Origin of the sequence: Clostridium kluyveri DSM 555 (assembly GCF_000016505.1) — a bacterium.
Taxonomy (GTDB): domain Bacteria; phylum Bacillota; class Clostridia; order Clostridiales; family Clostridiaceae; genus Clostridium_B; species Clostridium_B kluyveri.
In genome coordinates, this window is sequence record NC_009706.1 from 2,879,585 (window position 1) to 2,937,255 (window position 57,671).

Below are 57,671 nucleotides of genomic sequence, written 5' to 3' on the forward strand. Positions count from 1 at the left end.
TCATTTCTTCCGCTGATTTAGGCAGTGAAGTTCCATTTTCAACATAAGCCTGAACGGCTAAAAATTCTGATCTTGACATTAAAAATGGATTATTATCTGCTGGTAATAATTCTCCTGGAGCCAAATCTACTTTAAGAACATTTCCATCCTTTAAAACTATTTCCTTCATAAAGTTATCCTCCTTATTTATATATATAAATATACTTTTTGTATTTCTCAAGTATTATTAATCAGATTATAATACTTGGGAGGAATAATATGTTAAACAACGCATAACAAGCAAAATTATTGTTTATACAGTCGACTGTGATGTGTAAATAATAAAAGCCGAAAAAATTTTAAATATTAAAGAACATCTTCAATTGTTTTACCTTATTTCTACTGAGGGGAATAACATCATCTATTTCTTTAAAATACATATCATAAGTATAATTAATTCTTGGTTTAAATCTATCTATTTTAGCCAAATTAACTATGTAACATTTATGTGACCTGAAAAATGAGCGTTTTTTAAGCTTTTCTTCATAAAAATTAAGGGTTTTATTACCTGTATATATGTTATCTTTTAAATGAATAAAAACTTTTCTATTTAACATTTCAATATAAAAAATTTCATCATAGTTTATCAAAACTATTTCTTCATTGTTAAAACCACAAATCATGTCTAAATCATATTCATAACTATTACTCACCTCATTTATATTACAGCTATTGTTTTCAAGTAAATTCATTATTCTTTTTATACTATTTTCTATCCTTGATTCAGTGAAAGGTTTTAATATATAATCAATAGCATTAATCTCAAATGCTTTTATTGCAAAATCATTGTATGCAGTTACAAAGCATATTCTAGTTCTTGGATACAAATTAATTACCTGCTCTGCTAAATACATTCCATTAATACTGGGCATTTCAATATCCAAAAAAATTGCATCACATTGATTTTTTAACAGGTAGACAAGTGCTTCAACAGAATCAGTAAAAGTTTTTTCAATAGTAATATTTTCATATATACTAAGTATATTTACTAGATAGTTAAGTGCGTTAATTTCATTATCAACAATAACTATTTTCATATTTTTCCTCCAAAGAAATTCCCAAAAATACTCTTGACTTATCAAATGGGTAGATAAGTTCCACCATAAAAACTTCATATTAATAAATTTTCACTTAACTATCCAGCATGCCAACTTTAATCAAATTTTTACAATTCATCAACAAATCTCCTGGTGTTATAAAGAACTCTTCACTATCAATAATGGTTTTAATAGGTGCAGATATTAAGTTATCGCCACAATTTAATAATAATGATGTTTGTTCATTATTAAATAAATAGTTTATAACAGTGCAAAATTCATGAGTTGTTGTTACAAATTCTTCCTGTAATTCATTTAACACATTTGTATCCTGTTCTTTCTGTAATTCATAATAAATATTTTCAAGTAACTTTTCTTTATCTATTGAATTATATGCATTTTCCTCATTTATCTTATCCATGTTATCAATTAGTTTTGATTTTAAACCTTTTCTATCTTTATTTATGTAATCCTGAACCTGATTTAATAAATTATTTATGGAATTTTCGTTACTGACAATAAGTTTATATTCCCTACCTGCTTTTTCATAACAATTGTAAATAAACTGAGAACATACCATAGGATGTGAACCTTTATAGACTCCTTTATTAATAAGTACTATTAGATCACTAATGATGTGTTTCATCAAAGGAATCAATAATTTTTGAAGCGTAGGACTTATTAAAGACTTTTTAAATAATATAAATAAGCCGACAAATACCAAATCCATTTTTGTATAGGGTTCTTTATTGGCAACATAATTTTTCCCAATATTAAGAACCGTAGACATGTCCTCTTTAAAAGGGGTAAGCCTCATTATTGTAATCTTACGGTTAACTATTCTATCTTTTATTGAATTAATCTGTGCATAAGGTGGAATTTCCTCAATAATCTCATTATAATCATAATATGACATAGCGGCATGACTTACAGGTGATTTGGTAATTGAAGCTATTAATTTTGATTCCCAGTCTTCAGTGGGTGAAAACAACAGTATATCCCCCTGCTTTAAATCCTTTATTTTTATTGTTTTAATATTACTCATTTATTCTCCTCCAATCTTATATTTATTCTCAGGAATCTCAAAGGATATGCTTGTCCCATATGATAATTTACTTACAATTTTTAATTTTGACTGATAACACTTCATTAATCTAAAACTTACATTTTTAAGTCCTACTCCTGATATGGAATCTCTATTATGGAGTAATTGTGAAATCACTTCTTTCCCTATACCTTTTCCATTATCTGAAACAATTATTTCCAAATTATTATCCTTTTTTGAAACCTTAATATTTATTGTTATTCCATAAGAGTTTAAACCATGCTTAATTGAATTTTCTACAATAGGCTGTATTAACAACTGAGGAATTGGAGTGGACATATATTCTTCTTTTATATCTACAGTCAGATTAATGGAATCATTAAATCTTGTATTTTCAATTTTTACATAGGATTTTATCAAATCAATTTCCTCTCTTAAGGAATAAAATACATTCCTTCGATAATCAAATTTATGTTTTACCCTTAAAAAATCACAAAAATGCAAAATTAAATCTTTTGATTTAGATACGGATTCATCCATAAGACAATATATGTTATTTAAAGTATTGAAAAAAAAATGTGGTGCTATTTGTGCCTGCAAAAATGCAATTTCCATATCTTTTGCTTTATTTGAACTTTTAAAGGCATCAATTACATCCACAGACAATACATATATTTCACATAATAAAAAGAATAAAAGTCCCAATATATAATTACTTGAGGAAAAATAGATATTTACATAATTATTAGTATATAAAATATCAACAATTGTAGTAAAGATCATACCAGCAATTCCTATTAACAAAAGCCATGCAAATTTGCGTTTTTTAAAAATTGATTTTACTAATGTTATCATTGCTGCCAAACAATTAACTATTAGTATGGTCATATAAATCACATCACTATAACCAAAGATTTTAATTGGTGTTAAAATTATCAAGCCTAAATAAATAAAATTTATTAAATTTATCAATATAAAACTGGATCTATTTGATTCATTAGGGTAAATTGATTTTATAAACAGCTGTAGGGATATATTTATACCCATATAAGATAAATATTCCAATTTAGATATGACATTAAAGGATATATTTTTAAACACGTAATATATAATATTAACATCAAGAATTGACTCAAGAATTATGGAAGAAATACAAAATAGGGCTAAGTACATGTAAGTATATTTTCTACTTTCTAATTTGTATAAAAGCAGCAGATAAAATCCAAGCCCTGCAAACACACCAATTATCAGTGCACTTTTAATCATATTTATTGAAGCTATATTATCTACGACATTAAACCTGCCAAATACAATATTGTTTATAATTCCCCCTTTATTATGATGGTAATTAGAAACTTGTATAATTATTTCAATATCTTTTGACTGAGTATAAAAGGGAACAACTCTAAGCTTCCAGCTGGGGATTTCATTTACATAGGAATTATTTACAGCTCCATTCACAATAATTTTTTCATTATTTATAATCAATTTATATGCACTGGAAATAAAGTTAATTTTAAGACAATATAGGCCTTTTTCAGGCACTTTTAACCTAAGTCTGTAAGTTCCACAACCATAAGTGTTCATTTTTCTACCATTATATGTATAATTATTCCATTGATTTGGAACATCTATGTAGTTTATTGGTTCAAAATTACTTGTTCTAAATTCATAGGGATAAAATTCCCACTTTCCTTGTAAAATTATAATATCATTATCAAAATCAGCAGAAGACAAGTCCATATAGCCCAGATTTGCCTTAATATCCTTTTCATAACTTATACCATTAAATAATCTCAAATAAATCAGGAAAATAGCAGTTAAAATTATAGCTAAAATTATTTTAGCAATATCCTTATTATGCATTGGTGCTCCCTTCTTAAATTTTTGATTCCATTTTTAAATAAATATAACGACAAAGCTATAAATAACTTCCTACTTCCTTTCTTTTCTATATATTATACCGAATTTTTACATAAATTTCACTATGATTTATGTAAAATAACCTAGAAATTACAAAAAACACTATAGAATCAAATTTATCTAAAGGGATACAACTTATTTACAATCACTTCTTTATTTCAATACTATATATAGAATTATGATAATTCTTAGATATATTTTCCAATACAGGAATATGTCTTAAAGTTATTTTTTTATAATAATGTTTTTCTGACCCTTCTGCTGTAATAATCAAATCATTACCATCTATTTCTAGATTTACATTTTCTTCTTCTATTCCAGGTAGTTCCACTACAATTATGATTTTATCTCCTTCATCAAATATGTGGGTTATAGGATCAATTATCTCTTTACTGTTTTCAGAGACATTTGCCGAAGAGCCTGTATGTGATTTATGATTATCGTTTTCAATCATATCCAAAATCATATTCATAAATTCATCCCTATTTCTAATTAAGGATTTAATATTATTTGACCCATTACATTCTTTCCTTTTCATAATTTTAATTCCCCTCAGTAATTATAATTTTTTAATATCATGAAATGAATTTATATGTACTATAACTATTATATGCATCAATGGTATTTATAATCACTTGATATTAATATCATAAGCTGAATCGATAAAATCGATTCAGCTGTAAATATGATCAATATTATGCAGGCAGAACAGGTCTTTAGCATAAGTTTTTAATTTATTTAATGTTTTATTTTAACAGACTTTGTCAATATTTAATAATCCATCACCAATTTTTTAAAGATCCTGCCATTATAAATTTTAAGCTTCTGTGAATCTAATATCTATTAATCCCTTTTTAAATGTCTATTGTGTCTTTAATATATACTATTATTACCCCTTCATATCTGTTACAGATCTTTAGCTCTTTTACATTAAATTGTGCTTAATCCAAGAATGGCTTCATAAAAAGTTAATTTATGGTATAATGTGTTTGTAAAGTTATCTGAAAGAGGCTGTCAAAGTGGCATTCTTCAACTGAAAATTATTTACCAAATATTTATCACACATTTTTTTAAATATTATAAAAAACGCCGAAAAATGATTGGAGGAAAATACTTGAATAATCCACATAATGATTACATTAATAGATTAAAAATCTACACAGATTCAATTAAAGAACAAAATAGTTCAATAAAAACTATAGAATACTTGAGACTTCTTACTCTAATAGTAGGTATTAGTATTACCATTTATACTTTCAATACCAATAATTATTTTGTAAGTATAATAATTTCTATTTTCTCATTGGCTATCTTTATTTATTTAGTTAACCAGCACAACAAAGAGGTAAGAAAAAGAAAATATTTCACTGCTTTAAGGGATATAAATGAATCTGCCCTAAAGAGACTAAAGGGGCAATGGAGAAATTTCAAAGATGACGGAAGTGAATTTAAACATAAAGAACATCCTTATTCAGAAGACTTGGATATATTAGGTGAGAATTCCCTATTTCAGTGGATTAATACTTGCAAAACATTTATGGGGAGAGAATCTCTAAAAAACCGACTTTTAAATCCCCTTGAAACACCTTCTGATATAAGTATGGTTCAAGAATCATTACAGGAACTAGCTGTGGATTTAAAATGGCGTCAACTATTTGAATCTGAAGCAATAGTTATTCCTTCAGAACCTATTAACCCAGAGGAATTATATAAATGGGGAAAAGCCAGAAATGAGTTATATATAAAATCCTGGTTTGCTTTCACAATTAAATTACTGCCTTTTTTAACAATAATGTTAATGATTTTATCTTATAGTACCTCTTTGATAAGTTTTAAATTGCCCTACATTATGCTTATAATTCAAATATTACTTTTATTTATAGATGTAAAAAAAAGAAATGCCACATTTAAAAGTCTTTACAAATACAAAAATAGTATAACTATATATTTAAAAATGTTAACTTTAATTGAGGAAAAAGATTTTAAAAACAGATATTTAAAACAATTGAGAGCTAATCTGCTGACTTCTAAAAATATATCTGCAGTAAAATCCATAAAAAAACTATCTGCTATATATAATAAAGTATGTGATAGAAAAAATATGTTGTCTATAGTCCTTAATATATTATTTCTATGGGACTATCAGTGCATAGTAGAATTTGAAAAATGGAGAGTTAAATCGGGCAATAATCTGGAAAAATGGTTTAACACTATAGGTGAATTTGAAGCATTAAATAGTATTTCAAATATTATCTACGATAATCCAGATTGGGCTATGCCCTTAATTTCAGATAATACTTATATAATCAAAGCTGCTGAATTAGGTCATCCTCTTTTAGGTAATACGAGAGTATGTAATAACATTACAATAGATAATAAAAAAAACATTTTATTAATAACAGGTTCAAATATGTCTGGTAAAAGTACTTTTCTAAGAACTGTAGGTTTGAATTTAGTACTAAGTTACATTGGAGCTCCTGTATGCGCAAAAAAATTTCAGTGCTCACTTATGGAGGTATTTACCTGCATGAGAATAAGAGATGACTTAGAAAATAATATCTCCTCCTTTTATGCAGAAATATTAAGGATAAAGATGATCGTTGAGAATGTAAAGAAAACTTCAAAGGTATTTTTTCTTTTAGATGAGTTGTTTAAAGGAACTAATTCTATTGACAGACACCTTGGTGCAAAAGCACTGATAAAACAATTAGGGGGCCAGGGAGCCTCAGGATTGATTTCCACCCATGACTTGGAACTTTGTAGTTTAGAGCAGGAATATCCTAGAATCAAAAATTACCACTTTCGGGAATACTATTTAGACAATGAATTAAAATTTGATTACAAAATTCGAAATGGAATATCTACTACCAGAAATGCTAAATACCTTATCAAACTGGCAGGTATAGATTTTGAACAACAATAAAAAGACTTATCAATTTTTAAGATAAGTCTTTTTATACAAATTATATATACCTAAATACCTTTATATAGACTTTTCTATTCCTTGGTCCATCAAATTCACAAAAATAAATGCCCTGCCATGTTCCCAATTTCAACTCTCTATTTTCAATAATAACATTACAAGAAGAACCCATTAATGATGCCTTTATGTGAGCATGGGAGTTGCCTTCTATATGTAAGTATCCATTCTGCCTTGGAAAGGCCTTATTAAGTCCTGCTAAAATATCTTCTACAACATCAGGATCGGCATTTTCATTTATTGTAACCCCTGCAGTAGTATGAGGAATAAAAATTACAGCCATGCCATCTTTCACATTATTTTTTCTTACGGTTTCCCTAACAAGAGCTGTTATGTCTATAAATTCTTGTTCTTGTTTAGTCTTTAATAAATATTCCATATTAATCCCCTCATATTTTATCAATCTTTGACCCCTACGGCCTTTTTAGCTAATAAATCAGCCATATCATTATACTTATCTTCTCCAGAGTGAGCTTTAACTTTTTTAAATTTTATATCTATTTTTTTCATGTATTTTTGCATAAATTCTTTATAATCCTTTGTCAATACCTTGTTAGCCTTCCATTCACCTTTAGCCCAACATTCAATTCCCATATAATCGTAAACTATAGTTATCTCTTTAAAGTCATTTGCAATAGCCAATTCAACAGCTTTTAATGCTCCTCTTATTTCCCCAAAAACATTTTTGCTTTCATTCATTTCCATGCTTCTAAACGCACCCAAATCTTTAAAAATAACCTGATCATTTTGCACCAGAACCAAACCATAACCTGCCACTTTTTCTTTGTTATTAAAGGAACCATCTACATAGGCATAAAGAGCATTACGTTCTTTTTTAGTATCTTCAAGCTGCATATTTTCATCTATATTATCTTTTTTATCCGTAAGTTCTGCAAATATTTCAGCTTCTTTACGACTCGTAAATTTCTTATACTTAGCGCCAGAAAAACCCTTTATCTGTTCTTCACACTCAGCCCATGCATCATAAACCCCTGGTTTGCGTCCCTGTTTAACAGCATAAAAATTTGCCACAATACATCCTCCTAAAATAACAATTTTATAGTAAATTAATTATACCCCAGAAATACATTTATTTCTATAAAAACAGTATAAGGATTATTTTTTATAGCTATACTATCCTGGCTATTAAAAACATAGTTTTCATTCCAAGATTAGTAAATTTCTCTTCATATTCTGTGACTACATTGTCAGTAAAACCACTGTCATGTAAATCATAAGTTATATAATCTATACTAAATCCACTTTCCACAAAATACTCCTGTGATTCCTCAAAAAGCCCCCTATCATCTGTTTTAAACCATACCTCACTTTTGGGCTTTAAAAACTTTTTATAAATATTCAAAAATCCAGTATGGGTAAGCCTCCTTTTTTTCTGTCTTCTTTTTGGCCAGGGATTACAGAAATTTATGTATATCCTCCCTACCTCATCTCTGTCAAAAACATTTTCAATCTTTGATATATTCATAGGTATTATCCTTATATTCTCAGCTTCAGCTTCTACAACCTTTTTCAGTGCATAAATTAAAACTTCATCCTTTAAATCAATTCCAATATAATTTATATGTTTATTGTTCAGTGCCTGTGTACATAAAAATTTTCCTCTTCCACAACCCAACTCCAAATATATTTCTCCATCATTCTTAAATTCATCCTTCCATTTTCCTTTAAATAGAGAAGGGTTTATTATAGTCAGGTTACTAGCTTCCATCTCAGGTCTAGCCCACCACTTTTTTCTCAGTCTCATAATTTGAAAATTCCTTTCTTTTATTTAAAATTTTTTATCAAAATTAAAGCTATTTCTACAATATACGATAATCATAAGTACTTATATTATACTAATTTATATTCAGGTTGTGAAAATTATGGAATACTTTGTAGAAGAACTTAAAAATAAAAAAATAATTGCTGCTGATGATATAAAAATTCTTAAAAACTATATTAATAAAAAGTACTCCAAAGCTGATGCTAAAGAAAAAGCAAAAATGCTTTCTAACACTATACATCGTATTTTAGATTCAAATCTAAAAGAGCTTCCAGAAGATTATAGGCAAACTATAAAAATAGATATTCTAAAAAGTACATTTTCTCAAAATAAGACCTCTATTTTCATGTATGATGCATTTAACTGCTGCATGAAAAATGAATATTTGAAACAAAATTCAAAAAAAGAAATCCTCAAATGGATAAATGCACACATAAAAAATAAGATTGAAGAAAATGATTTAAATATATACATAGGTATACCACAGAATACAATTTCACAGGATATAAAAATAGACCTGTCAAAAGTTAATGATGGTTATCCCGCTGCATCTTTGGACTTAAAAGCCCCTATAGTTATTCCTGATAAATCGATAAAAATAACAAAAGATTACAAATCAAATAAAAAACCTTTAATTTTTGCCATACTGAGTGCTATATTAATTCTTGAAATAATAGGACAATCCTTTCATGGAAAAAATATTCTAAAAGCTTCTTTTTCCCTTATTTCAGCTTCCGAAAGAAAAGGTATATATATAAAAAATATTATTGAAGAAGTGACTCTAGAGGATTATAACAAGAACCACCCCAATAAATATCTTCCCGAGTATTTAAAATACCAAAAAGTAGATACACATAAACTAAAAGCCTTTTTAAATAGTCGTAATTCACTTTTATGCAAAGAGCCTTACTTTTCCACCATAATGACTACAGCAAGAGAATTCAATCTAAATCCTATTTTACTCTTTGCTATAACTGGACAAGAACAAAATTTTGTGCCTATAAATACCAATAATGCATATAAGATAGCAAATAATCCTTTTAATGTATATCACAGCTGGCAGGAATATAATACCAACATAAGTGATTCATCAAAAATAGCAGCTAATACAATTATAAATTTATCTGAAAACAGACCAGAGGAAAATAATCCCTTTATATGGATAGGAAAAAAATATGCGGAAGATACAAACTGGGGAAATGGAGTTCAATCCATTTTTGAAGAAATCAACAGCTATTTTTCATCTAATAACTAAAAATAAAACTTCCAATTCAACTTATTGGAAGTTTTATTCAGTTGTCAATTAAAATATACTATTGGCTATACTGATAAACATATTATATAACATATAAGATGGAACACCTACTATATATCTGGCTAAAGGTGTAGCTACAAACAGTACCAGTATAATCAACTGATATCTATATACAGTACCTGATATTCTATAAAATACTGAAGGAAATAAATCTTTTAGTATATGAAATCCATCCAAACCAGGCAGGGGTATCAAATTAAACACAGCCAACATGCAATTTATATTTATAACATACAAAATAATTTTGATTATTATATTGGAAATTGGAGTAGACTCCATAGATAATAATCCAAATCTATATATAACCACTGTTAAAATAGCCGCTAAAAAGGCTATTATTAAATTGGCCAGAGGTCCTGCTACGGAAACTTTTAAATCATCCCTATTTTTATTTTTAAAAGCACCTGGATTTATTTCAACAGGTTTAGCCCAGCCAAATCCTACCAGCAGTATCATTATAAATCCTATAATATCTACATGTGCAAATGGATTTAAAGTAAGTCTTCCCTGAAATTTAGGGGTTTTATCTCCCAATCTATCTGCTACAAATGCATGTGCAAATTCATGAAAGGTAAGACCTATAAGTATAGCCGGTATAATGAGTATTTTTTCCAGTATTTTTTCATTCAAATGATTTCATCCCTTCTTTTCAACTAATTCAATAGCGTTTTTTCTAATTTTCCATTACTTACAGAGGCAATCCCTCCATCATATATCCCTATAAAATTTCCTTTATATGTATATTGTTTCCCACTTCCTACCTCTTGAACAATTCCTTCTAGAGCATTGTTTATATATATTTTCCCGGAAGGCATTACAAACACATTTTTTTTGTCTACAAATTGATTTAAATTTATATTTTGATAATCATACCCACCAGAATCTATGGTTCCACAATATATATTTGATATCTTGCCATCTTTTTCATCTCCTATATATACTCTATCATTTTCATCTATTCCTACCCATACGGGTTTATTTTCAATTCCATGAATAGTAAGGGGCTCATCTTCATCAGTTATATATATATCATTATGTACACTATCTTCATATATTAATTTGTCTTGAAGATATAAAATCCCTATTTGACCTACTATATAAGAATTTAAAGGTATTTTTTCTACTTTTTTCATTATATCCACTCTGTATATAGTGGTTCTCATACCTTTACTTTCCATTTTAACATATATTACATTGGTAAGATGTGATTCCTGTATATTATCAATTTTAGCTTCCGTGTCTGACCAGTCTAATTCTTTTATATTTTCCTTTATATCCTTATCTACTTCATAATAAGACAATTCAAATTTTGAACCTTCCTGTGAATCTTCTTTTTCAGCAATAAGTATTCTACTTCTATCCTGAAGCCACTTATAAAAAGATACCTGAACTCCATCCTCAAATTCCAGGCTTTTCTCATCACCGGTTTTTGAATCCACTACTTTCAAAGTGTTTTCCTGACAATATGCCAGATATCTCCCATCAAAGGATACAGTAATATTTTCGGCATCTTCTGGAATTTTTATTTCAACTTCTGATTTTTTAGGCTCACTTTTTACAATTTTTTTAGTTTTTAATTTTATTTCAGAAGATAAGAAATAATTATTTATATAAAGCAGTCCTGCAAATTGTATTATCAAGGATATAGCGATCCAAATAACAGTTCTTTTAAAAATTTTCATCTTGTACTCCCCTTTTAATAGTCATATATAATACCTTTATTTCTCTACATACACAATAGAAGGTATTGATCTTTCACCTAAAGGATCGCAGGGATTATTTATTACTTCTCCTTCATAGTACATGGTAGAAGAAGAACCTCCATCTAAATTTATAGCATTTACAGCACCATATTCAAGCATTATATTCTGAACATCCTTTAAAGAGGCTCCTATACTTTTAGTCTGTCTTCCATCTATAACAAGAAACAGCATAGCACCATCTTCTCTTTGACCTATGGCAGTTCTAGGGGCAATTCCCCAACCGCCATCCCCAGATTTTATAGTTCCTTTTCCATTTACCACTAGTGCAGGTTCAAAGGATATAGCTTCTGTAACTCCCTTTTCTTTCATTTCATTTAAGCTGTAACTTCCCACAAGAAGCTGTCCTTTATTTGTAATTGCCATTGCCTGAGTTTTTTGGTCATCATCATTTATATCATTAGATATGACATTTCCCTTACTCATAAGTATACCTGTAGGTTTTCCACCAGTACCGGTCCATTCACTATCTTCAGAAGATCTATCTGTAAATCCTCCACCATTTATGGCCGCTACAGCATTATTATCCTTTGCAATCTTACTTGTAAGTTCTCCTGCTACTCCTAGCTTCTTGCTATAGCCTACCTTAACCCTAGTAGGATCATGTACTATAAGCATATATCCCTTAAATTTTTTACCATCACTTACTTCTTCCATCTCTATACTGCTGTCATGTTCATTTTTAAACTCCAGAGTTCCTGAATCATCCTGTTGTATTTGTTCTGCTGTATTTCCACTCAATATCTTTTTTATTTCATTATCCGACAAAAATATTTTTGCAATATACTGATGGCTTAAAGTTGTCATGGCAGCACCTACTATAGTCCTTTTTACATTCTCAAAAGGACCATAAAATACCAAAAAAGGAGCTGTCATACCTGTAAATATAAATTCAAACACTAAAAAACAAATTACAAGTTTCCAAAATGACTTCTTCTTTTTACCTCCAGTTTCCCTTTTTTTCATATATTAAAACTCTTCCTTTCTAAAATTCTACAACTAAATTAAAAATACACTCTTCAATATTGTACAATAAATGATAAAAGTTTTAAATAGAAATAATTTCATACATCAATGAATATTTTGTAAAAGGCACTCAAAAAAGATACTAAATTTGCATGTCCTTTAATTTTTTAGACAAACAATAATTTAGTATCTTTATAAATATATAAATACAAATTACAATTTTTTAGAAGCCTCATAGGCCAGAGGGGATCTTTCACATTCATCATGCTTTAAAGTAATCTGGTAACAAAGACTGCTTCCTTTCATTTTTTCTGATGCATAACATAATCCATTGGATCTAGAATCTAAAAAAGCTTGATCTATTTGTTCAGGATCTCCTACTAGTAATAGTTTAGTGCCAACCCCCACTCTAGTTATGATAGCTTTCACTTGTTTAGGCGTCAAATTTTGCGCTTCATCAATTATAAGCCAATTTCTAACAATAGAACGTCCTCTCAAATAACCTACGGCTTCTGTGGTTATAATTCTTCTATCAAATAATTCATGAATCTTGTCCTCTAATTCCTTTTCATTTTTATATCTTTCCTTTTCATCTGAATCTACCAATATTTCTAAATTATCTAAAATAGGCCTCATGAAAGGGGATATCTTCTCCTGCTCTGTACCTGGAAGAAAGCCTATATCTTCATCCATGGTAACATTAGGCCTGCAAATTAACATTTTTCTATAACTTCCCTTGTTTTCCTCTATTATATTGTGAAGTCCTACCGCTAATGAAAACAAAGTTTTTGCTGTTCCTGCAGGTCCCTTTATTATTACAAGAGGTGCTTTACTGGCATCTGTAAGCAGTGCCTCCAGCATAAATTTTTGCCCTACATTTCTGGGAGTTATACCCAAAGGTGTACTATCTTTAAAATAAAGCTGTACAATCTTTTTACCATCAAATCTTCCAAGAGCGGTTTGTTTAGGATTTTCAAGACAATGTATTATAACAAATTCATTCATATAAAAGGTTGGAAAAAAATATTTTTCAGTATTCTCATCATAACAGGTAACTTTATCTATTTCTATACATTTGTCCTTATAAAAATTTGTTATATTGTCTTTAGAAGTATACACCTCTATTCTGCCTGTATATTGACTGTCATCTTCCGGTACAACTTTTTCATAAAAATCTTCCACATTTATATCTATTATATCTGCTTTAATTCTTTCAAAAATATCTTTGGTTATCAAGCAAGTATTTTCTCCTCGCTCTTTAAGACCTTTACATACTTGTATTATTCTATTATCCGGTTTGCTTCTGTCCCAAGCTGGTGGTATCTGAGTATCATAATGATTCATCTCAACCCTAAGCTTTCCACCACCTGGCAGCTCCACCCCTTTATTAAGTTTTCCTTTTTTTCTAAAGTAATCTATCAATCTAGCTGCATGTCTTGCGCTAGCTCCCAGATCGCTTTTATCCTTTTTAAAATCATCTAATTCTTCTAATACAACTTCAGGTATAACCACATCATTATCTCCAAAAGATAGGATAGCTCCAGGTGAATATAGAATAACATTTGTATCTAAAACATATGTCTTCTTCAAATCCATTCCTCCCCTCTTCTAATATTATAATATATTCATTTAAATATATAAATGTATTTATTTTTACAAAAAAGTTATATCAGACTAGTGAAAAAGCTAAAATGCTCATGATATAAAGAAAGAGCATAGAATAACTTCTATGCTCTTGAAAAAACTTCTGTAAGTTCCGCTATAACTCCATTTTTAACTTCTGCCTTTAACTCCACAAGCCATTCAGGAGATAAAACTAAAACAGTTCCATCCTCCTCATCAAAATTAAATTCATCTACATTATATTTCTGAAGTTCCTCTGGAATACTTAAAATATTAATGCCCTCAGTCTCCTTGCCCACTAAAAATTGCTTTACCTTTTCTTTTAATTTATCATCCATAACTTACTATACCCCCTTTGTTTACTTTATTGTAAATTTTTTCCTTTTAATTGTCAATAGTTTTTACCTCTTTATATATATTTTTTCTTAAAATAGTTGCTATAATATAAGTGTTCCTATAAAAATAAATATAATTGACTTTTAAATGAAAGGATATTTTAATATGATTGAATTAATTAACGTAACTAAAAGTTATAGTAAAAAAATAAAAGCTGTGGATAGTATAAATCTTACTATAAATGATGGAGAAATATTTGGCTTTTTAGGACATAATGGAGCTGGAAAAACAACTACACTAAAAATGATAACAGGTATATTACATCCTGATGAAGGGGATATAAGGCTTAATGGTATAAATATAAAAGACCAGCCTATAAAAGCTAAAATGGAGATTGGATATGTGCCTGACAATCCTGATATGTTTTTAAGACTTAAAGGCATTGAATATTTAAATTTCATGTCAGATATGTATGAAGTTCCTTCAAGTATAAGAAATAAAAGAATTGAAGATTTATCCAGAAGACTTAACTTATATGACGAACTAGACGACAAAATTCAAAGTTATTCCCATGGAATGAGACAAAAAATCGTTTTAATAGGAGCTTTGATTCATGAACCTCCTATTTGGGTATTAGATGAACCAATGACGGGACTTGATCCAAAGGCATCCTTTATACTTAAAGAAATGATGAGAGAACATACAAGTGCAGGAAAAACAGTATTTTTCTCTACACATGTTTTAGAAGTAGCAGAAAAAATTTGTGATAAAGTGGCTATTATAAATAAAGGCAGAATTTTATTCAGCGGTACCCTGAATGAAATGAGAGAACATTTCAAGGTTAACCAATCTCTTGAAAGTATGTTTTTGGAGCTTACAGAAAATGAATAAATATATTTCTCTTACAAAAGTATTTTTAAAAAATAGTTCCTCAAACTTTTTAAAAGATAAAAAGGGTTCTCTCTCAAAAACTATAAAACAACTGCTGCTTTACGCTGTAATAATACTTTCTCTACTCCCCCTTATTAGTATGTTTGGAATAGCAACTACATCCTCTTATGATATTTTAAAACCATTAAATCAAGAAGGTATAATTTTATCTGCTGCCATGTCAATTTCAAGTGCTGTTATATTTACCTTTGGTATATTTTTTATAATGTCTGTATTTTATTTTTCTTCTGATGTTGATACCATTTTGGTATTGCCAGTTAAACCCTGGATAATCCTGATGTCGAAATTTACTATAGTTTTAATATATGAATATATTACTGAAATCGTAGTACTTATGCCCGTTATGGTGGCCTTTGGAGTAAAAAGCAGTGCAGGATTGATTTATTATATATATAGTATAATAATATTTTTAACTCTACCTATTGTACCTCTAATAATTGCAGGATTAATTACCATATTGATTATGAGGTTCTCAGGCTTTACTAAAAACAAAGACCGCTTCAAAACCATAGCTCAAATATGCATTTTAATCTTTGTATTGGGTATAAATTTGATATTACAGAAATTAGGAAAAGGATTTTCCAGTGGTGCAGATATGGCTAAACTTCTTGCTCAAGGAAATAATTCACTATTAAAATCCTCCTCTAAAATATTTATTAATATAAGATATGCTGTGGAATCACTTATAAGTGGCAGCAGTTTGACTGGAATATTAAATATGCTTTTATATTTATTAATTACAGCAATACTTCTAACAATATTTATAATTTTTTCAGAAGCTTTTTATATAAAAGGTGTTATAGGAATGAATCAAATTCAAGCGAAGCATAAAGTACTAACTTCGTCTGAAATAACTAAAAAATCTGCTAAAAAATCTAAAGTATTAACCTATACAGTTAAAGAATTGAAAATTTTATTTAGAACACCTGTGTATTTTATGAACTGTGTAATTATGAATTTTATATGGCCTTTATTTTTGATTATACCTTTGGTAAGTCAAAAAGATTTCATCAAAAATTTCATATATATGCGCAGATATTTTAATACAATAATATCAGATAATGTAACACTTGGTATTTCTATATCCATAGTTTTTGGTGTATCTTTAATGCTTTCAATAATAAATCCTATTGGATGCACTGCAATTTCAAGAGAAGGGAAAAATATTTTTGTGAATAAATACATTCCTATGGACTATAAAAATCAATTGCTGTCCAAAGCACTGGCAGCTTTTATAATAAATTTTTCAGGCATTATGCTTATGATCTTTTTAATTACCATCATTGTAAGACCTACCTTACATATTTTCATTATAATGATTTTACTATCAGCCATAGGGACTATATTTTCAATTTTTTTAGGTATAATTATAGATCTTAATTATCCAAGACTCAACTGGGATAATGAACAAAGGGCAGTAAAACAAAATTTTAATGTTCTAGTAATCATGATTTTAGGTTCACTTATCACTGGAATAGTGATATTTTCCACCATACAACTCCATATACCTTTTCATATAATACTACCTTTAATTATTATAATATTTTCAATTATAGATATTGTATTATATAAAATAATAACTACAAGAGGAGTTAATCTTTATAAAAATATTCAATAATCTGATACCACTTAAAATATACTCGAATAAATAACAAGTTAACATGCTTACAAAGCATCATTAACTTGCTATTTATTTTTCCATATTTTATTGAGGTAAAGACACATGATACCCAAAAGAATGCCATACTCCAAAGTTATCTTTTACAGTTATGCCTCTTTGACCTCCTGATGCTGCATCAGTATAATAATTATACTTTTTTCCTACTGTATAATGGCCTTTATAATTACCTGAAAAAGTTACAGGTACAGCATCAAACTCTAATTCCATATCCGTTACTTTTAAAGCATTAGTTGTTTGGGTGGAATTGCCATAATTTGACTCAATAGTTTTTTGAACAACACTTTCAGATTTCAGCATATTAATATCATTTTGCATAGCTGTTATGGTCTCTCCATAATTCGAGTATTCTGGGTCACAAACTAAAGGTATACATAAACGCTGGCCAACTCTTAAATAATTTGGATCAATGCCTGGATTTGCTTCCAAAATACTTTCAACACTAACATTATATGCTTGTGCTATTTTATATAATGTATCACCCGGTTGAAGTATTTTTGATGTATGATTTGGTGGACAAGTTGGTATGCATATAATTTGCCCTACTCTCAGATAATAGGGATCTATTCCCGGGTTTGATGTCATTATTCCCTGGAGGCTAACCCCTAATCTGTATGCAATCCTGTTTAAAGTATCACCTGATTGTATGACATATGGATAATGAGTTGCAGGACACTGTCTATAGCAAGTGTACGGCATAAGAAGCTTTTCCTTTCCAATATATTTATTCCTATATATCCTATGTCTAAAAAATATACTTTGTTACAGTAAGCATTTAATTATAAAAATATAAGCACCGGGATACCAGTGCTTATAAGGCAATAATGCGTTTTTAAGGGGTATAACATTATTCTATTTTTACTGTAAGTTTTATCTTACATAATTACATTTTATAAACTATTTATGACAATATAGTGTCACATTAATTAACATTTTATAAAGGTAAAATTTAATTATTGCACTAAGTTTAAAATTGCTTGATAAAAAATTGGAATAAATATGGCGGGAAGCAAATTAGCAACTTTTATTTTTACTATGCCTAACAAATTAAATCCAAGACCTATTATTAAAAGACTTCCCACTGCAGTCATATCCGTAATCACAGATTGAATTAAAATTGTTTTTAATCCAAAGGCAGCAATAGTTATAATTCCCTGATAAATCAAAACAGAAATAGAAGAAATCATTACGCCAATACCTAGAGAAGAAGAAAAAATTATTGATGTTATACCATCTAACATGGATTTTGCAAAAAGTATTTTATTATTCCCTTCAAGTCCACTTTCAAGTGAACCTACTATGGCCATTGAACCTACACAGAATAAAAGACTTGCAGTAACAAAACCCTCTGAAATTTTTACATTCTTGTTTTTAAATTTATCTTCAATTTTATTTCCAAGCCTTTCAATACCATTATCAATATCTATAATTTCTCCTATAAATCCTCCTATAACCATAGAGGTTATAATTAATACAACATTAGAACTTTTAACAACACCTAATATTCCTATGTAAATTATACAAAGTGATACCCCTTGGATAATCGTATTACTTACTTTTTCAGATATACCTCCTTTAAATAAGAGTCCAACTAAACTACCCCCAACAATAGCTATAAAATTTACAATGGTTCCAATTAACACCCAACATCCCCCTTTCTAAATTTATCAAAATAAATCAATCCTGAAAATTATATCATACACTCCATATTTTAGATACATTTTTACAAAATAAAAGAGACAAGCCTAGAGCTTACCTCTTTCAAGTAACACCATATCATATTTTAAACTTTTGTACTATCTGGTTGAGATTTTGTGTAACTTCCGACTGGCTTTGGGCTGTTAATGCTACCTGTTCCATTTCTCTTGTGGTTCCATTTATTCTATCCCTTATCATTTCTATACTTTCACTGGATTTCTGGGCGGTTGATGCCATATTTTGTACTGCATCACTTACCTGATTTATTGTAGCTGCAAGTTCTTCGGACATAGATGCTATATCTTCAGACATCTTATTTACAAAGTCAGAATCATTGTAATATTTATTTCCTATATTTTCTAGTTCTGTAAACTGAGGATTTACATTTTCATTTATAAATTTCAATACTTGATTGCCATTTTCAGATAAATTTTTAAAGGCCTCCTGAACCTTTACAATAGTATCTTGAATACCTGTTACTGCCTGTGAAGACTGTTCTGCAAGTTTTCGTACTTCTTCTGCAACCACCGCAAAACCTCTTCCCTGTTCTCCTGCCCTGGCTGCTTCTATAGCTGCATTTAAAGCAAGTAAATTTGTCTGTTCTGATATACCCAAAATAGTGTCTGCCATAACCCTTATGTTATCTACTACTTTTCCATCTTTAATTGATTGTACCATATTTTCCCTATTTTCTTTATATAGATTTCTCACTTCTTCAAGGGACGCTCTACCATTTTTTTGCACTTCCATAGCTCTCTGTTTGGATTGATTGGCATTATTACTCCCCTCTGTAGCTTTTTCAGATAATTCATTTATACTAGAATCTACTTCCTCTACAGAAGCAGTTATCTCTTCTGAAGAAGCACTTGTCTCCTGAACTCCACCATATATATTATTTACTTCATTATCTATATCTCTAATTTTTGTAGACACCTCTTCTATAGTTGCATAAAGTTGTTCACTAGATGCGCTCATATCCTGAGTATTTTCTATAATAGTTCTAAGGAGATGATTCACATTTCCCTGTGCTGTATTTAATGCAACTCCTATATCAGCAAACTCGCCACCCTTTTTTATAATTATGGGTGTAGAAAAATCATATACAGCCAATCTCTGGGCAAGAAATTTTATTTTCATCAAAGAGCCTATAACATCAATCGACATGGCTATGCCAAGGCCCACAGCGATCAATAATCCTATGATAATTAATACTATCATAATTTTATTTGTCCTTACATATGTTGAATTAGTATCTAAATTAAATTCTTTCGCCTGATTAAGATTCTTAGTTATAAGTTTATCTAGATTGGAAATCATCAAGTCTGTTGTGAGAAGAAACTGCTTATATTGTTCACCTGCCTTTTCCAAATTTCCTTCATCCACAAATCCTATAATATTTTCCTTTAAGGATTTATAAGTTTTAAACTGTGATTTATATGTATTCCATATCTGTTTTTGCGTTTCATCCATTGAAAGCTTTTCATAAGATACTACATATTTTTCAGTTTCATTATCATTAGTCTCAATATCATTTTTTAAGTAATTTTTTCTGGATTCATCTTTTACATAGATAAGTTCTATAATATTACTTTTACATTGGATTAAATTTTTATTCATATCTGTTAACATATATGTACCAAGCAGTTCGTTATTATACATACTCTTAGAATTCATATTCATTGTTCTTAAAGAAAGCGTTCCTATAATACCAACTACCCCTATTAACACAGCTACAATAATAAATGATACGATTAGTTTTACTTTTATTTTAAGATTTCTTAAAAAGTTCATTATATTTCCTCCCCAATTTACATGTTTAAATTTTATAAGAACAGTTCATATACTTACCCCTGCAATTACATTTCTCGTCTTGACATTAATATAATCCTCCTTTTAAAATTTGTTATAATCTATTTCAAATTTTATATATAATAGTTATCTCGTCCAAAACTACAATTTATTTCTACAAAATTTTGTAGTTATCAGTAAATTTTCTAATTCTTTTTGTGAAAGAGGTTTGCTGAAATAATAACCTTGAATTATATTACAGCCTAAATTATTAAGAATATCCACTTGTGCCTTAGTCTCCACACCTTCCACGATTATTCTGCAATTTAAAGATTTCGATAAATCAACTATACTTCTAATTAAAATCTTATTTTTTTCATACTGTATATTATCTACAAATAATTTATCTATTTTTAATGTACTTACAGGCAGTGAAACTAAATAACTTAAGGAGGAATACCTTGTCCCAAAATCGTCAAGGGCAATATTTATATTGCTTTCAACAAGCTGATTAAATACTTTTATACTATTATCAGACATTTCTAATAAAGTCCCCTCTGTTATTTCTAATTCGAGTAAAGAAGGAGGAACATCATATTTTGTACAAAAGGCTAATACCTTATTCTTAAAGTCACTCTTCTTTAATTGAACAGGAGATATATTTACAGCAACACTATCTAACTGAATTCCTTTTTCTTTCCAGTTATGTATTGTATATATTACTTTATCCAAAACCCAATTTCCTATTTCAACTATATATCCATTCTTTTCTATAATAGGTATGAATTCTTCTGGAGAAACCCTTCCTAGTTTTTTATTATTCCATCTTAAAAGAGCTTCAACTCCTATAATTTTATTACTTAAGATATCAACTTGTGGTTGATAATAAACTTCTAATTCATTATTAAAGATGGAATTTTTTAATTCATTTTCTATTAAAATTCTTCTGCAATAAATATCAAATACTTGTTTATCAAAAAAAGCATATGGATTTTTTCCCTTTTCTTTAAAACTGTTCATTGCAAAATAACAATATTTTAATAATTCATGACCTTCTGATCCATGCTCAGGAAAAATTGATATTCCTATATTAACTTCTATGTAAATTTTATAATCCATTATTTTAAAAGGTTCTTGAAAACATCTATGTATTTTATTACATATTTTTTTCACATCCTTTATGGTATTAAACTCAGAAACTAATATTGCAAATTCATCTTCTCCCACTTTCCCTAATTCACCATATTTATCAAGAATTCTAATGATTGATTGAGAAAATAACATTAAAATTATATTCCCTATATTGTGACCTAAAATAGTATTTAAGCTTTTAAAATTATCAAATATTAATATAGATAATTGCTGCCCTGCTATTATGTAGCTTGGCCATATTTAAGGAATACTCTATTTTTTTCAGAAAAAATGCTCTATCAGATACTTTAATGATTTCATCCCAATTTTCGCTTAATTTATTTTCACTAATTTCTGACATTATGCCGGAAAATAATCTACAACATTCGGATTCACTTTTTGACATTTTACCTTTAATTAGAACCCAAGCTAAATTTTTATTTTTCAATCTGAAAGCGCTCTGATAAAATGGTTCATTCCCATTAATATATTCATATAGCTCTCTTATTACTAATGCTTTATCTTTCCCATAAGCTATATTATCAATAAATTCATACATAGTTGTTATACCCAGTAAGTCATTTTCAACAATTTTTTTGATATTTTCAGATATGAATATTTTACCGGTATCTATATTCCATTCCCATATACCATAATCTGCACCATTTAATGCACGTCTACAAATTTCACTACATTCCATTTTTGGGGAATAATATTTCTTAAGTTTATCCATATTGACATCCTTTTATCTTTCTTAATATTAAAATATTAAATTATGCTTATATAAGGTAACTTAAATTTCCTATATTCTACATTTCCATCATTTATTAAAATATCAATTGACACAAAATAAATATTATGTACTATTTAGAATATATATGCATAATTTTACTAGTTATAATATTACATTTTTATAAAAAACATAAAATATATTATCAAAATAATTTATTTTTTAGTTCAAAATGACAAATTATTATACAATGTTTGCATTTTTTTACAAAATGTATTATAATTAAACTATACATAATATTTATTTTGTCTTATTGTTATGGTATAAATATACTGTTTTTATAAAAGATACTATTGGCTATATTATTTAGGGTCATTAAAACATACTGAATAAATCCTATATCTAGGCTTGTAAACTTTAATTAACATGCTAAAAATTATCATAATAAAAACGAAAGCTCTGGAATCAACCAGAGCCTTTTATCTAAAAGTTTCTCACTAGTATAAATCATACTTTAATTTCATCTTGTATACTATATTATATACTGCACTTTTATAAATAGTTACAACTTTAATACAAATTCTTAAAATAAATTTATTTTTACCCGAAAACTAGAAGTGGCAAATCCACTCATCTTTTTCAAAATGGAAGAAACTTCACCTGAGCCCTGAAATCACTGGATTTAGAAGTTAATCATATAAAACTCTACTATTTAAAATCATATAAATATAACTTGTACAGCAACCATATATACGATTGTTCCACTCAATATACTGATTAAATTATTACGCTTCCATATATGTAAGATTGCCACTGTAATAATTCCAATAGCTTCTGGAATCCCAAAAGGGAATGCATGTAAACTAACATTTCTCAAACAATAAATTATAAGCATAGCCATAATGGCAGGGGGTAAATAATTTCCTATATATAATATATATTTAGGTGTTACTTTATCTTTTCCCCAAAAAATAAATGGCATCAATCTTGTCCCAAACGTAATAACTGCCATAATCAATATTGCCACTATAGTATATTCATTGTTAATATTCATTATTTAAATCACCTTCATTCTGTTCAAAATTTTTTCCATCTATTTGTTTGTGAAATATAGTAAGGGTTAAAAGTATAATTAACATGGAAGGAAGAATTAAATTATTATTGCCAAATATTAAAATTGAAAAAATAGCAGCACAAATTCCAATTAATGCTGGAGCATGAGTTTTATAAGTACGCCATTGTTCTATAAAGATTACCACAAATAAGGCTGTCATTGCGAAATCAATTCCCTTGGTATTAAATTTTATCAATGAACCTGCAAGTGATCCAACAATTGTACCTATTATCCAGTATATTTGATTAAAGAAGGCAATACAAAATAAAAACCAATTACTATTAATGCCCTCAGGGGGTTTTGCGGAACACAATAAAGAATATGTTTCATCCGTAAGCGAAAAAATCATATACATTTTTTTCTTTCCCATATCTTTAAACTTATCTATAAATGATAATCCATAAAAAACATGTCTAATATTTACAAATAAAGTCATCAATGCTATTTGTATGAAACCTATTCCACTTGTTAACAAATTAATAGCTATAAATTGCATAGAACCTGCATATACTGCTATACTCATAAAAATTGCCCACCAGAAATTATATCCAGATTTTTCAAACAATAATCCAAATGCTATACCTACTGAAAGATATCCTAACATAACTGGTATTGTGGCCAAAAATGCAGCTTTAATTACTTTTTTCATATAAGCATCCCCTTTTATCGTCATTTATTATGTTATAATATAATAAAATATGCTATTATATAATTATATTATAAATAATATTTTTTTACAATATAGCATAATTCTATCTAAGGAGATATTCATGGAAGATATAAAATCAATAATTGGTATAAATTTAAAAAATATAAGAAAAAAAAGGCAGCTTACCCTAGAAATGCTTTCTAAACTTACCAATGTGAGCATAAGTATGTTAGGAGAAATAGAACGGGGAATTACAAATCCTACTATTACAGTATTGTGGAAAATAGCCGATGGTCTTAAAATTCCTTTCACAGATTTAATAAACGAAGAAAAACCCCCAATTTCTGTAGTCTATAATAGTGATGCTAAAACTATTATTAATGAATCAGGATTCAAATTGTTTTCATTATTTAATTTTGACCCTATAAAAAAAATAGAACTATACTATAAAATTTTAGAGGTTGGTTCATCCTATGAATCTAAAGGTCACACTGTTGGAATAGAAGAATATATAATGATTTGCAATGGAATAATGAATTTACAAATTGGCGATAAAAACTATATTTTATCCAAAGGAGATTCAATTAATTTTAAAGGAAATATATATCATCGCTATAAAAATGAAGGTGAATTACCATTGAGGGCATATATGCTTTTATATTATGGAGTTAATTAAATGTCTGATAATTATTCGTTTTGTTTTAAATATTATATAGTTAATTAGATGATAGTCAATCCCTCCATATATTAGCTCATAACTATATTATTTATTATAATTACATATACTAAGCTTATGTTATAACAATTAAAATTAACGGAGGCGATAAAATGTCTGATACTAGTAAAATGGTAAAACAAATTTTAAATAATCAGGAAAACTTTCAAAAAATACAGGAAAAAATCCAAGAAGATATTAATTTAATTAAAATACAACAGAAAGAACAGGAGGAAATATTATTTTCCCTCAAATCCACTTCACCACAATTTTATAGTCCTCCTGCAGCTAATTTGGCACATAAAAACTATTTTTACTCTATAGCCCCAAAACAATAGTAATTATCAGGTAATTCAGAGGCTCAGCTGAAGTTTGCTATAGGGAAATGTTATCTCCATCTGAACCTTATTAACAGTATTCTTAGTGTCTTTAACACTCAGAATACGTTATCCTTTAGGGGAAGAACTTATAAAGGCGCGTAGACCCGCTTATCTCACACTTTAAAGAAAATGGGAGTGTTAGCTAATTCTAGCGTTCGGATAAAATAGGAGAGTAATTGTCTCTCCTATTGTTTAGCTGCTGGAACATGCTATTAAAGTCTTAAAAGACTTTGTGCAAACTCTTTAGCTTTTTCAAAATCATTGTCATTAGGTCTGCCTTTTGCAATTCCCCCAAGTAATTTAAATGGGCCGAAAGTATCATAGCCTTTACATGTAAAGCTACCAATAACTACGAAGTTCTTTTCTTTTAGTTTTTGTTCCACCAATTTATTATATTTAATTCTACCTTGTCCACTTGTAGAGAATACAAATGCTTTTTTATGAGACATAATTTTTAAGTTATCAATAAAATTAAGAATATTTTTATGTAATTTACCATAATATATACCTGAGCCAAATCCTATCAAGTCATATTCATTTAAATCATTTAAATTTACATCATTTATTTTTCTTATCTCTCCATTTAATACTTCCCCTATTACTTTACCTATTTTTTCAGTATTACCATTATGTATGGATTCATATATTATTAAAGTTTTCAAATTTTTTATAACCTCCTTACTATATTAATATCTAATTTCTATATAGAACAAAAAAATCCTTCTTAATTATTATTTTAACAACGAACTGCCCCACTTTATTTTATTAAGTTTTTAAGTTATAATATAAAACACATAATTTACAAATTAAAAAATTATTTCAAAGGAGTATAATTTATGTCTAAATTCAATGAAATCAAACCTGAAGAACTAAATAAAAATGCATTTCAACTTATAGGCAAAGATTGGATGCTTATTACTGCCGAAAAAGATGATAAAGTAAATACTATGACTGCTGCTTGGGGAGGTTTCGGTGTTATGTTTGGTAAAAACGTAACCTATATTGTTATAAGACCCCAACGTTATACTAAGGAGTTTGTAGATAACTCAAGTACCTTTTCCCTATCCTTTTTAGATAATAGATTTAGAAAACAATTAAATTATCTGGGCACTACCTCCGGTAGAGATGAAGATAAAATTTCAAATTCTAATTTAAGCATTAACCATGAGGATAATACCCCTTATATTGAAGAAGCAAACCTTGTAATTATATGTGGAAAATTATATACTCAAGATTTCAGTTCTGAACATTTCATCCATACTGAATTAGACGAAAAACTCTATCCTAATAAGGATTATCATACTTTATATATCTCTGAAATAGAAAAAATTCTTATTGAAAAATAATTTTTGTTCTACTTGCCACTGCAAATTGTTTAAATTTCCATGTATAATAAAAATAATTTTGCATATCCTACTTATGTAAAACTTTCCTCGTATTAAAAGTCTTTGTATTAATATTTTTATCTTTCAATTTGAATAATTAATCAAATATGGGGGCAGCAAATCCCCCTATTTATTTTCAAGCTTTAACATAAGTTTTTATATTTTAAATGAAAAATTACATAAAAAAATAAGGCACTATAAAATTATAAGTGCCTTTTCTCCTTATTAAACAGTTAATGCTAAAAATACATATTGTTTATGAGAGATTGGAATTTTAATGAGCTTATTTATATGAATTATATTTTATATATTACTACCATTTGATTAATAAATCAATATATTTTTTAATAATTTTATAAAAATATATTGATTTATTTGATAATAATTAAAATATGTAATATTAACGAAAACCATCATAGTCCCACACACCTAATTTTCCCTTTGTAGATATTGGTTTCTTAAGTACTTCTATGTCCGTTAAGATCCATGCGTATCTGCCTGGAGTATAATCTCCAAAATTATATTCATTATTTTTAACTATAGAGTTATTTTCTAGTTTGGCAGTTAGTCCATCTTCATTTAAAATCTTCATACAATCCAATAAATTGCATTTAGCTATAATGACCCCAGTAGGCATATCTATGAGCCGTTGAAAGTATTTGTCCAATACTTTCTTAAATGGATATAATAAGCAGACACTTCCGTTTATAGTACTTCCTGCATGTATTAATAACGCTCCACGGTATTTAGTACTCCAGGATCTTGTTTCAATTTTCTTTTCACCAAGAACTATAAGACTTGCCCAAGGCTGATTAATTGTTAATACTTTTATGAGATCCCCTCCCCAATTTTCTAAATAATTTATTTAAAACATAATTTGAAATATGTAACTTTCCAACATTATGTCGGTTATATTTTTATGATACACAACTTTATGTTGTGTATCAATACTTTCTTAAACCTTTTGTTGTATAACATATGGTAATAACCTATTTGTTGTATAATTAAAATAATAAGGTGTTGGTGGTGACTAGTAATGTTAAGTGATCGTTTAAAGAAGCTTAGAAATGAAAAAAATCTTTTACAGAAAGAAATAGCTAAAAAACTTAAAATTACAACAAGTGCATATGGCTTTTATGAACAGGGGAAAAGAACTCCTGATACAGAAATATTAAATAAAATAGCTGAATTTTATAATGTTTCAATAGACTATCTACTAGGAAGAACCAATATCCGTGATTCAGCTGATAAAATAACTAATTCTCTAAACAGCAATCCTGAATTATCAGAATTTTGGAATTCACTACGGAATAGAGAAGATTTACAATTACTTTTTAAACAGACTAAAGATTTATCACCTAAAAATATTAATCAGATAATTAGAATCATAAAAGCTATTAAAGATGATGAAGGTAGAACCAAGGGATAATAAAATTTAACTATCAGTTGATTTCTAGATTCAGGTGGAATTTACCTATAAATGATATCTTTTTCCACCTAAATCTTAGAATAATTTGCCTTAAAGTATAATTAGCTAGTTAAGAGTCTCTTTTTACTTAGTTACTTAAAAATATATCCCAGGTCTGCAATTTTAAAACCCCATCTGTACTCCTGCCCCAGTTTTTCTGAAGTTCAGTTACAGCTTGAAAAGTTGTTTCATCATACAACATTTGGGTATAGGAATTTTCCTTTAGATAGCCATATTGTTCTAATTTCTGTTGAATCCATAAAACTAAATGAGACCTATGGCCTTTAATAATGATATCCTGGATCCCTTTCAATGCTGCCATAGTAGCCGGACCCACTATTCCGTCTATAGTCAGCTTTGCATTATAATCAATATTCAAGTTATATTGAAGTGCTTTAATTTGTTCTATAAGTGTACTTGGTTTTACTGATTGATTTGTATCAAAGCTATTATAGAATACTTCAGACATATAGTTCAAATCAAGGTATCCACTTATTCCCAATATTTCCCCCTTTTCTGTATACTGCCATATAGCATATTCTGCCCATAATACAGTGCTTGGACTGCTTACTTCATAATGAGCTATCCATAAAGGATATTTTGTTATATTACTATTTAAATGTGCTTTTATATAGCTTGGATTACAATAAATAAGTGCAGGTGCAACAGTTGATATTATATCTAAGAAGGTCAGACATACTTCTGTTATATCCCCACTAACCTGCTGTTCAATATCCAAAACTACAAAATCAGGTTTGGCTCCCAAAACAATAGACTTAAAAAAATCTGCCTCCTCAATTGCCTTTGACTTGTTCTGAAATCTAGCAAAATGATATGCTCCAGCTACAAGTTCCAGGTCTTTAGCCTGTTTTATATTATAATTGTAATATTTATCTATAAAGGTACTTCCTTCAGTAGCTTTTGCAATTATAAAAGAATTACCTTGATTCTTTATTAAATTTATATTGACTAAGCCATTTAAATTACTTATATCTACCCCATTAATCATAAGAATTTCCCTCCTTATCTCTAATATATTTAGCTATATCAATTTTTGACATCTTAATTCATGTAATCAACGTTTATTTTCCATATAAATATGTAATATTGATTTCATTACAAGTCATCCCAGAAGATATCTTTATTATTCACAGCATAATAATTTAAATTCTGCACAATATATTTATATAAAATATTAGATGAGGTATAGTTTTTATGTTGTTAAATATTACTATAGGGCTTATAATACCCTGGATAACCGGAATATTCTTGTATTTTAAAGAAAAAGAATTATTGTTAATTACATTTCCCTTTGCAAGTTCAATAGCATTAGTTATAAATGCTTGGGGATTTAACAGAGATTACTGGAATCTATACCCTTTTGAGTGTCAGCATATATCAGATCTCCCCTTTGACATTGGACTTTATCCCATTATGGGAGTATATATGCTGTACTTTATCAGACATACAAAATTGAAATCATATTTTATTATTTCATCTACTATTTTATTTACTACTTTTTTAGAATTTTTAGGTGTGTTCACAGGCAGAGTTTTTTATTCTAAAGGCTGGAATATACTTTATACATTTTTTTCTTATGTATTTTCTTATATTGTACTCTATTACTTTTATTTATATCTAAAAAAACTCAAAATATTAAGATGATGCTAAAATACTAAATATTGTACTTTTGAAATATATTTTTATTTTTATTCACAAATTTGATACCTTATTCATAGTATATCATTGTAAACGAATTTGTGGAGGTACCTTATGAGCAATAATGATTCTGACAAAAGTATCAATGAAGAAATTGAAGATTCCTATGACTTCGAATCTCCCATTTATTGTCCATACTGCTCAATGCCTTATATTAGATCAGATCAAGAAGAATATGCAACTCTAGATCCTTATGGTGAAGACTCTAATGATAACTTTTACCCCGTATATAGACAAAGAGGTCGTAGAAGAAGACGTAGGCGTAGAAGGCATAGACGTGGTTTCCCTCTTTGGCCATTAATATTTTTCTACGACGATTGGTATTGGTAGTAAATAGTATTTTACATTTTACAAACATAGCTAGCTTAATCATTATAGAAAATAAGCACCTATCTTATCAGTGCTTATTTTCATTATATACATATATTGATTTCACAACCTGAAAAATAAAAGTCATATTCTCTTTTTCTATAAACACATCCACAGTCTCCAGCATTATAGTTAAATGTCTCATATTTATCTTTAAGTTATAATAACTGCAATTTATTAATTTATTGGAATAAGTTTATTATCTCCTAAATCCCACTCATATACTTTACCACTTTTCTTATTAACATAATACCATCCTGCTGTGGCAGAATGATCTTCCATACTGTCAAATACTTGTATAACATAATAAGTTTCGTTATTCCGTATATCTTCATGATCGAATGCAAATTTAGTATTTTCATTTTTACTTTTATAATATTCAGCTGTTAACTCCACTGCTTTTTCTTTAGTAATAGTATCTATCTCACTATTTGAATAACTGCTATTTTTATTTTCAGTATTTTTCTTATCTACATTATCTTCTTTTTTATCCTTAAGCTGAGCTTTTAAGGTTTCATCTAGTTTTTCCCTGGCCTGTTTTATATTGTTTTTTATATTATCATTATTTTCATACTTAAGAGCTTCCTCATAAGTATCCACAGCTTTTTTATATTCACCATTTTTCATGTAGCTGTCAGCTTTATCTAAAAGTTTATTATATATCCCATTATGATAATATCTATAACCTCCATAACCTATAAAACACAACAAAATAAACAATACAATTGCCCATATCCTCATATACTTTTTACTCAAAAATATCATCTTCCTCTAAGTATTATATTTTACTAAAATATTATCAGACATAAAGCCTATTTACAATCACATTATTAAATATTTCAAAATTAAAAAGTGTTAGATTTTACTTCAATCTAACACTTTTTAATTCTTTACAAAGTGAACTAAATAACTCTTTATTTTTATTATCTAAAGCCCCATCTATAAGAGTATATAAGATTTCAGTATAAAGTTTTTCTCTTTCCTTCTTCATTAAAGGATTTATTACATAATTCATATAATAAATAGATGGATTTCTCGCATTATCTAAATACATATTCTTTAACATACTTATATAAAATTCTAATTCTGCTATTGATATACTGAAAAACAATCTAGTTGAATTTTTTTCTACAGATATTTTTATCATTTCTTTATTAAGAAAAGTTAATTCTATAGTGTTAAAGTTCTCTACTTGAAATTTTTCACTTTTATTAATTGAAGTTTTAAAGTCTGTTAAAAACTTTATATAATTTGAAAAATCTCTCTCCTCAAGCTCAAAATCATTTAATATGGTTTTAAAACCACATCTCTTTTTAAAAGAAATTTTATACTTACTATGTCCATTTATATTTTTTCTAGCTAAAATTAAAATGCTGTCTGCAAACTTATCCATGGCCCTTTTAGGAACCAGTTTTATTCCATACTTAAATCCATTATGTTCCTTTGTATTAGAAATAATAAAATCGCTTATATCCATAAATTTATCCCCTTTTTAAGTAATATACATATTTAAAATCATACTTTTCTATTATAAACGAAATAAGTCACTTTTTGCGATTATGCACAATATTAAAAAAGTTTAAAAAATACTCCCTTAAAACTATAATATTTTACTCATATGCTTATTTTATGTGCTTTTATATTATATAATTTACTTGTAAACTTTAAGTTAATAATATTTTAAATATAAGAAGGTGGTATCTTGAGAATAATTACTTTAATAGAAAATTCCCTAGGGGACAATAAGAACTTAATATGTGAACATGGACTTTCATTTTTTATACAATCTTCAGAATTTAATATACTATTTGATACAGGTAAAAGTGAAAATTTTATAAAAAATGCCCACAATATGAATATCGATCTGAATAAAACAAATTATATTATAATAAGTCATGCCCATTACGATCATGGTAATGGATTAAAAAGCTTTACCCAAAATTTTACTATAAGACCTAAAATAATATTAAGCGAATATTTTTTCTTAAATGGAAAAAAATATTATTATAATAAAAATAGTGCTGAAAATGATAAAAAACTTCACTACATAGGGGTAAATTTTGATGAAAAATTTTTAAAAGAAAATTCCTTTAAAGTACAATATATAACTTTAGATGAAACAGAAATAGAAAAAGGTATTTATGTGTTTACAAATTTTAAATCCTACTATGATTTTGAAAAATTAAACCCTAATATGAAAGTAAAAACAAATGAAAGCTTTGAAACTGATACTTTTAAAGATGAGATATGTATAGGAATAGACACACCCAAAGGACTTTTAATACTTTTAGGCTGTTCCCATCCCGGAATATTAAATATGATAAAATCTATTGAATTTAAATCAAATAAAAATATATTTGGAATAATTGGTGGAACCCATTTAATGGAAGCCTCTGAAAATAGAATAGAAAAAACTGTAGTGGAATTTAAAAAAATGAATATAAAAATACTAGGACCTTCTCATTGTACAGGTGCTTCTGCATATTCAAAGTTAAAAAACTCCTGTGATAACTTTTTTGTAAATTCTACTGGTTCTTCTCTATCAATTCCTTAATCACTTATGAAACTTACTTTTGCATTCCAATTTAAAAAATCAAGGTATTTGCCTTGATTTTTCAATATAATTAATCTTCATATAAATAATCTCTGGTCATAGGTATATCATTATTAAGTCCTTTTGTGAATAAAAACTGGTGTATATCCATTACGCCATAATGAAAAGAAGCAGAACAAGCATTTAGATAAAGTCTCCACATTCTTATAAAAACATCATCTTTAATTTTCTTAACTTCCTCTAACTTATTTTCAAAATTTTCAGCCCAACATTTTAATGTCTTAAAATAATGCAACCTTAAACTCTCTACATCTATGAGATGTAAATTGTTATCTGCCATTAAACTTACTAATTGTCTTATAGAGGGTATATAACCTCCTGGAAATATATATTTCTTAATCCACTGATTTACTTCTCCTTCTGTTTGTGCTGTAATACAGTGAAGAAGTGATATTCCTCCTTCTTTTAACATAGCCTTTACATCTTCCATATAAGAAGATAAATTCTGTCTCCCCACATGTTCAATCATTCCTACACTAACTATTCTGTCAAAGCTATATTTTTCTTTAACTAATTCTCTATAATCCACTAATTTCACTTGAACTTTTTCCTGCAAATTATTTTCTAGTATTTTCTTATTTGTCTTTTCAAATTGTTTTTTACTTAAAGTTATGCCTAATGCATTTACTCCATATTTTTGTGCAGCTGTAATAATTAAATTTCCCCATCCGCAGCCTATATCTAAAAGCTTTTGACCTGGTTTCAATTGAAGTTTTTTTAATATATAATTTACTTTATTTACTTGAGCCTGGTAAAGTGAATCCTCTTCTTTCATGAAATATCCACAGGAATAAGTCATGGTTTCATCAAGCCAGAGACTATAAAAATCATCACCTAAATCATAATGATATTGTACATCTTTTTTACTTCTTTTAATATTATTTGGAATCACCTTATAAATTTTTGAAAATATTTCAGCTTTATGTAAAAAACTATCCTTATTCCTATATACCGATTCTATTATTTCTCTAATATTTCCCTCAAAATCAATTAGATTATTCATATAGGCTTCTCCTATTGCAAGGAAAGGATCCGTTAAAATATTTTTTTTAGAAATATGTCCATTTATATATATTTTAAATTTTGCTTTTCCATCTCCATATTTATCTTCCATACCATCCCAGTACTTCACTTCTACTGTATCTGAAAAAGCACTTTGTAAAAACTTCTTGAAAAATACTTTGTCTAACTCCATATTACCCCTCCTATTCTAAATATGAACGTGAAAAATTCTCATATATTTATGATAAGTTATCTGAAAATTTATATCAATTTACAAAAACTCTTGAATTTGAAGAAAAATTAAATTATGCTGTAAAAATACACCTATATACAACTTCTATCTTACACAGCCATAAAAATTTAATTTTGTTCATCTGATTTCTGATTTTTCTTCTTATCAGATATATATATTTTCAAAACTTCTATTCTTTTTTCATCTATCTTTTCTACTTTGAAAATTATATTTTCATACTCTACAGTATTCTCTTCACCTTCCTTTGGAATACTTCCCAGAAGCTCCATTACAAAACCACCTATAGTATCTGAATTATCTGATTTTAATTCTAAATCTAAAAACTCATTTACCTCATATATAGATAGAAGTCCACTAACCATATAGGTATTTTCATCCAGCTTACTTATATATTGTTCATTATCATCATATTCGTCAAATATATTACCCATTACCTCCTCGATTAAATCTTCTATAGTTACAATACCTGAAAACCCACCATATTCATCAATTAAAATTGCCATATGATTTTTAGTATTTTGAAGTTCCTTAAAAAGCACACCTATATTTTTATTTTCCGGCACAAAATAAGGTGTTCTAAGCAGAGGCCTTATATCTATATTATCTATAGAAGTCTTCATAATTTCCACAAATAGGTCTTTAATATACAGTATGCCTATTATATTATCTGTATCATCTTTATAGACAGGTATTCTAGAATATTTTTCTTCCATTATATCTTTAACACTGCGAGAAAACACATTATCTATATCTATGCCAAATACCTCTGTCCTTGGAGTCATCACTTCCTTAGCCACTTTATCATCAAATTCAAATATTCTTTCTATCATCTGTAATTCAGACTGATTAAAAATCCCATTTTCCTGTCCAAGTTCTATAATGGATCTTATTTCCTCTTCAGATACCTTATTTTCTACATTCTCCGTACTTAAATTAAATAATTTCATAATTAAACTGGTAGAACCTGAAAGCAATTTTACAAAAGGAGTCATAATCTTACTTATAAATAGAATAGGTCTTATGAATGCCATGGCTATTATTTCTGAATGCTGTAGTGCAATCCTTTTTGGAAATAATTCTCCAAGCACAAGAGTGATATAGGATAACAATATAGTTATAACAATTACAGCCACTTTACTGCTGTATGGAATATTTATCTTATCTAAATAAACTGCAAATCTTGTTGACAAGGTAGTAGCTGCATATGCACTGGCAAAAAATCCTGCGAGAGTTATACCCACTTGTATCGTCGCTAAAAAATTACTAGGGTCATCCAATAGATTCAATATTATATGTGCCTTCTTATTTCCTTCCTCTGCCAGGTAGGAAACTCTTCTTTTATTTAAAGCAACTACTGCCATTTCCACCGCTGAAAAAAATGCATTAATCACTGTAAGTATTAATATTAAAATAAGTTCAAATACTATGTTATTCTGCCAGCTCATACCCATAAATAATGTATAACTCCCTTCATTTATTAAGGATACATTCTTCTCTTCTATTATGCCTGTTAAGCTGTAAGTTATTCTTATATACTATGTTTTAAAAAAGAAAAATTATTTGTATTAAAAAGAGCTCTGGATAAAAAATCCAAAACTCTTTATATTTATAATTCTTACTCTGAATCTTCTTCCTTACTAGCAATCCTACAAAGTACAAATATTACTACATAAATAAATATTATAGGTATAAGGATTATAGGCAAAATTATTGACACTTTGATTCACCTCGATTTTATACCTATATTGTTACTTATCAGAATAATCATTATATCTAATATTTGTTACAATTTTAATATACCATCTAATATTTACTATATTTTTTCATATCAAACTTTCGCCAAATTTTCATGATTTATTGCTTGTGGAGGCTGTTCAAGCCATCCATTATCAATCATTATATCCATACCATCCTTAGAATATTCCATAGACTCGTCTAGATATTTCCTGTAAGTAACCTTCAAATCACTTCTCATTATGTTCGCTAGTGCTATACCTATGCTATTTATCTTTAACCTATACATTATAAGAATTTTATTTAACATAATTTTATCTGAGAATGGTGAAATTGTTGAATCAGTTACATATGAATCTGAAGGTATTCCAATTGGAATACCTTCATCTATTAAGAATGAATTAAGTCCATCATTTTGTTTATTTGCAAGAGCCATAACTCTTGATATATAATCAGAGACCTCTTTATTTTTACATACTTGACCAAAACCAATTATTAAAGCCTTTCTTATCACCGTATCATTCGCAATAGAAACAATGTCTGCTATTTCATCTGTAAGTAAAGCTCTCTTTTTTCCAAGCATATCTAAAATAAAACTTTTACTTTTTATATATTGAACTTTTTTAGATACTTCTACCTGAGGTGCTTTAATAAAAATACCCTTTGACAAGCCCAGTTCTGCCGTTCTATTATAAACATCAATACTTTCTTCAATGCATTTTGAAAAGTACTCTCTAATATCAGAACGTGTTACACGACTTAAAATCACACTATAACTACGGACTGATGCTCTTGCCTCATATGCTGCATACTGCAGGTAGAGAATGTCAGTAAATAAACGTGGAGCATTTACATCAACATCACTATCTGTAAAAGCTTCTGGTAAAGGGAGTTTTTCTTGGTTAAATAAATTAGTCAATATTTTGATACGCTTATTAGATAACCTCAAGATATGTTGTAACATATAACCAATTTCATTGTCATCGGCTCTGCTAGAAAAATATTCAATTATATGTGCAACTAGACTCTCACCTATATAAGAGTTCCAAATAGCTGATATTTCCGATGAAACTAATGGCGTTTTTGTGGTGCTTCCCATTTATGTAACCTCCAAATATAAAAATAACTGTCAAAGTTAATATTCCCAAATATTTTTATTCAATACTAAATATCTCTCCCCCAATAATACTTTTTACATCTTCCAAAATTTCTTCAACCTTTCTATTAGAATCTACTACATAATCACATTGAATTATTTTAAAAACTTCTCTATCATTTTTCAATCTATCTCTTACAGCTTTAGGATCTCTTTCTTTTAACATCCTTAACAGCCTTACTTCTTTATCACATTTTAAATATATAACTACAGTTTCAGCATCCGTTACCTTTTCTTTTAAATATTTAACTCCAGAAGGGTCTATTATATAAACACTTATCCCTTTCCCCTGATATTGTTCTTTAGTAGCCCAATAATGATTTCCGTTAAAGAATGTATAAGCTATTACATCACTTGTCAATTCATTTTTGGAAATAGTTCCATTGATATATGCTATATTAGAATCTCCAATAAATATATGCCCTTTTTCGCCTTCAAAGCGCGGCTTTCTGGTTGTATAAGATTGTATATAGTTATATCCCTCCTTTTCAAGCAGTTCTGTTATAGTGGACTTACCGCTTCCACTTTCCCCAACTAAACAAACTATTTTATCCAATCTTTACACCTCCTCTCCTTATTCCTTGTTTGGTATTTTCTATTTCCATATGTCTATATTATCATCACCTGTTTTATCCGCTTGTTTTATATATGAAAAAAGAGCTCTGCATAGAGCTCTCAAATTAATCATCCTGCCTATCTACCTCAAGTATTTCTCCAGTATTAGCATCTATTGTAACTTCATATACCATTCCATTAGTAGTTCTAATGTGAATTTCATAAACCAAGAGACCATCCTCCACATCCATTTCAACTCTTAGCACCTGTCCAGGTACTCTTTGCAGTGCATTTTGTATGGCTGTTTCAGTATTAATGCGATATTGTCTCCAGTAACCGTCCCATAAATTGCAGAAAGGACATATCATTATTTGATCATCTTCCATTTTATTATTTACTTAATTATTATATTCAAAATGTAATTTATTGGTGTATTCTATGTAAATATCATACACTAAATAAGGAAATAATAATCTTCCTAATGGATTTAAACTAAAAAAATTTATACTCCTGTACTTATCTTGAATCTAAGATAGAGGGAGAATACTAAATCTCCTCTTTACTACATCTTATTTATTTTTTGCAACAATTCCTTGTTCAGCAAAACTACATTTTGAACTAATTCCTCTCCTGTATCAACTATTTGGTATGCTTCTATATACTTTCCAGACTTTAAAAAAGCTGTTATCATCATGTTTCCATCTTCCAGATCTTCATATTCCGCATAAATCATTTTCTTATTTGTAAGAGTTAATATCTCGTTTAATTTTTGCTCTAACCGCTCTTTAGGCCTGACGTTCTTATTATATTCAACTATTGGTTTAAAATGATTTACAGTACATTTCGTACTGTTCATATCCATAATTTCAGTGCAATCATTACAAGGATATTTTCCCCCGTCTAAATCTTTAAATATACATTTTCTGCACCTTGTACTCATGTAGTCACCCCCATTAAAGTTATACTATAGGGTAAATTTTAGCATAAAAACTGTATATATATAGGGGTTTTAGCGAATTACATTGATTTACACGTTATGTATTAATATAGATGTTTTGTATTAAATAGGCTTCACAAGATTTTTGAATTACGTATAATTATAAAAAGGGGATGGTTGTATAGATAATATTCCTATAATAATATATCTAAATTAATATTTCTCCAAAAAAGAAAAAATTCCTTTTCTTTAAAGAAAAAGATTTAATAATTATTTAATGTAATTTCATACAATAACAACATAAAGCCTGCACCCTAATCAAAGTACAGGCTTCTATCACATTGCTATTTCTAAGCTTTAACCATTTTCTTAGCCATATTTCTCTCCACTGCTCCATCTTCTCTGGCAGTTAAATTTCCATTGTAGCTATCCTTTAAGTTTACTTCATCCTCTTTAGCTGACTCCATCTTAAACTTATATAGGACTGCTCTAGCCTCTGATACTACTAAATTATTATTGTTACGTGCCATAATAAACACCTCTCTCACAATGGCACTATTTAATGCCATATTTAAAGTTTGTACATTTCTATAAAAAATATCCTGAATAATTAGATGAATATTTAGAAAATAATTATAAAATGTGGTGAGTTGGGTATAATGATTAATGCTCATAATAATACTTTAATGTCACTCATTGGTTCTAATTTATAAAAGCTCTGGCAACCCCAGAGCTTTTATGTTTTAAAATCAATTTATAAATTTCATATTTTGGAAATCGCATTTTAAAATATACAAATATTGTAATATTAATTATGAATTTAGATATAGATAAATAGTTGCCTTACATTGTTCATCGTAATTAATTATATCTTTAAAGGTAACCGGAATAGGTTTTATGTGAAAAACAAATCTATACCCATTCATACGACTTGTATATAATTATTTTAAATACACAAAATAATCAAAAAGGAGATGGTTTCTTTGTCTAGAAAAAATAGAATATTAGTACCAGAAGCCCGACAAGGCCTTGAAAAATTAAAAATTGAATCTGCAGAGGAATTAGCCAAATATAATAAAACTCATGATTCTAAAGAGCAAGTTTTTTCTATAGGTGGTCAGATGGTTAAAAAAATGGTTGAAAGCTATGAGAAAAAATTAAAATAGACTATTTGTATCACACAAGACTGGTTCTTGTGTGATTTTCAATTTTGATATCTTATTCTTCATACTTTGCCATTTAATTTTCACATTTCCTAATAACACTCCTGCTGAATTTTCTGTATCCTTTAAAACTAGAATACCTTGCCAGATTCTTTTTACTGTGCTTAATAAAAAATATTTTATTTTGTATTAGCAGGTGTATTTGAAATAGGCGGAGGATATTTTATATGGTTATGGTTAAGAAATGGTAAAAGTATATGGTATGGTTTAGCTGGAGCCATATTCTTAGTAGTTTATGGAGTAATACCAACATTACAACCTCCAAGTGCTAGTTTTGGACGAGTATATGCAGCATATGGAGGAATATTTATTGTTCTTTCAATCCTATGGGGATGGAAAATAGATAACGTTATTCCAGATAAGTTTGACTTAATAGGAGGAGCTATTGCACTTATTGGCGTTTTAGTAATTATGTATTATCCTAGAGGATAGAAGATTATTTTAGTCATTCTTCCCCTAGAAATATGAATTAAAAAAACTTAGGCCTTTTTATAAAGAATCACCTTTTTTAAAATGAATTAAAATTGCTACCGCAGAAATATATGTTAATGTAAATATTACATAAATAACAGTTAGTTTATATGTATACTCTATTCTTTTTGTTGGGCTTTCATATAGCATAGTTATAGCAATAATTACAGGATATAGAATCAAAACAAATGCCTCGGCAGGTATCTTTTTCACTAATTGATTTAAACCGTAAGAAACTGCAAAATAATAGGTAGCTAGGCATTTAAATTCTACCAGAGACCATAAAGATATAAATATAAACCTAAAACTATTTATAATAGGTATATGTACACTATCGACTAATGTCAAGATAGGCCATAAATACTTTGGAGGAGTTTCAATGCCCAAGTAATAAACAGTTGCAAAAATAGCCCATGTATAAATAAATCCTATAATAGCAGTAGCCCATATACCACATTTTAATAATTTTTTGTTATCCTGTAAAAAAGGATAAATAAGAAATATAATTTCCATACCAGACATCGCAAAAATAGTCTCTTTTGAACCTTTTAATATATCAGTTAGCCCTGAACCAAACACAGGCATCAGATTTAAAAAACTTCCATATGCAAAAACAGCTACAGGAAGAATAATTAATCCCACAGTCAAATAAAAACCTACTTCAGCTAACCTTCCAAGAGGTTTTATACCCTTATAGGCAATGTAGGCTATGGGAATTAAAGTAGTTAAAATAATCTGATAGGATTTAAGAAAAGGAGTTGAATATACCTTAGATAGATTGACATGTCCGGAAAACGATGATGTCAGCACAAATAAAAAGAAGGATATAAAAACAATATTCAAAATAGTTCCCAAGAGGTTTCCAAAACATTTTTTACTCAATGTCAGTATATTATCTTCAGGAAACTTTTTACACATATAATTTGCTATAATAACTACATATAAAGGATATATTGTTCCCAGTATACAGCTAATCCAGCTGTCCTGTTTTGCAATTTTTATAACACTGTTAGGTAAATGCATAAGTTCAATACCTATAATGGCTGATTTTAGTATAAATATAAATTGACTTGGGGTTAAGAAGGTATTCTGAACCTTATTCATTCTTTACCACCCCTAAAATCACTTTGTCTTGTGGGATCATTATGTGGGATAGCTTCAGGTCTTTTATTCATCTTCCATATAGGTGACCTTATAAATATATCTTTCATATCACTTTTATGAAAAGCAAAATAGGGAACTCCGAAATTTTCCATAGAACATAGATAAGCTAATATAGAAAACCATCCTATGACTATTCCAAGAACTCCAAGCCAATTTGCAAGTATTAACATAGGGTAAGATAAAGCCCTTATTGCAACAGACATCTGGTAATTGGATATTACAAAAGAAGCAACAGTAGTAATTCCTGCAATGAGCAAAGTAGTTGGACTTACGATTTTTGCCTCAAGAGCAGCATCACCAATTATAATACCTCCTACCATACTAACAGTCTGCCCTATTTTACCTGGCAGTCTCTGTCCTCCTTCCCGTAAAAATTCTATTGTTAATTGCATAATTAATAAAGACATAAATGGAGTTAATACTATACCCTGTGCAGATAATATAAGAGATTGAATATATTCACCGGGTATGAGTTCAGGATTAAATTTAACGAAGGTTATATAAGTTGCAGGAAAACTTATTACTACAAAAGCAGCTATAAATCTTAACACTCTTGTAAACCATGCCTGCAGAGTTCTGCCATAATAATCTTCTACAGTTTGAAAAAACTCTATGAATATAGAAGGATAGGTTGTAACATAAGGTGTACCTGATAGCAAAAAAGCTATTTTACCTTCCATTAAAGCTGCCTCTATTACATCTGGCCTCTCCGATCCAATAGTCTGTGGAAAAATACTATAAGGGTGTTCTTCTATATACTGCTCAATAGAACTATTTGCCTGAATAGAATCTATATCTATAGTCTTTATTTTATCTTTTATTATTTTTAAAAACTGTTTATCCACTATATCATCTATATACATAATTACAAGATCTGCCTGTGACCTTCTTCCCAATACAAATTTCTGGGTTGCTAAACTTCTATCCTTTATTCTTCTCCGCAATATACTTATATTTGTATCTAAATTTTCTACAAAACCTTCCCTTGGTCCCCTTAAGGAAGTATCATTTTCTGGTTCATCTATAGACCTATAGACTCCACCGACAGTATTTATTACGATAAAGTTACAAGAATCTTGAATTAATAATATAGTTTTCCCTCTTTTAATGTCATCTACAGCTTTATTTATATCTGTTTCAACATAAGTATCGCTAACTGCAACATACTTTTTGTGTATGTAGTCTTCTATATTTTCCATGTTCCCAAAGTCCTCATTAACATTTAGCATCAATGGCTTCAGTATATCTCTGTCCATTATATTTTTATCAGTCAATCCATTCACATAAACAACCGCAGCCTCTAAAAAATTTTTATTTCCAATAAGTAATTCTCTTATTACTAATTCAGTTTGTTCTCCCAGTAGATTTTTTATATTTTCGATAGTATTATTTATATTACATTTTTTATCTGACATTTTTATTGCCTCCTATTTACACTAATATTTATAATTTCCAGCATTTATCGAAAATATTTATTTAATTTATATACATCAAAAATATTTTTATATCTATTTTACTATAAAGCATGCTAAATATTGACTTGACTTAATACTTCAATATATGTATAATATGTAGACTGGTTGATATAGCAAATATGAAAGGAAACTTACTTGATGAGTAATAAAACCGATTCACGAGAAAAAATAATTAAAGCAGCTTCAAAACTTTTTCAAATTAAAGGATTTAATGCTACAGGCTTAAATGAAATATTAAAAGAAAGCAAATCGCCTAAAGGCTCTCTTTATTACTATTTTCCAGATGGCAAAGAACAATTAGCATTAGAAGCAATTAGCTTGGCAAGCAAATCTATAATAGAAAGATTAGAAACTACTCTGAATAAATATTCAGATCCAATTAAAGCCATAAAATACTTAATAAATAATATAATAAATGATTTAGAAAAAGAAAATAAACTTCAAGATATCTCGGTAAGTTTAATAGCTTTAGAAACATATTCTTCAAATGAACACTTGAGAGAAGCTTGTAAAAGTGTGTTTACATCACTAAGTTATGTGTATGCTAATAAATTAGTTCAAAATGGATTTTCAAAACAAAAAGCTGAAGAATTAAGTATGGCCATTGAGATAATGATTGAAGGAGCTATTACTATCTCTGTTACGAGAAAAGATACTATTCCACTTTTAACGATTAGTAATATTATAGATGTTTTGTTGAATCAAAATTAATATATTTCCGGTTAATTTCTGATTCTAATATATAGACTGGTCTAAATATAACAATGTAATAAGAAATTAAGGAGGTAATTCAATATTATGATACAAAAGCAGATATTTTTAAAGGCCAGAGTAGATGTAAAACATCCCTATCTGGTTATGTTAGGACTATATTTAGGTGCATTTAGTGGTATGTTCAGTGAAACATCTCTAAATATTGCACTTCCACAATTAATGGATGCTTTTCATATCAGCGCGGGAATTGCCCAATGGCTTGTAGTTGGTTATATGCTTGTAATTGGACTCGTTCTGCCCTTTACCAGTCTACTGATGAAATGTTTTCCTGTGAGAAAACTAACAATTTTTGCTTTAGGAGCATTTATGATTGGTTCTCTTATCAGCGGTTTTGCACCTGATTTTAGACTTCTTCTGGCTGGCCGTATGATTCAGGGAATTGGTACTGGAATGATTCTTCCAATGATGTTTTCAGTGATTTTGGAAGTTTTTCCTCCAAATAAAATTGGCTCTGCTATGGGGGTAGCCTCTTTGGTGGTTATGTTTGCACCAGCAATTGGACCAACTCTTTCCGGAACCTTATTAGGAATGTTTTCCTGGCGCTGGATTTTCTTTTCCCTTGTTATTATATTAGCAGTTGCTATGATTTTTTCAGTAATCTATATGGTGAATCCTTATAAGCTAACCAAACCGAAAATTGACGGAATATCCTGCTTAACTTCTGTTATTGGTTTTGGGGGTATAGTGCTTGGCGTTAGTCTGTCCAGTGAATTTGGATTCTCAGTTCCAGTCATTCTGGCACTGACAATTGGTATCATTGCCATTATACTTTACTCAAAAAGGCAAATTCACATGGAAACTCCAGTTCTTGATTTAAAAGCGTTGATGGTTTCAAGATTCCGAACAGGATCAATACTGGTAATGGTAAATTTCGGCATTGTATTATCGGCTTTGTATTTGCTACCGCAATATATTCAGAACGGGCTGTTGATTCCAGTAGCTACGGCTGGCTTGGTTTTGCTTCCAGGAGGGTTGATCAATGCTTTTATTTCCTATCTTTCTGGGCAACTTTATGACAAGTTCGGAGCGAAATATCTTGTCAAAATTGGATTCTCTATTTCCATTATGGGCACAATTCTGTTGCTCTTTACATCATCCAACAGTTCTGCTGCTTACATAATTTTTTGCCATATCACTTTAATGATTGGTATTCCACTGGCAATGGCGCCAGCTCAAACCAGCGGACTGAATGCACTTCCAGGGAATCTGTCAAGGGATGGAAGTACCATTATAAATACAATGCAGCAGATAGTCGGTGCTATCAGTACTGCAATTGCCACATGCTTGCTTGGTATGGGGCAAACTTCGTATTTCTCCAATGGTGGTAAAAATGAATCAGAAGCATTCATAAATGGTTCCCATTACGGATTTTATTTTGCTCTGGTGCTTTCTATAATTGGATTTATTATTTCTTTCAGAATCAAAGATACAAAAACGGAAAAACTATAGGTTTCATTGGTAAGTCAAATGTATTACTAAAAGTAGTTTGATCTAAATAGGCTTTACAAGTTCTTTGGATTGGATATAATTAAAGTAAAAAGGGGGATGGTTGGATGGATAATAGTCCTATGTTTGAGGAGGAGTTATTTAGCAGGATATATGATATGGCATTCCAAGAAATGGAGAAAAATTTTAGAGAGCCTGGAGTGTATATGGAATTATTAAGTACCTTGGGTAAAGAAAAAGCAGACTGGTTTTTGGATATGTGGGAAAGAATTTGAGAGCAAGAAGCTCTCTTTTTTTATGATTAAATCCTTCAACTTGAAATTAACTTATGATGTTTTATTACCATATGAAACTTCTGGCACTTTGATACTCTTTATTTTTAATTATTATTCAAGTTAAAATGTACTAATATTTTTAAAAGGATATGCCCTTAAAATCACATGCCCTTTTACATCTTTTATATTTATCAGGCCAAGTATCCTACTATCAGTGCTATTCCCTCTATTATCTCCTAACACAAAAATATATCCTTTAGGCACAACATGTTCTGTAGTAGAAGAATTGGCTTTAGTAATAGTACCTTGTGGAAGATAACTTTCGGTAAGTATTTGCCCGTTTAAATAGACTTTTCCATCTTTTATATTAATTTTATCACCAGCTATGCCTATTACCCTTTTTATATAGATATCATTATTTTCATTATTAGAATCAAAAATAATAATTTCCCCTCTATTTATATTTCCTATTTTCGTACTAATCTTCTCTACGAATATCACATCTTTATTATTGAACGTGGGTTGCATAGACGGCCCCGTCACAGTTACTCTGGCAAAAACATAGTTATGAAATAAAAATGCAAATCCAACAACTAATAAAATGATTAACACGTATTTTTTCATTATATTAAATATTGTTCCATTATGCAATCGTTATCCTCCTCTTTTCTTTAATAAATTTGTGCTAGTAACTCTTATAATAAGAGTTCTCCACAGAATTCTATATACCTGTTAATTTTATAAAATAAGCCTACCGAGAAAATCCCAATAGGCTTATTCATATTACAATACTGCTATCTTCTAGCATTTGATGCTGAATGTACTACTTTTGGTGCTGGTTTAGTATTTGATGCCTTAACTTTATGCTTGTTTACTACCTTCTTCACTGGTTTGGCAGGTGTTTTATATTTGGACTTACAAACCACCCCAGGTTTGTTGCTGGCAGAATGTGCACTGACGGTTGTTCCAATTCCTGTATTGATTAACAATGGTGCCGCAAGCATTACTGCTGAAATTATTTTATACTTCATTTTTAACATTTTCATTACCTCCTGAATTTAAAATATTTACTGCAGCTGCTATAATTAATATTCTAGTTATCCTTTATGACGATTTAATGCAGCACCCATGTTATTCCAGTGGTATATTAATGTTTTTCTATGTGAAATATTAAGAGATATTGAATATTTCTTGAACTATCATTGCTCTCACTTCTCTCAACTGAACTTTTTAAAAAAATAGACATCCTAAAATAACGGATGCCTGCTTTGTGCTAAAAAGTTTATTTTTTATATTGAATTTAGAGTTAGACAGTGATGGTTGCATTCAAATTTATAGTGCCCTGCAACCACAGACACTGGTCTAAATATCTTCAATGCTTTGGAATATAATACTATATTATGTATTATATCGATTAATTGTTATGACATCATTATGCATATGTTAAAAGATATAAAAATAAGCACCCTAAACGAGTGCTTATTTTTATGCAATATTATTTTTAAAGGAGTCTAAACTATATACTATCCTGTGGCAGTTGCATTTGAGTTTTAAGTGTCCTGCAACTACAAACACTAGTTTGGTAATTACCATTACTTGAATGTTTTTAGGATTTATTTTTAATTAACGCTTAAATGTCTAATATATATAGAAAGTTGAAATTGAATATTAGTATATCCATCAAACGTAATCAATCCTGGATCAGGTTTTGGTATTACTTCAATTTCGCAATTTCTATTTAGCCTTTTATGTTCAAATTTAATTTCTTTTACTTTACTTTCTAAATCTTCTAATCTATTTGTACTATAAACTATAGTAGCATTTGGGAAATCATACATTACACTCATCCTTTCAAATAGTTATTTTTCTTTTCTCTAAGATTATTTTCTTAGGACACTTATAATTATATATAGTATTTATTATAGTTTAATGTCATATTTATTAACTGTTTGTAATAAATTTTACCATTGTATGAACAAAATAGAAAATAATCCTTAGCCATTCAATTATGTATTCTACATTTAAAATCTCAATCCCTATATAATTATTATATATTAATTACATATATTAGTTGTCAAAACATTATGTGATTTAATCTAATATGAAAAATAAGTACTTGGTATTTACCAAATACTTATTTTATCATTTATAAACCTTAGAATTAGATATAATTATAGTCTTTTGACTCTAATTATATCCTTTACTCTAAGTATATTTTAAAGAGCTATTTTTAAGTCAATATGTCTAACTTTAAAATCTTTCATGAATATAAAAAAAATAAGAACCAGTTTACCCAGTGTCTACCTTTAACATATGCACATGCAGTTTAATTTTATTTACAGTTTCCCTCATTGGAACCCATTTAACCTCAGGGCCATAGATATATTACAAATGAAAGTACTTATTATTATGACAGATATTTTTCTAATATATTATACAGCTTTAAACTCAAAAGCCTAAACATTCTCCAACTAGTATTACTTTGATTCGGTCCTTAAATGTTGACATGTTAGTAACTACAAGCTGATTACATGCACTTTCAGCTGCTTTGAAAAGTTCATCAAAATAAAAACTCTACTCATCCCTCCTATTCCCAGTATAATAAATCTAATCTTACATACCTTATATTTGTATGAAGCTTTCCTCATACAAAAAATCTTTATGTTTTCTATTTACTTTATGAATATAGCCATTGCTTTTTCACCACACTGGGGATTATTCATCTCCGGTGTTTAATTTCATTACAAAGCTTTCATATTACCTACTTAATTAGATTAGTACCTTAAATTTTAAACATTACTTCCATTTACTTTAGTTATTTAAATCTATATAATATATTCTTATAGATTATATTTGAGGAGTGATTTTATGCCAGTTATAACAATTGAAGGTCCAAAAATTACGAAAGAGCAAAAAGAACAACTTGTAAGTGAATTTGTAACTTCTGCAAGTAAGATTCTTAATATCCCTCAGCAGGCTTTTGTTACTCTTATAAGAGAAAATGAATTAGACAACGTTGGTAGTGGAACCCACTTATTATCTAATAGACAAAAATAGCTTTCCACCTCTTGAAGCCACTTAAAAAACAGAAGAATATATGTAGGCAAATCAAACAAAATAAGATAAACTATTTTTATAGATTTGTATTTTACTTGCTGATTTGTTTATCAGGTTTTCTTATTTTTATATATGCATTAAAATAGGAATAGGGGTGGTTATATGTTTAACACCTATATTAATAGATTTAAAAAGATGATTGACTCTATTAATTCAGATATTGTAAGAACATATGCACATCTAGATAAACAAAATAGTTTTATCAGAAAAAGAAAAATGCCTCTTTCAGATATTATCTTATGTACACTTTCTAAGAAAGGATTAACCATAGCAATAGAACTCCACCAATACTTTACTCAAAAAGGAGCATGCCATATGAGTATTTCAAAACAGGGATATTTGCAACAACGTAAGAAACTAAACTACAAAGTTTTTTCATTTTTGAACAAGGAATACCTTGAAGATTTTTATCACTCTACCGAACCAATATTATGGAATAATCATCTAGTGTTTGCTGTTGACGGAAGTAAAGCAGAAGTCCCAAATTCTGATGAAAATAGAGCATTTTTTGGAGAATGTGGTAATAATATTCCAAAGGTCAAGTAAGAGCTTTGGTAAGTAGTATATTTGATGTATTTAATCATTTCTTTTTAGATTTGCAAATAGATTCTATTAAAACAAGTGAAAGTGAGCTAGCAAAGAAAAATATTAATGCCATAAGAAAGATACTGCCGAATACAAATTTTATTGTTGTATTTGACCGTGGATATCCGTCAATAGAATTAATTCACTTTTTAGAGAAAAATGGAGTTCAGTATTTGTTTAGACTATCCAGCAATGATTATAAAAAAGAACGGGAGTTTATGATTACAGAAGATAAAGTTGTAAAGCTTACGCATACAAATCCAAGGCTAACAAAAATAAAAAAGAATCATCCTGAAATTGTGGAGGAATTAAGGGTAAAAAAGTATACTTCATCGAGGATTGTTTTATCCAAATTACCATCTGGAAATGAACTTGCACTGATGACAAATCTCCCGACTGAATTCAGTGGAAAAGAAATAGAGAATCTATATTTTAAGAGATGGGAAATTGAAAAAAATATCATACCCTGAAGAATAAAATGAAGCTAGAAAGTGTTACAGGAAAAGCAGCATTATATGTATATCAAGACTTTTGGGCACAAATAGTTGTTTACAACATGATACAGGACATCTTACATTCATCAAATAAAACTATAGAAAAAGAAACAGAGAAGCGTAAATATAAGTATCCTATCAGGATCAATGAAAATATAGCGATAGGACTATTTAAAGAAAAATTTATAAAATTGTTAATTGAACCAAATGATAGAATTAGAGAGGAAAAATTAATCCAATTACAAAATCCATAGAAAAATATGTTGTTCCCATAAGAAATCTTAAAAGTCAAGATAGGAAGCATAATATTTCTAACAAATATCAGAATAACCACAAAAGTAGTTTTTAAAAGAGCAAAAAATCTATCTTTATTGAAATAGGATCCTTTTGCTCTTTTTTTGATTTCAAATAATTAATTAACACTTTATTCAATAAAAAATGTCAATGTGAATACTAAAGAGTTCTTAAGTTTATGATGTTGGGTTTTACCTGTGGTTCCGAAAAGCTTATAGCTATGAGTAGAAAAAAGAAAAACTCCAATATAAAATAGAAGTGGGTTTGCCAACCACAACTAAAATATATTGGAGGTGTGTCCCAAATGGACAATAGTAGTTTAGCACACAGCAAAGTACAGTTTACAAGGGACTACACAGGGTAAGGGTCTGACGGGTGATGTGTTGCCCGTCAGATTTTCCATGTAATGTTCATCTTTTCGCTGATGGCTTCCACGGTAGTAACCAGCAAATCCAACACCCGCCGCTTATCGTCAAAGCTTACGGTTTCCCATGCGTCCAAGTAGCCGGAAATCTGCTGCACCTGTTCCGGGGATATGGTGTCCACCGTCAGTTCCGCAATCTCCTTGACAAGAGCCTGCTTACGGCTGTCCAGTTCCGCAATCTTCACATTCACATAGGAGAGCAGGACATTGTTTGCCCCGGTCAGGCTATCCACCAGCTTTTCAATTTCGGTGTTCACCTGTGCAAGCTCCACCTGCAAAGCGGTGATTTTCGGGTTGCCCTTTATCGCTTTTTTCCGTCCTGTCAACGTCTTATAGCTTTCCAGTTTTTTTACCATCTGCTGATACACAAGGGTTTCCAATTCGGCGGTGAAAATCTTGCCGCACCCGACACAACTTTTGTTGTCCAGCCGTTTGGTACAGCGGAGATATTGCGTCCCCACTCGGTTAATGATACTCATAAGGGCATAACCGCAGTTGCCGCATTTGATTTTCCCCGCCAGCCATGTATGGGTAGCCTTTCTTGCAGACTGGATTTTCATGTTGTTCATCAGCTTCTTGCGGCAGGCAAGCCATGTGTCGGCGGGAACAATTCCCTCATGGGGAGCCAGCACCAGCATTTGGTCTTTCAGGTCATTTTTCTTGCAAGCCTTTACGTCCCGCCCCTGATACAGATAGCACCCGTTTGTGCCTGTGAAGTCGGCAGCGTCATTGACAATAATTGTCCCCTGACTTTTGAAAAACTCATATACGTCAAGGTCTGCCTGTACATAAACCGGGTTGCGTAACATCTGCGCCAGCGTGGGGCGTATCAGTTACTTGCCGTAGAACAAAATTCCCTGCTGGGCAAAATGCCGGGTAATATCCCCGTAGGAGGTTTTCGGGTCGGCGTACATCTCGAAAATCAGCCGGATATGCTCCACTTCGTCCGGGTTCGCTATCAGCTTTTTTGTGTTGATACCGTCCATTTTGATTGGCTCCGAATGAAAGCCGTAGGGCGGTCTGCCGCCCATCTTGAAGCCCCGCTGGCTCCGGGAGTAGTAAGCGTCCTGTACCCACTTCTGGATTGTTTCCCGTTCCAGTTGGGCGAACACGATACAGATATTGAGCATGGCCCGCCCCATCAGGGTAGAGGTATCAAACTTTTCGGTAGAAGACACAAACTCCACGTTGTACTGCTGGAACAATTCCATCATGCCCGAAAAATCCAGAATGGAACGGCTGATACGGTCGAGCTTGTAAACGATGACCTTTGCAATCAGTCCCTTTTTGATGTCCCGGATAATCTCCTGAAACTTCGGACGGTCTGTATTTTTGCCGCTGAAACCCTTGTCTGTGTATTCCCTGCAACTACCGCCTTTCAGTTCGTATTTGCAAAACTCAATCTGGCTTTCAATGGATATGCTGTCCTTTTTGTCAACCGATTGTCTTGCATAGATAGCGTCTATTCGATTGTTCATTTCGTAGCTCCTTTTCTTAAAAAAGAAACGGAGCTGCTGACAGTTTTATTATACCGCCAGCAGCCCCGCAAATCAATGTTGTAAAGTCCTACTCCCCGGATTCCTGCCGCCTGTCTGCGTATTTGCGGAACACCTCATAAAGCTGTTGTTCCAGCTCCCGGCGTTTTGCCGCTTCCTGCCTTGGCGTAAAAATGGGGGTCAGGTTTTCCAGCATGATTTTCTTTCCCTGAAAAGAAACGGTTTCGGTTTCTTTTTTGTAGTTGATATGCTCCATAGGCTCTCCTTTTCCATATGAAATTTTCAAGGTACAAGCCGCTCATTGCGGCGAAAAGTATTTACTAAAATCATCACCTTGCCTTTGTATTGATTTTCTGTTCCCGCCGTACCTGTTCCAGAATATCGGCGGGGATACGGTCAACAAGACGCTGGATATTATGTAGTTCACTTTCCAGCCTTGCCTGTTTCGCTGGCTTTGGCCCGGACTTCCAGCTTCTTGTTTTCCGCTATCAAATCGTCAATCGTAACCCGGTATTTTTTAAGCTGACCGCTGAAATTTTCCATCTGCGGGAACCACTTTTTCAGCAGGGTGAGGGCTTCCTCCTTTTTCTTTCCGGCGTTGATAGGATTGATACCGTCCAGCGCCATTTCAATGGCTCTTGCCTGTTTGGAGAGGGAAACGGCCTGTTTGAATAATCGTGTCGGGATATGCTTACGACCTGTTTGAAATGCGCTTTCTCCACACTCCAATTCCGGGTATTTCTCCACCATGTAAGCGTAAAAATCGTCCTGCCATCTGGATAGGCTGGCCCGGTTGCCTAAAATCTCTTTGGCAGATAGGCGGTTATCCTCCGTCAGCGGTACAAAGGTGAGGTGCATATGGGGCGTTCGCTCGTCCATATGTACCACCGCCGACACGATATTGTCCCGGCCTACCCGCTGGATAAGGAAGTCAGCCGCCCTCTGGAAAAACGCCGCCGTTTCTCTTGGGGATTTCCCCTTAAAAAATTCCGGGCTGGCAGTTATCAGGGTATCCACAAACCGAGTGCTGTCCTTGCGGGTGCGGCACCCGGCCTGTTCGATACGGTTTTGAATGAAGTGGTAATAGCGTCCCTCCGGTTTTACGATATGGAAGTTGTACCTGCTCCGGCTGGTGTCTATGTCCGGGTTGCTGGCGTACTGTTCTTTCTGGCGTTCGTGGTGGGCTTCCAGCGGCCTTGCCGGGTTGCCCTTGTGCTTTTCAAAGCGTAAGATTGCGTGTTGCGGCAATATCTATCAATCCTCCCTTCGGTGACGGTTAGAAGCCTGTTTTCCGGGGTGGGAGTACAAACATACAGCCCACCCCGGAACGGCTTCCAGAAACCTTGTGATACCGGGCTTTTCCAGCCCTTATTTGTCCGCTTTGTTCCGTTTGTTTCGATTGCTTTTGTTCTTCTGCTTGCGGTGTACCTCTTTGGCACAGACTTCACAGTATTTTGCCCGGTTGGAGCCGGGGACGAAAGCCGCCCCGCAAACGGCGCACCGCTTCACATCACCGCTATGGAAAAACTCTGTTTCCAGCGGCAGAACCGCATGGCGGAACCATGTACAGCAGACGGAATAGGAAATGCTTTGGACGCAGACACATTCCTCCCCATCGTCCAGCATAAGGCAGTTGCCGTTATCGTAATTGCAGCACTCCCGGCGTATCAGGGCGTTGACCCTCTTGCGCTGTCCCGGCGTCATGCGGGGCAGAGAGCCGTCCGGCCTGCGCTCGATTGGCTTTAGTTTATCTCTCATGGGTATCCTCCGTTTTCATTGTCCTTTGCCGTTTTTCCCGAAAGCCGTTCCTGCCCCATTCCTGCGGCGTATTTCCTGCATTGGCACGCTCCCCAGCAACTTCGGACCAACGTGGCCCGAAGTGCGGTTCATGGCAGTGCTTCCCCTGCGGGTGGTATCCCTTTCGGACGGTCATTCACTTGTATTGTCCATCGATGAACTAACTCAAGTGTATACTTTTTTGACCGCCCCTCCCGTATATCCACAAGGTTGGAAAACGGGCCGAAAATGAAAAAATTCCATGCTTGTGGAAAGGTATGGTATAATGAGAACAGGCAGAAAACTGAAGCAGGGAAAGGAGGATACGGTTATGAATGTGGCCTTGACGATACAGGAACGGTTAAAGGATTTGCGGGTGGAACGGGGCCTTACGCTGGAGCAGTTGGAACAGCGGACAGGCATTTCAAAATCCGCTTTGGGCAGCTATGAAACAGAGGATTACAAGGACATCAGCCACACCAGAATTGTGACGCTGGCGAAATTCTACAGCGTGTCCGCCGATTACCTGGTTGGGGCTGACAGAAAACAAAAAACACCCAAACGCCGATCTTGCAGACCTGCGTTTGAGTGATGGCATGATAGACCTATTGAAAAGCGGGGCAATCAACACCCGGCCTCTTTGTGAAATGGCGGCGCATAAGGATTTTGTGAAGCTGCTGGCCGACATTGAGATTTATGTGGACGGCATTGCCAGTATGCAAGTACAGAACCTAAACGCCTATGTCAATCTGGCGAGGGACACCATAGAAAAAAAGTACCGCCCCGTTGCCGTCCGCTCCATTCTACTGCAAAATCGGCTCCGCTACATTGCGATAATCGTTAGTTTTTCGGTGGCTCTGCCCCCGCACCCCCGACCTCCTCCAAAGAACAGAGAAAACCAAACGGCGAAAGGCGTTGTCAATGGGAATGTGGAATAGCGGACGGAACGGAGCATATGCCTCAAAAGCCCATTGACATAAGCAGAAGCCCACACTAAACAGCAAGGTTCCCATGTCCTTTCACATGGGAACCTCTGCCACACGGCGAGTGGGGGGAGTTCCAGAGGTGGAACGCCTCTGGATACCTTGCGGCACTTCGGGCCAAGTTGGCCCGAAGAATTTGGATTGTGAAGGCAATGAAAATGATGTATAATTAACCCGGAAATAGCGCTAAACAGAAATTTGTTGGGCAGTTTTAACTGCTGATAATTTATAATAATAACGGGAGGAAAAGAATAATGGAATATTCTGCTATTGCATTAGTGTTTGTTGCCGGGCTACTGGCATATAACGAAATTTCTACATTGAAAAAAGTGATTCGAAATCAGGAAAAGCGGCTAAATCAATTAGCAAAACTGACAGGTCATGAGGATTTATCTTCATATTCGGTTTCTGATCAATTAAAAGAGCAAGTGATTCAGTTGAAACGGGAGGGTAAAACAATCCAGGCAATAAAAAAAATACGGGAACAGACCCAAATGGATTTAGTTGAAGCAAAACAATATGTTGACGAATTGGATTAAACCTGATTTATCAACATGAGCAGCTTATGGGTATAACGAGAAGTCGATAAATTTTAATTTACGGTATTCCTTTTGGGTTTTCATATACGCCCTGTCCGCTGATGAAAGCGGACTGTCCTTTGCGGCTCCACTCCGCAAATTCCCGCCCGCTTTCCTGCCGCTTAAAACGCCTTTGCCCTCCACGGCGGCAACGGCGTTTTCACGGCAACGCTTACAGAGCGTATAACACACTACACTTTGCTCCGCAAAGTTGTGTGCCAAGGGGCAATCCCCACAACAAAAAAGGCTGCATATTCCCTCTGCGAGAACATGCAGCCCTTTTGTTGTCAGCAGCCCGTTTCACGGTCTGCGTGTAGTTCCTTGTAAACTGACCTAAGTGGAATTGTAAATACCACATAGTTTTTGCACCAAAATATAGAAGACAGATAATATATGGAAAGATAAAATCAGATATGGGAGTAATACTAAGAAAATTGTGTGAACATAAGGATGTAGAAATTATTGAAGCAAATGCATGTAGGGATCACATACATATGCTTGTAAGTATACCGCCTAAATTAAGTGTACCACAGTTTATGGGATATCTTAAAGGAAAAAGTTCATTAATGATTTTTGATAGACATGCAAATTTAAAATATAGATATAGTAATAGGCGATTTTGGTGTAAAGGGTACTATGAGCGTTATATATTAGGAAAACCAACAAACCGTTCGAGCCTCACAGACTGGCTCTTTTTAAGCGGGGCCAAGTTGATTTGGGAAACGATAGCGGAATAGCTGACCGCAAGGTGTACCTGTTGCCGAATTGCGTACAATGTAGCCGCTTCAAGCCTTGTACTTTTAATCGAGTGCATGGTGCAGGCTTTTTTTGAAAGGCTTTTGTATGTGCCGCATTGGTAGTAAACATACAATTCCTTGCTTGCTATCCGTGACATTGCCCTGCCGCAATCCGCACAGCGGAGAAAGCCGCTGAACAGATATAGTTGTTTTTGCTTTGGCGCGGTGCGGGTATCGCGCTTTAACAGTTGTTTAACCTTTTCAAATGTTTCCCGGTCAACAAGCGGCTCATGGGTATTCTGAACGACAATCCAATCTTCTTCGGGTACAGCCTCGATTTTGTGTATTTTGTAGCTCTTGACACGGTTTCGGCCTTGCGCCATATCCCCAATATAAACAGGATTTTTCAGCATGTTGGTGACTGTGATGGTACTCCACATTGGCTTTGCCTGTCCGTTGGGGCAACTATACTTTAGACCCTGGCTCTGCTTGTAGAGGGACGGACACATAACGCCGTGGTCGTTCAGATGGTTTACGATTGCCCTAACCGCCATACCGTTTAGAAACATGGCAAAAATCTGTTTTACCACTTCGGCGGCTTCACGGTCTACAAGCAGGGCGTGTTTGTCGTTGGGGTCTTTGATGTAGCCATAGGGAGCGTAGGAGCCGATAAACTCACCGTTGCGCTTTTTATAGTCAACCACCTGCCGGATTTTCTTTGAGGTCTGATAGCAGTATTGATCGTTCATTACGTTTGTTATCGGCACAACCATGTTAGAAACGCTGTCCGGGTCATTGTAGCTGTCTATCCGCTCATGCAAGCTGATAAATCTTACATTCATCTGCACAAACAGCCTGTCAATCAGGATGTCCACCTCAACATAGTCACGGGAAAGACGCGAAAGGTCTTTGATAATCACACAGTTGATTTTCCCGGTGCAAATGTCGGACAATAATCTTTGAAAATCATCGCGGTCGGCGTCTGTTCCGGTAAAGCCATCGTCTTTGTATTCTTTAAAGTGGACCCCTTTGTCAAGACAAATTTTTAATCTATTTATAGTTAGGTCAATAAACAAAAATCTAAAAAAATATATCAATATACTTTCCCGCAAATTCTTCTCACTTTCAGATAAATATTATGTCATGGACTTGCCATCTTTAGATGGTGCGCAGCATCCTTGACGTAATATTTATCTGAAAGTATGATTTTGTTACTGGGAAGTAAAAATATCCTAACTTTTAAAATATATTTCAGCAGGAGTATTATATTTAAGACTTTCCTGGAGCCAGCCTCAATGAACAGATTTGTATATTTAAAGCTTGTAAAATGACTGCCCTGGTCACCATTCATAATTTCAGGATATGCCTGTTTCAAGGCGTTCTTACATGCATTTAGTACAAAACGAATCTCAAGATTGTCATCTATCTCCCAGCTTACAACAAAACGTGAATGCCAGTCAATAATTGCGGCTAGATAAAGCCAGCTTTTATGTATGGGAACATAGGTGATATCAATTCTCCAAACC

At 30.9% G+C, this 57,671-nt stretch carries 63 protein-coding genes and 4 pseudogenes (2 of these 67 running past the window's edge); 24 read left to right on the top strand and 43 right to left on the bottom strand.

Going from position 1 to position 57,671, the window contains the following annotated elements; translation table 11 throughout:
* From CKL_RS13725 to CKL_RS13745, 5 genes are all read right to left on the bottom strand, one after another.
* Window positions 1-169, bottom strand: the 5' portion of a protein-coding gene (locus tag CKL_RS13725; RefSeq protein ID WP_012103144.1) for an alpha-xenorhabdolysin family binary toxin subunit A. It extends 983 nt beyond the left edge of the window; 169 of the gene's 1,152 nt are visible here — the first part of the coding sequence; its start codon is at window positions 167-169; the stop codon falls past the left edge of the window.
* Between the two features lie 169 nt (window positions 170-338).
* Complete coding sequence (locus CKL_RS13730; protein ID WP_012103145.1) at window positions 339-1,076, bottom strand: LytR/AlgR family response regulator transcription factor; 738 nt, start codon at window positions 1,074-1,076, stop codon at window positions 339-341.
* Window positions 1,077-1,170: 94 nt separating this feature from the next.
* Entirely contained in the window at window positions 1,171-2,121 is a 951-nt protein-coding gene (locus tag CKL_RS13735) for a hypothetical protein (RefSeq protein ID WP_012103146.1), read from the bottom strand.
* A complete protein-coding gene (locus tag CKL_RS13740; protein ID WP_012103147.1) occupies window positions 2,122-3,987 on the bottom strand; it encodes a sensor histidine kinase in 1,866 nt (621 codons plus the stop codon).
* A 202-nt stretch (window positions 3,988-4,189) separates the two neighbouring features.
* Window positions 4,190-4,582 (bottom strand): Hsp20/alpha crystallin family protein, encoded by a 393-nt coding sequence (locus CKL_RS13745; protein ID WP_012103148.1) that lies wholly within the window; start codon window positions 4,580-4,582, stop codon window positions 4,190-4,192.
* Between the two features lie 576 nt (window positions 4,583-5,158).
* Here CKL_RS13745 and CKL_RS13750 point away from each other — a divergent pair.
* A complete protein-coding gene (locus CKL_RS13750; protein WP_012103149.1) occupies window positions 5,159-6,967 on the top strand; it encodes a MutS family DNA mismatch repair protein in 1,809 nt (602 codons plus the stop codon).
* Between the two features lie 40 nt (window positions 6,968-7,007).
* On the opposite strand, the gene CKL_RS13755 is transcribed toward CKL_RS13750, so the two are convergent.
* From CKL_RS13755 to trmB, 3 genes are all read right to left on the bottom strand, one after another.
* Complete coding sequence (locus CKL_RS13755; protein ID WP_012103150.1) at window positions 7,008-7,403, bottom strand: secondary thiamine-phosphate synthase enzyme YjbQ; 396 nt, start codon at window positions 7,401-7,403, stop codon at window positions 7,008-7,010.
* A gap of 20 nt (window positions 7,404-7,423) precedes the next feature.
* Complete coding sequence (locus tag CKL_RS13760; RefSeq protein ID WP_012103151.1) at window positions 7,424-8,056, bottom strand: ribonuclease H1 domain-containing protein; 633 nt, start codon at window positions 8,054-8,056, stop codon at window positions 7,424-7,426.
* Window positions 8,057-8,153: 97 nt separating this feature from the next.
* On the bottom strand, window positions 8,154-8,789 hold the full coding sequence (gene trmB / locus CKL_RS13765) for a tRNA (guanosine(46)-N7)-methyltransferase TrmB (RefSeq protein ID WP_012103152.1): 636 nt from the start codon (window positions 8,787-8,789) through the stop codon (window positions 8,154-8,156).
* 118 nt (window positions 8,790-8,907) lie between these two features.
* Between trmB and CKL_RS13770 the strand changes: the two genes are divergently transcribed.
* On the top strand, window positions 8,908-10,062 hold the full coding sequence (locus CKL_RS13770) for a hypothetical protein (RefSeq protein WP_012103153.1): 1,155 nt from the start codon (window positions 8,908-8,910) through the stop codon (window positions 10,060-10,062).
* Between the two features lie 48 nt (window positions 10,063-10,110).
* Here the strand turns inward: CKL_RS13770 and CKL_RS13775 are convergent, their stop codons facing one another.
* From CKL_RS13775 to CKL_RS13795, 5 genes are all read right to left on the bottom strand, one after another.
* A complete protein-coding gene (locus tag CKL_RS13775) occupies window positions 10,111-10,752 on the bottom strand; it encodes a site-2 protease family protein (RefSeq protein WP_012103154.1) in 642 nt (213 codons plus the stop codon).
* Window positions 10,753-10,775: 23 nt separating this feature from the next.
* The gene (locus CKL_RS13780) at window positions 10,776-11,804 is read right to left on the bottom strand and encodes a hypothetical protein (protein WP_012103155.1); all 1,029 of its coding nucleotides are present in this window, start codon (window positions 11,802-11,804) and stop codon (window positions 10,776-10,778) included.
* A 36-nt stretch (window positions 11,805-11,840) separates the two neighbouring features.
* A complete protein-coding gene (locus CKL_RS13785; RefSeq protein WP_012103156.1) occupies window positions 11,841-12,848 on the bottom strand; it encodes a phosphodiester glycosidase family protein in 1,008 nt (335 codons plus the stop codon).
* A gap of 213 nt (window positions 12,849-13,061) precedes the next feature.
* The gene (locus CKL_RS13790; protein ID WP_012103157.1) at window positions 13,062-14,438 is read right to left on the bottom strand and encodes a PhoH family protein; all 1,377 of its coding nucleotides are present in this window, start codon (window positions 14,436-14,438) and stop codon (window positions 13,062-13,064) included.
* Between the two features lie 137 nt (window positions 14,439-14,575).
* The gene (locus CKL_RS13795; protein ID WP_012103158.1) at window positions 14,576-14,809 is read right to left on the bottom strand and encodes a hypothetical protein; all 234 of its coding nucleotides are present in this window, start codon (window positions 14,807-14,809) and stop codon (window positions 14,576-14,578) included.
* Window positions 14,810-14,972: 163 nt separating this feature from the next.
* On the opposite strand from CKL_RS13795, the gene CKL_RS13800 reads away from it, so the two are divergent.
* Complete coding sequence (locus CKL_RS13800) at window positions 14,973-15,698, top strand: ABC transporter ATP-binding protein (protein ID WP_012103159.1); 726 nt, start codon at window positions 14,973-14,975, stop codon at window positions 15,696-15,698.
* The gene (locus CKL_RS13805) at window positions 15,691-17,376 is read left to right on the top strand and encodes a hypothetical protein (protein ID WP_012103160.1); all 1,686 of its coding nucleotides are present in this window, start codon (window positions 15,691-15,693) and stop codon (window positions 17,374-17,376) included. The genes CKL_RS13800 and CKL_RS13805 overlap by 8 nt, the downstream gene beginning before the upstream one ends.
* Window positions 17,377-17,463: 87 nt before the next feature.
* Here the strand turns inward: CKL_RS13805 and CKL_RS13810 are convergent, their stop codons facing one another.
* The 7 genes from CKL_RS13810 to CKL_RS13835 form a co-directional block, all read right to left on the bottom strand.
* Window positions 17,464-18,135, bottom strand: coding sequence for a LysM peptidoglycan-binding domain-containing protein (locus CKL_RS13810; protein ID WP_012103161.1), 672 nt, complete (start codon window positions 18,133-18,135; stop codon window positions 17,464-17,466).
* A gap of 254 nt (window positions 18,136-18,389) precedes the next feature.
* Window positions 18,390-19,079, bottom strand: a complete 690-nt coding sequence (locus CKL_RS13815) for a DUF554 domain-containing protein (protein WP_012103162.1) — start codon at window positions 19,077-19,079, stop codon at window positions 18,390-18,392.
* 133 nt (window positions 19,080-19,212) lie between these two features.
* Window positions 19,213-20,925 carry a methyl-accepting chemotaxis protein gene (locus CKL_RS13820; RefSeq protein WP_012103163.1) on the bottom strand — a complete coding sequence of 571 codons (1,713 nt, stop codon included), beginning with the start codon at window positions 20,923-20,925 and terminating at the stop codon, window positions 19,213-19,215.
* A 159-nt stretch (window positions 20,926-21,084) separates the two neighbouring features.
* Window positions 21,085-22,314, bottom strand: coding sequence for a putative bifunctional diguanylate cyclase/phosphodiesterase (locus CKL_RS13825; RefSeq protein ID WP_341271442.1), 1,230 nt, complete (start codon window positions 22,312-22,314; stop codon window positions 21,085-21,087).
* Window positions 22,262-22,786 carry a signal transduction protein gene (locus tag CKL_RS21365; protein WP_012103165.1) on the bottom strand — a complete coding sequence of 175 codons (525 nt, stop codon included), beginning with the start codon at window positions 22,784-22,786 and terminating at the stop codon, window positions 22,262-22,264. Before CKL_RS21365 ends, CKL_RS13825 begins: the two co-directional genes overlap by 53 nt.
* 715 nt (window positions 22,787-23,501) lie before the next feature.
* The gene (locus CKL_RS13830) at window positions 23,502-23,837 is read right to left on the bottom strand and encodes a branched-chain amino acid transporter permease (RefSeq protein ID WP_012103166.1); all 336 of its coding nucleotides are present in this window, start codon (window positions 23,835-23,837) and stop codon (window positions 23,502-23,504) included.
* On the bottom strand, window positions 23,827-24,546 hold the full coding sequence (locus tag CKL_RS13835) for an AzlC family ABC transporter permease (protein WP_012103167.1): 720 nt from the start codon (window positions 24,544-24,546) through the stop codon (window positions 23,827-23,829). Before CKL_RS13835 ends, CKL_RS13830 begins: the two co-directional genes overlap by 11 nt.
* Window positions 24,547-24,667: 121 nt before the next feature.
* Here CKL_RS13835 and CKL_RS13840 point away from each other — a divergent pair, with 121 nt between their 5' ends.
* Both CKL_RS13840 and CKL_RS13845 read left to right on the top strand, forming a co-directional pair.
* The gene (locus tag CKL_RS13840) at window positions 24,668-25,222 is read left to right on the top strand and encodes a helix-turn-helix domain-containing protein (RefSeq protein WP_012103168.1); all 555 of its coding nucleotides are present in this window, start codon (window positions 24,668-24,670) and stop codon (window positions 25,220-25,222) included.
* A gap of 152 nt (window positions 25,223-25,374) precedes the next feature.
* Window positions 25,375-25,599: a hypothetical protein gene (locus tag CKL_RS13845; protein ID WP_012103169.1), complete on the top strand. Its 225-nt coding sequence runs from the start codon at window positions 25,375-25,377 to the stop codon at window positions 25,597-25,599.
* Window positions 25,600-25,853: 254 nt separating this feature from the next.
* Here the strand turns inward: CKL_RS13845 and CKL_RS13850 are convergent, their stop codons facing one another.
* Window positions 25,854-26,303 (bottom strand): flavodoxin family protein, encoded by a 450-nt coding sequence (locus CKL_RS13850; RefSeq protein WP_012103170.1) that lies wholly within the window; start codon window positions 26,301-26,303, stop codon window positions 25,854-25,856.
* 174 nt (window positions 26,304-26,477) lie between these two features.
* Between CKL_RS13850 and CKL_RS13855 the strand changes: the two genes are divergently transcribed.
* Window positions 26,478-26,987, top strand: coding sequence for a flavin reductase (locus CKL_RS13855; RefSeq protein WP_012103171.1), 510 nt, complete (start codon window positions 26,478-26,480; stop codon window positions 26,985-26,987).
* A 439-nt stretch (window positions 26,988-27,426) separates the two neighbouring features.
* Here the strand turns inward: CKL_RS13855 and CKL_RS13860 are convergent, their stop codons facing one another.
* Window positions 27,427-27,891: an ASCH domain-containing protein gene (locus CKL_RS13860; protein WP_049759126.1), complete on the bottom strand. Its 465-nt coding sequence runs from the start codon at window positions 27,889-27,891 to the stop codon at window positions 27,427-27,429.
* A 171-nt stretch (window positions 27,892-28,062) separates the two neighbouring features.
* On the opposite strand from CKL_RS13860, the gene CKL_RS13865 reads away from it, so the two are divergent.
* The gene (locus CKL_RS13865) at window positions 28,063-28,455 is read left to right on the top strand and encodes a helix-turn-helix domain-containing protein (RefSeq protein ID WP_012103174.1); all 393 of its coding nucleotides are present in this window, start codon (window positions 28,063-28,065) and stop codon (window positions 28,453-28,455) included.
* 127 nt (window positions 28,456-28,582) lie between these two features.
* Here CKL_RS13865 and CKL_RS13870 read toward each other — a convergent pair whose 3' ends face one another.
* On the bottom strand, window positions 28,583-29,503 hold the full coding sequence (locus CKL_RS13870) for a GH25 family lysozyme (protein WP_012103175.1): 921 nt from the start codon (window positions 29,501-29,503) through the stop codon (window positions 28,583-28,585).
* A gap of 206 nt (window positions 29,504-29,709) precedes the next feature.
* Between CKL_RS13870 and CKL_RS21740 the strand changes: the two genes are divergently transcribed.
* Complete coding sequence (locus CKL_RS21740) at window positions 29,710-30,159, top strand: CBO0543 family protein (RefSeq protein WP_012103176.1); 450 nt, start codon at window positions 29,710-29,712, stop codon at window positions 30,157-30,159.
* A 600-nt stretch (window positions 30,160-30,759) separates the two neighbouring features.
* On the opposite strand, the gene CKL_RS13885 is transcribed toward CKL_RS21740, so the two are convergent.
* Both CKL_RS13885 and CKL_RS13890 read right to left on the bottom strand, forming a co-directional pair.
* Window positions 30,760-31,347: a hypothetical protein gene (locus CKL_RS13885; RefSeq protein ID WP_012620789.1), complete on the bottom strand. Its 588-nt coding sequence runs from the start codon at window positions 31,345-31,347 to the stop codon at window positions 30,760-30,762.
* Between the two features lie 97 nt (window positions 31,348-31,444).
* Entirely contained in the window at window positions 31,445-32,059 is a 615-nt protein-coding gene (locus CKL_RS13890; RefSeq protein ID WP_012103179.1) for an IDEAL domain-containing protein, read from the bottom strand.
* A 225-nt stretch (window positions 32,060-32,284) separates the two neighbouring features.
* Between CKL_RS13890 and CKL_RS13895 the strand changes: the two genes are divergently transcribed.
* Window positions 32,285-33,136 (top strand): MBL fold metallo-hydrolase, encoded by an 852-nt coding sequence (locus tag CKL_RS13895; protein ID WP_012103180.1) that lies wholly within the window; start codon window positions 32,285-32,287, stop codon window positions 33,134-33,136.
* A 70-nt stretch (window positions 33,137-33,206) separates the two neighbouring features.
* Here the strand turns inward: CKL_RS13895 and CKL_RS13900 are convergent, their stop codons facing one another.
* The 7 genes from CKL_RS13900 to CKL_RS13930 form a co-directional block, all read right to left on the bottom strand.
* Window positions 33,207-34,391: an SAM-dependent methyltransferase gene (locus CKL_RS13900; protein ID WP_012103181.1), complete on the bottom strand. Its 1,185-nt coding sequence runs from the start codon at window positions 34,389-34,391 to the stop codon at window positions 33,207-33,209.
* 167 nt (window positions 34,392-34,558) lie between these two features.
* Window positions 34,559-35,902: a hemolysin family protein gene (locus CKL_RS13905; protein WP_012103182.1), complete on the bottom strand. Its 1,344-nt coding sequence runs from the start codon at window positions 35,900-35,902 to the stop codon at window positions 34,559-34,561.
* A gap of 377 nt (window positions 35,903-36,279) precedes the next feature.
* The gene (locus CKL_RS13910; protein WP_012103183.1) at window positions 36,280-37,284 is read right to left on the bottom strand and encodes a DUF3231 family protein; all 1,005 of its coding nucleotides are present in this window, start codon (window positions 37,282-37,284) and stop codon (window positions 36,280-36,282) included.
* 55 nt (window positions 37,285-37,339) lie between these two features.
* Complete coding sequence (locus CKL_RS13915) at window positions 37,340-37,897, bottom strand: AAA family ATPase (RefSeq protein WP_012103184.1); 558 nt, start codon at window positions 37,895-37,897, stop codon at window positions 37,340-37,342.
* Between the two features lie 124 nt (window positions 37,898-38,021).
* Window positions 38,022-38,282 carry a PepSY domain-containing protein gene (locus CKL_RS13920; RefSeq protein ID WP_012620790.1) on the bottom strand — a complete coding sequence of 87 codons (261 nt, stop codon included), beginning with the start codon at window positions 38,280-38,282 and terminating at the stop codon, window positions 38,022-38,024.
* 176 nt (window positions 38,283-38,458) lie between these two features.
* On the bottom strand, window positions 38,459-38,836 hold the full coding sequence (locus tag CKL_RS13925) for a hypothetical protein (protein WP_012103186.1): 378 nt from the start codon (window positions 38,834-38,836) through the stop codon (window positions 38,459-38,461).
* A gap of 347 nt (window positions 38,837-39,183) precedes the next feature.
* The gene (locus CKL_RS13930; protein WP_012103187.1) at window positions 39,184-39,363 is read right to left on the bottom strand and encodes an alpha/beta-type small acid-soluble spore protein; all 180 of its coding nucleotides are present in this window, start codon (window positions 39,361-39,363) and stop codon (window positions 39,184-39,186) included.
* 453 nt (window positions 39,364-39,816) lie between these two features.
* Between CKL_RS13930 and CKL_RS13935 the strand changes: the two genes are divergently transcribed.
* Entirely contained in the window at window positions 39,817-39,999 is a 183-nt protein-coding gene (locus CKL_RS13935) for an alpha/beta-type small acid-soluble spore protein (protein ID WP_012103188.1), read from the top strand.
* 171 nt (window positions 40,000-40,170) lie between these two features.
* Window positions 40,171-40,488, top strand: a complete 318-nt coding sequence (locus tag CKL_RS19925) for a YnfA family protein (protein ID WP_081428019.1) — start codon at window positions 40,171-40,173, stop codon at window positions 40,486-40,488.
* Window positions 40,489-40,545: 57 nt separating this feature from the next.
* On the opposite strand, the gene CKL_RS13940 is transcribed toward CKL_RS19925, so the two are convergent.
* Both CKL_RS13940 and CKL_RS13945 read right to left on the bottom strand, forming a co-directional pair.
* On the bottom strand, window positions 40,546-41,631 hold the full coding sequence (locus CKL_RS13940; protein WP_012103189.1) for a GerAB/ArcD/ProY family transporter: 1,086 nt from the start codon (window positions 41,629-41,631) through the stop codon (window positions 40,546-40,548).
* A complete protein-coding gene (locus CKL_RS13945) occupies window positions 41,628-43,106 on the bottom strand; it encodes a spore germination protein (protein ID WP_012103190.1) in 1,479 nt (492 codons plus the stop codon). Before CKL_RS13945 ends, CKL_RS13940 begins: the two co-directional genes overlap by 4 nt.
* A gap of 198 nt (window positions 43,107-43,304) precedes the next feature.
* Between CKL_RS13945 and CKL_RS13950 the strand changes: the two genes are divergently transcribed.
* The 3 genes from CKL_RS13950 (at window position 43,305) to CKL_RS20910 (ending at window position 45,661) form a co-directional block, all read left to right on the top strand.
* Complete coding sequence (locus CKL_RS13950) at window positions 43,305-43,877, top strand: TetR/AcrR family transcriptional regulator (RefSeq protein WP_041700835.1); 573 nt, start codon at window positions 43,305-43,307, stop codon at window positions 43,875-43,877.
* 87 nt (window positions 43,878-43,964) lie between these two features.
* On the top strand, window positions 43,965-45,389 hold the full coding sequence (locus CKL_RS13955; protein WP_012103192.1) for a DHA2 family efflux MFS transporter permease subunit: 1,425 nt from the start codon (window positions 43,965-43,967) through the stop codon (window positions 45,387-45,389).
* A gap of 104 nt (window positions 45,390-45,493) precedes the next feature.
* Window positions 45,494-45,661 (top strand): hypothetical protein, encoded by a 168-nt coding sequence (locus tag CKL_RS20910; RefSeq protein ID WP_012103193.1) that lies wholly within the window; start codon window positions 45,494-45,496, stop codon window positions 45,659-45,661.
* 120 nt (window positions 45,662-45,781) lie between these two features.
* On the opposite strand, the gene lepB is transcribed toward CKL_RS20910, so the two are convergent.
* From lepB to CKL_RS13970, 3 genes are all read right to left on the bottom strand, one after another.
* A complete protein-coding gene (lepB, locus tag CKL_RS13960) occupies window positions 45,782-46,312 on the bottom strand; it encodes a signal peptidase I (RefSeq protein ID WP_012103194.1) in 531 nt (176 codons plus the stop codon).
* 143 nt (window positions 46,313-46,455) lie between these two features.
* Window positions 46,456-46,701 carry a hypothetical protein gene (locus tag CKL_RS13965; protein WP_012103195.1) on the bottom strand — a complete coding sequence of 82 codons (246 nt, stop codon included), beginning with the start codon at window positions 46,699-46,701 and terminating at the stop codon, window positions 46,456-46,458.
* A 579-nt stretch (window positions 46,702-47,280) separates the two neighbouring features.
* A complete protein-coding gene (locus CKL_RS13970; RefSeq protein ID WP_012103196.1) occupies window positions 47,281-47,499 on the bottom strand; it encodes a hypothetical protein in 219 nt (72 codons plus the stop codon).
* A 1,030-nt stretch (window positions 47,500-48,529) separates the two neighbouring features.
* Between CKL_RS13970 and dmpI the strand changes: the two genes are divergently transcribed.
* The 4 genes from dmpI to CKL_RS13990 all read left to right on the top strand — a co-directional run bounded on the left by dmpI (window position 48,530) and on the right by CKL_RS13990 (window position 50,111).
* Entirely contained in the window at window positions 48,530-48,718 is a 189-nt protein-coding gene (gene dmpI, locus CKL_RS13975) for a 4-oxalocrotonate tautomerase DmpI (protein WP_012103197.1), read from the top strand.
* A 162-nt stretch (window positions 48,719-48,880) separates the two neighbouring features.
* Window positions 48,881-49,324, top strand: coding sequence for a hypothetical protein (locus CKL_RS13980; protein ID WP_012103198.1), 444 nt, complete (start codon window positions 48,881-48,883; stop codon window positions 49,322-49,324).
* A gap of 5 nt (window positions 49,325-49,329) precedes the next feature.
* Window positions 49,330-49,833, top strand: a complete 504-nt coding sequence (locus CKL_RS13985; protein ID WP_012103199.1) for a transposase — start codon at window positions 49,330-49,332, stop codon at window positions 49,831-49,833.
* An 8-nt stretch (window positions 49,834-49,841) separates the two neighbouring features.
* Window positions 49,842-50,111, top strand: coding sequence for a transposase (locus tag CKL_RS13990; protein WP_012103200.1), 270 nt, complete (start codon window positions 49,842-49,844; stop codon window positions 50,109-50,111).
* Between the two features lie 430 nt (window positions 50,112-50,541).
* Here CKL_RS13990 and CKL_RS21370 read toward each other — a convergent pair.
* The 4 genes and pseudogenes from CKL_RS21370 to CKL_RS19935 form a co-directional block, all read right to left on the bottom strand.
* Window positions 50,542-52,053, bottom strand: a pseudogene (locus CKL_RS21370) (recombinase family protein).
* An 88-nt stretch (window positions 52,054-52,141) separates the two neighbouring features.
* Complete coding sequence (locus CKL_RS14000) at window positions 52,142-52,327, bottom strand: hypothetical protein (protein WP_012103203.1); 186 nt, start codon at window positions 52,325-52,327, stop codon at window positions 52,142-52,144.
* Window positions 52,328-52,400: 73 nt separating this feature from the next.
* Window positions 52,401-53,319 (bottom strand): annotated as a pseudogene (mobV, locus tag CKL_RS14005) (MobV family relaxase).
* Window positions 53,320-53,439: 120 nt separating this feature from the next.
* Window positions 53,440-53,829: a cysteine-rich VLP domain-containing protein gene (locus CKL_RS19935; RefSeq protein WP_012103205.1), complete on the bottom strand. Its 390-nt coding sequence runs from the start codon at window positions 53,827-53,829 to the stop codon at window positions 53,440-53,442.
* Between the two features lie 249 nt (window positions 53,830-54,078).
* Between CKL_RS19935 and CKL_RS21375 the strand changes: the two genes are divergently transcribed.
* The 5 genes and pseudogenes from CKL_RS21375 to tnpA form a co-directional block, all read left to right on the top strand.
* Complete coding sequence (locus CKL_RS21375) at window positions 54,079-54,297, top strand: hypothetical protein (RefSeq protein ID WP_242652559.1); 219 nt, start codon at window positions 54,079-54,081, stop codon at window positions 54,295-54,297.
* A pseudogene (locus CKL_RS14015) lies at window positions 54,224-54,632 on the top strand (helix-turn-helix domain-containing protein); the annotation flags it as partial. The gene CKL_RS21375 and the pseudogene CKL_RS14015, both read left to right, overlap by 74 nt.
* A gap of 226 nt (window positions 54,633-54,858) precedes the next feature.
* Window positions 54,859-54,999, top strand: coding sequence for a hypothetical protein (locus tag CKL_RS20915; RefSeq protein WP_155814035.1), 141 nt, complete (start codon window positions 54,859-54,861; stop codon window positions 54,997-54,999).
* 85 nt (window positions 55,000-55,084) lie between these two features.
* Window positions 55,085-55,369 (top strand): 50S ribosomal protein L7/L12, encoded by a 285-nt coding sequence (locus CKL_RS14020; RefSeq protein ID WP_012103208.1) that lies wholly within the window; start codon window positions 55,085-55,087, stop codon window positions 55,367-55,369.
* 374 nt (window positions 55,370-55,743) lie between these two features.
* Window positions 55,744-56,046, top strand: a pseudogene (gene tnpA / locus CKL_RS19940) (IS200/IS605 family transposase); the annotation flags it as partial.
* A gap of 5 nt (window positions 56,047-56,051) precedes the next feature.
* Here the strand turns inward: tnpA and CKL_RS14030 are convergent.
* Both CKL_RS14030 and CKL_RS14035 read right to left on the bottom strand, forming a co-directional pair.
* Window positions 56,052-57,221, bottom strand: a complete 1,170-nt coding sequence (locus CKL_RS14030; RefSeq protein WP_479723165.1) for a recombinase family protein — start codon at window positions 57,219-57,221, stop codon at window positions 56,052-56,054.
* Window positions 57,222-57,286: 65 nt separating this feature from the next.
* A protein-coding gene (locus tag CKL_RS14035; protein ID WP_012103212.1) for a DDE-type integrase/transposase/recombinase crosses the window boundary here: on the bottom strand, window positions 57,287-57,671 show its 3' portion. Its footprint extends 260 nt past the window's final position; only the last 385 of its 645 coding nucleotides appear in the window; its start codon lies off the right edge, out of view; it ends in the stop codon at window positions 57,287-57,289.

Coding starts and splice junctions, on each gene's coding strand:
- CKL_RS13770 (WP_012103153.1), top strand. CDS start 8,908: ATGGAATACTTTGTAGAAGAACTTAAAAATAAAAAAATAATTGCTGCT.
- CKL_RS13965 (WP_012103195.1), bottom strand. CDS start 46,701: ATGTTAAAAATGAAGTATAAAATAATTTCAGCAGTAATGCTTGCGGCA.
- CKL_RS13810 (WP_012103161.1), bottom strand. CDS start 18,135: ATGCCGTACACTTGCTATAGACAGTGTCCTGCAACTCATTATCCATAT.
- CKL_RS13930 (WP_012103187.1), bottom strand. CDS start 39,363: ATGGCACGTAACAATAATAATTTAGTAGTATCAGAGGCTAGAGCAGTC.
- CKL_RS13855 (WP_012103171.1), top strand. CDS start 26,478: ATGTCTAAATTCAATGAAATCAAACCTGAAGAACTAAATAAAAATGCA.
- CKL_RS13910 (WP_012103183.1), bottom strand. CDS start 37,284: ATGGGAAGCACCACAAAAACGCCATTAGTTTCATCGGAAATATCAGCT.
- CKL_RS13900 (WP_012103181.1), bottom strand. CDS start 34,391: ATGGAGTTAGACAAAGTATTTTTCAAGAAGTTTTTACAAAGTGCTTTT.
- CKL_RS19935 (WP_012103205.1), bottom strand. CDS start 53,829: ATGAGAGATAAACTAAAGCCAATCGAGCGCAGGCCGGACGGCTCTCTG.
- CKL_RS21365 (WP_012103165.1), bottom strand. CDS start 22,786: ATGGATAAACTTAAGAAATATTATTCCCCAAAAATGGAATGTAGTGAA.
- CKL_RS13785 (WP_012103156.1), bottom strand. CDS start 12,848: ATGAAAAAAAGGGAAACTGGAGGTAAAAAGAAGAAGTCATTTTGGAAA.
- CKL_RS13755 (WP_012103150.1), bottom strand. CDS start 7,403: ATGGAATATTTATTAAAGACTAAACAAGAACAAGAATTTATAGACATA.
- CKL_RS13885 (WP_012620789.1), bottom strand. CDS start 31,347: ATGATATTTTTGAGTAAAAAGTATATGAGGATATGGGCAATTGTATTG.
- CKL_RS13890 (WP_012103179.1), bottom strand. CDS start 32,059: ATGGATATAAGCGATTTTATTATTTCTAATACAAAGGAACATAATGGA.
- CKL_RS13830 (WP_012103166.1), bottom strand. CDS start 23,837: ATGAATATTAACAATGAATATACTATAGTGGCAATATTGATTATGGCA.
- CKL_RS13800 (WP_012103159.1), top strand. CDS start 14,973: ATGATTGAATTAATTAACGTAACTAAAAGTTATAGTAAAAAAATAAAA.
- CKL_RS13870 (WP_012103175.1), bottom strand. CDS start 29,503: ATGATTAATGGGGTAGATATAAGTAATTTAAATGGCTTAGTCAATATA.
- CKL_RS13905 (WP_012103182.1), bottom strand. CDS start 35,902: ATGGGTATGAGCTGGCAGAATAACATAGTATTTGAACTTATTTTAATA.
- CKL_RS13730 (WP_012103145.1), bottom strand. CDS start 1,076: ATGAAAATAGTTATTGTTGATAATGAAATTAACGCACTTAACTATCTA.
- CKL_RS13945 (WP_012103190.1), bottom strand. CDS start 43,106: ATGTCAGATAAAAAATGTAATATAAATAATACTATCGAAAATATAAAA.
- CKL_RS13845 (WP_012103169.1), top strand. CDS start 25,375: ATGTCTGATACTAGTAAAATGGTAAAACAAATTTTAAATAATCAGGAA.
- trmB (WP_012103152.1), bottom strand. CDS start 8,789: ATGAGACTGAGAAAAAAGTGGTGGGCTAGACCTGAGATGGAAGCTAGT.
- CKL_RS13805 (WP_012103160.1), top strand. CDS start 15,691: ATGAATAAATATATTTCTCTTACAAAAGTATTTTTAAAAAATAGTTCC.
- CKL_RS13980 (WP_012103198.1), top strand. CDS start 48,881: ATGTTTAACACCTATATTAATAGATTTAAAAAGATGATTGACTCTATT.
- CKL_RS13735 (WP_012103146.1), bottom strand. CDS start 2,121: ATGAGTAATATTAAAACAATAAAAATAAAGGATTTAAAGCAGGGGGAT.
- CKL_RS13950 (WP_041700835.1), top strand. CDS start 43,305: ATGAGTAATAAAACCGATTCACGAGAAAAAATAATTAAAGCAGCTTCA.
- CKL_RS14020 (WP_012103208.1), top strand. CDS start 55,085: ATGGAATATTCTGCTATTGCATTAGTGTTTGTTGCCGGGCTACTGGCA.
- CKL_RS13745 (WP_012103148.1), bottom strand. CDS start 4,582: ATGAAAAGGAAAGAATGTAATGGGTCAAATAATATTAAATCCTTAATT.
- CKL_RS13840 (WP_012103168.1), top strand. CDS start 24,668: ATGGAAGATATAAAATCAATAATTGGTATAAATTTAAAAAATATAAGA.
- CKL_RS13990 (WP_012103200.1), top strand. CDS start 49,842: ATGAAGCTAGAAAGTGTTACAGGAAAAGCAGCATTATATGTATATCAA.
- CKL_RS13920 (WP_012620790.1), bottom strand. CDS start 38,282: ATGGAAGATGATCAAATAATGATATGTCCTTTCTGCAATTTATGGGAC.
- CKL_RS13820 (WP_012103163.1), bottom strand. CDS start 20,925: ATGAACTTTTTAAGAAATCTTAAAATAAAAGTAAAACTAATCGTATCA.
- CKL_RS13835 (WP_012103167.1), bottom strand. CDS start 24,546: ATGAAAAAAGTAATTAAAGCTGCATTTTTGGCCACAATACCAGTTATG.
- CKL_RS13940 (WP_012103189.1), bottom strand. CDS start 41,631: ATGAATAAGGTTCAGAATACCTTCTTAACCCCAAGTCAATTTATATTT.
- CKL_RS14000 (WP_012103203.1), bottom strand. CDS start 52,327: ATGGAGCATATCAACTACAAAAAAGAAACCGAAACCGTTTCTTTTCAG.
- CKL_RS13925 (WP_012103186.1), bottom strand. CDS start 38,836: ATGAGTACAAGGTGCAGAAAATGTATATTTAAAGATTTAGACGGGGGA.
- CKL_RS20915 (WP_155814035.1), top strand. CDS start 54,859: ATGTCCTTTCACATGGGAACCTCTGCCACACGGCGAGTGGGGGGAGTT.
- dmpI (WP_012103197.1), top strand. CDS start 48,530: ATGCCAGTTATAACAATTGAAGGTCCAAAAATTACGAAAGAGCAAAAA.
- CKL_RS20910 (WP_012103193.1), top strand. CDS start 45,494: ATGGATAATAGTCCTATGTTTGAGGAGGAGTTATTTAGCAGGATATAT.
- CKL_RS13865 (WP_012103174.1), top strand. CDS start 28,063: ATGTTAAGTGATCGTTTAAAGAAGCTTAGAAATGAAAAAAATCTTTTA.
- CKL_RS13780 (WP_012103155.1), bottom strand. CDS start 11,804: ATGAAAATTTTTAAAAGAACTGTTATTTGGATCGCTATATCCTTGATA.
- CKL_RS21740 (WP_012103176.1), top strand. CDS start 29,710: ATGTTGTTAAATATTACTATAGGGCTTATAATACCCTGGATAACCGGA.
- CKL_RS13740 (WP_012103147.1), bottom strand. CDS start 3,987: ATGCATAATAAGGATATTGCTAAAATAATTTTAGCTATAATTTTAACT.
- CKL_RS13970 (WP_012103196.1), bottom strand. CDS start 47,499: ATGTATGATTTCCCAAATGCTACTATAGTTTATAGTACAAATAGATTA.
- CKL_RS13795 (WP_012103158.1), bottom strand. CDS start 14,809: ATGGATGATAAATTAAAAGAAAAGGTAAAGCAATTTTTAGTGGGCAAG.
- CKL_RS13955 (WP_012103192.1), top strand. CDS start 43,965: ATGATACAAAAGCAGATATTTTTAAAGGCCAGAGTAGATGTAAAACAT.